The organism is Curtobacterium sp. A7_M15 (genome assembly GCF_030705415.1).
Taxonomy (GTDB): Bacteria; Actinomycetota; Actinomycetes; order Actinomycetales; family Microbacteriaceae; genus Curtobacterium.
This window is the reverse complement of sequence record NZ_JAUZED010000001.1, coordinates 1-57671: the sequence shown is the minus strand read 5'-3', so window position 1 is coordinate 57671 and position 57671 is coordinate 1. Positions and strand designations below refer to the sequence as shown.

The window sequence follows — 57671 nt, the reverse complement described above, 5'->3', positions numbered from 1 at the left end:
CACGTTCCCGATCGTCCGACGACTCCACGACCTGCTCCGTCACCTCGACGAGGCGATCGCGCTCGTGCGGTCGACCAGCGACGAGGCCCCGTGGGTCGCCGCCTTCGAGCACGTCCGTCTGCTGAGCGACGGGACACCCGAGGACCTCGCGACCCTCGACGTCGACGCGGAGTACGACCGAGTCCGCCCGCTCCTGCTCGATGCGAGTGCGATCGCGCGAGCGCAGGGTCCGATCGGCGCCCGTGCGCAACAGGTCGGTGCAGGGTCGGACCTCGTCGGTGCAGACCTCCGCGGGGCGGACCTGCGCGGAGCGACCCTGCGGGGGTCGCTCGCCATCGCGGCAGACCTCCGGGGTGCACGGTTGGACCGTTGTGACCTGCTCGGCGTCGACCTCCGCGATGCGGACCTGCGCGGCACCGATCTCTCCGGCGCGGTGTACCTCACCCAGATGCAGGTCAACGCGGCACGGGGCGACTCGGGCACGGTCCTGCCCGAGGGCTTCCAGCGCCCCGGGCACTGGCGCACGACGACGGACGCGGCCGGGGGGCTCACTCCCCCGCGTCGAGGACCGTCCGGCCGAGGCGCACGAAGTCGTCGGCGCTGAGCATCTCGCCCCGAGCCGTCGGGTCGATGCCGGCAGCGGCGAGGAGCTCCGACGCACGAGCACTGCTGCCGAGGACCCCGGAGAGGCTCTGGCGCAGCATCTTCCGTCGCTGCTGGAACGCCCCGTCGACGAGCGCGAAGATCTGCGCCCGCAGGACGTCGTCCCCGGGAGGCTCGTGCCGGTCGAAGCCGACGAGGACGCTGTCGACGTTCGGCACCGGCCAGAACACCTGCCGGCTGACCTGCCCGGCGATCGACCACGATCCGTACCAGGCGGCCTTCACGCTCGGCGCCCCGTAGACCTTGCTGCCGGGAGCCGCGGCGATGCGGTAGCCGACCTCGGCCTGCACCATGACGAGCGCCCGTTCGATCGAGGGGAAGGTCGCCAGCAGGTGGAGCAGCACCGGGACGGAGACGTTGTACGGCAGGTTGGCGACGACGTGTGTGGGTGCCTCGGGCAGGTCCGTCGCGGCGACGGTCAGGGCGTCCTGGTGGACGACCTCGAGCCGGGCGCCGGGCTGCAGGGTGGCGACCGTGGTCGGCAGCTGGGCGGCGAGTCGGCCGTCGATCTCCACCGCGGTGACGGACGCGCCGGTCTCGGTCAACCCGAGGGTCAACGAGCCGAGACCGGGCCCGATCTCGAGGACCTTCGAGTCGGCGGTCACCCGGCCGGACGCGACGATGCGGCGGACGGTGTTGGCGTCGTGCACGAAGTTCTGCCCGAGTTTCTTCGTCGGCGTGACGTCGAGCTGGGCCGCGAGGTCACGGATCTCCGCCGGACCGAGCAGGGACGCCACTACTGCTCCACCGTCACGGGTTCGGCGTCCCACGCGCCGTAGACGAGCTCGGTCGTCGAGGCGATCTGCGCCGCGAGCATCGAGGCGTCGGTCCCGAGGGTCTCGGCCATCGACCGGAGCGTGAGCGGGATGAGGTACGGCGCGTTCGGGCGGCCACGGAACGGCGTCGGCGTGAGGTACGGCGCGTCGGTCTCGACCATGATCAGGTGTCGTGGCGCGACGAGCAGGGCCTCGCGCAGCCCGGCGGCGTTCTTGAACGTCACGGTGCCGGCGAACGACATGTACCAGCCGCGCTCGGCGCAGAGGCGAGCGAGGTCGGGGCCGCCGGAGAAGCAGTGGAACACGGTCTTCTCGGGAGCGCCGACGCGGTCGAGGACCTCGACCACGGCGTCGTGCGCGTCACGGTCGTGGATCGTCAGCGCGAGGTCGTGCTCCTTCGCGATGCGGATGTGCTCCTCGAACGACCAGACCTGGGCATCGCGCCCGTCCTCGCCGGTGCGGAAGAAGTCGAGCCCGGTCTCACCGATCGCCCGGACCCGGGGCAACGCCGCGAGTCGGTCGATGCCGGCGAGGTGCTCGTCGAGCAGACCCTGCTCCTGCAGCACGGGCGCCTCGTTCGGGTGGAGCGCCACGGCGGCGAGGACCCGGGGCTCCCGAGCGGCGATCGCGGCGGACCACTCCGACGTCGCGAGGTCGGTGCCGACCTGCACGACACCGCGCACCCCGACGCTCGACGCGCGGTCGAGGTGCTCCCGGTAGTCGAGCGCTCCGTCGCCGCCGTCGGCGATCTCCATGTGGGTGTGGTTGTCGTAGACCGGGACGACGAGCGCCTCGGGCAACGGCGGGTAGGTCAGGTCCCGCGCGGGACCGTCCCCGTCGCCACGGGTACGGATGTGGGCGTCGGTCACGCTGCGCCCTGCTCCGACTGCTCGATGCGCGGGAACAGTCCGGACTCGAGCGGCACCACGGTCGACGCACCCTGCCACTCCCAGGCACGGTCCACCCGCTGCTCGGCGATCGATCCACCGGCGCCGATCGAGGCCCAGAGCTTCTCGGTCGCCTTCGGCATGACCGGCGAGAGCAGGACGGCGACGGTGCCGAGCCCGCGGAGCGCGGTCGCGAGGACGGTGCCGAGCCGCTCGCGCTGGGCGTCGTCCTTCGCCAGGGCCCACGGCTGCTGTTCGGTGATGTACCCGTTCAGGGCGTCGACGAGCTCCCAGACGGCGGCGATGGCCTCGTGCGGAGCGAACGCGGCGATGGCGGCGTCCGCACGCTCGGTGACCGACACGGCCAGGGCGTCGACGGCCGCGTCGGACGCGCTGAGGTCGCCGCGCGCGGGCACCGCGCCGTCGAAGTACTTCTGCAGCATCGCGACGAGCCGGGACGCGAGGTTGCCGAAGCCGTTCGCGAGCTCGGCCTGGTAGCGGGCGGAGATGTCTTCCCAGCTGAAGTTGCCGTCCTGCCCGAAGGTGATCGCGCGGAGGAAGTAGTAGCGGAACGCGTCGGACCCGAACGTGTCGGTGATCTCCGACGGCGCGATGCCGGTCAGCTTCGACTTGGACATCTTCTCGCCGCCGACGAGCAACCAGCCGTGGCCGAACACACGCTCCGGGACGGGCAGCCCGGCGGCCATCAGCATCGCGGGCCAGATCACCGCGTGGAAGCGGGCGATGTCCTTCCCGACGATGTGCACGCTCGGCCAGAGGCGCCGGAAGGCCTCGTCGTCGTCGCTGCCGTAGCCGAGCGCCGTGACGTAGTTCAGCAGCGCGTCGAACCACACGTACAGCACGTGGTCGTGGTCCCAGGGGATCTGGATGCCCCAGTCGAAGCTCGACCGCGAGATCGACAGGTCGCGCAGGCCCTGCTTGACGAACGAGATGATCTCGTTCCGGACGCTCTCGGGCTGGATGAACAGCGGGTTCGACTCGTACAGGTCGAGCAGGCGCTGCTCGAAGTCGGACATGCGGAAGAAGTAGTTGCGCTCGGACAGCACCTCGACCGGGATCGAGTGGATCGCGCAGACCTGCTGCCCCTCGTACGCACCGGTGCCGGGCACCAGGTCGCTCGGCTGCTTGTACTCCTCGCAGCCGACGCAGTAGAAGCCCTCGAACTCGCCGGCGTAGATGAAGCCGTCGTCGTACAGCTTCTGCAGGAAGGCCGTCACACCGCGCTCGTGCCGCTCGTCCGTCGTGCGGATGAAGTCGTCGTTCGCGACGTCGACGGTGTCGAGGAGCGGCTTCCACGCGTCGTTGACGAGACGGTCCGCCCACTCCTTCGGGGAGACGTCGTTCGCGCTGGCGGTCCGCAGGATCTTCTGCCCGTGCTCGTCCGTGCCGGTCAGCAGCCACGTGTCGTCGCCGCGCTGCCGGTGCCAGCGCGCGAGGACGTCCGCGGCGACCTCGGTGTAGGCGTGCCCGATGTGGGGCACGTCGTTCACGTAGAAGATCGGCGTGGTGATGCTGAACGAGGACCCGTCGGACATGCGGACCATCCTACGGGCGGGCGGGAGCCGCATGACGCGCCCCGCGCGCCACCTGTGGAGAACCGGACTGGAGGCGCGGTGCGGGCCGGAACCGCGCCTCCAGTCCGATGACGCTCGCGTCTACCGCGCGGCCAGCGCGCCCTCGTATAGGTCGCGTTTCGACAACCCCGTCGCGTCCGCGACGGCCGCCGCGGCCTCCTTCATGCGTGACCCGGCGGCGACCCGCTCGAGCACGAGTCGGACCCCGTCCTCGATCGTCGTCGCGTCGAGTGCACCCGTCGAGCCCTCGACGACCACGCAGATCTCGCCCCGCACCCCGTCGGCCGCCCAGGCGGCGAGCTCCGCGAGGGAGCCTCGTCGGACCTCCTCGTGCAGCTTCGTGAGCTCGCGGCAGACGACCGCGCGCCGATCGTCCCCGAAACCGGCGGCCATGTCCGCGAGGGTGTCGCCCAGACGGTGCGGCGACTCGAAGAACACCATCGTCCGCTGCTCCCCGGCGAGCGACGCGAACAGCCGACGCCGTTCCCCGCCCTTCCGGGTCGGGAACCCCTCGAAGCTGAAGCGGTCGGTCGGCAGACCCGACACGGCGAGCGCCATGAGCACCGCCGAGGGACCCGGCAACGCGGTGACCGTGACCCCCGCGGCCGCCGCGGCCTCGACGAGGGGGAATCCCGGGTCGCTGATCGCGGGCATGCCGGCGTCCGTCAGGACGACGACGTCCTCGTCGCGCGCGAGCTCGACGACCTCGGCCGCCTTCGCCCGCTCGTTGTGCTCGTGGAGCGCGATGAGGCGCGGGCGGTTCTCGATGCCGAGCGCGCGCATGAGGTGGATCGCGGTGCGGGTGTCCTCGGCGGCGACCACGCTCGCGTTCGAGAGGGTCTCGACCAACCTCCGGGAGGCGTCTCCGAGGTTGCCGATGGGCGTTGCTGCGAGCACGATCACCCCTCCATTGTGCTGGCACCTCCGTCACCGGAGCGATCCGTAGGATGCTCTCTCGATGACCAGCGAGCTGACCGACGACCGAACCGCCGTCCCCGACGGGCCGGTCGGCTCCCGTCTCGACGACTGGTGGGGGCGGACGCTCTCCACCGCCGGCCGCGTCGCACTGTGGCGCTGGGCCGGTCCGCTCGCCGTCACGCTGCTGGCCGCGGTCCTACGGCTCGTCGCCCTCGGGCACCCGCACTCACTCGTGTTCGACGAGACGTACTACGTCAAGGACGGCTGGTCGATCGTGCACCTCGGGTACGAGGGCACGTGGCCCGGCAACCCCGCGGACGGCTCCCAGCCGACGACGGACCAGCGGTTCGCGTCCGGCGAGACCTCGCTGTTCTCCAGCGCTGCGGAGTTCATCGCGCACCCGCCGCTCGGCAAGTACCTCATCGGCCTCGGCATGCTCCTGTTCGGCGCGGACAACTCGTTCGGGTGGCGGTTCGCTGTGGCGGTGCTCGGCACGGCGACCGTGTTCCTCACGGCGGTCATCGCCCGGTCGCTGTTCCGCTCGACGCTGGTCGGGACGCTCGCCGGGTTCCTGCTCGCGATCGACGGGCAGGCGATCGTGCTGTCCCGGGTCAGCCTGCTCGACGGGATCCTGACCTTCTTCGTGGTGCTCGGCTTCGGCGCGCTGCTGCTCGACCGTCGCTGGACGTCCCGGCGGCTCGACGCCTGGGTCGCCCGACGCACGGCGGCGGGCCGCGACACGCTCTGGGGACCGGTGATCTGGTGGCGTCCGTGGCTGATCGCGATGGGGCTGGCGCTCGGCCTCGCGACCGCGACGAAGTGGTCGGGCATGTACTTCCTCGCGTTCTTCGCGGTGTACTCCGTGCTGACCGACATGATGCTGCGGAAGCGGGCCGGCATCGAGTTCTGGTCCTCGAGCGCCTGGCTGCAGCAGGGACCGGCGTCGTTCCTGCTCACGGTGCCGATCGCCGCGGTCACCTACGTCGCGTCGTGGACCGGGTGGTTCGTGTCGAAGGACGGTTGGGACCGCGACTGGATCGCCACGGGCGGGCAGCGCTGGACCGGTGCACTCGCGTGGGTGCCGGACAGCCTGCAGAACTGGTGGCACTACCAGTCCGAGATCTACGGCTTCAACATCGGTCTGCACACCCCGCACTCGTACCAGGCGAACCCGCTGCTCTGGCTCGTCATGCAGCGACCCACGTCGATGTACTACGTCGGCACGAACGCCGGCCAGGACGGCTGCACGGCGACCCGCTGCGGAGAGGCCATCACCGGCATCGCGAACCCGTTCATCTGGTACGCCGCCGTCATCGCGACCGTCGCACTGCTCGTGCTCTGGATCCTGCGTCGACGGTGGGAGTACGCCTTCGTGCTGATGGGCGTGGCGGCGGGGTACCTGCCGTGGCTGCTCTACGTGAACCGGACGGTGTTCCAGTTCTACACGATCTCGTTCGAGCCGTTCATGGTGATGGCGCTCGCCGCGGCGATCGGGGTGGTCCTCGGATCACGCGACGATCCCCGTCCACGCCGGACCCGTGCGGTCGTCTGGGTCGGGGTGTACCTCGGGGTCGTGGTGCTCGCGTCGGCGTACTGGTTGCCGATGTGGACCGGGATCCAGATGCCGTGGGACTTCGTCCGGTCGCACTACTGGGTGCCCAGCTGGTTGTAGCGCGGGGTCGTTTTCGCGTCAGGACTGCGCGTGGAGTGCGCGTTCGATCGACTCGCGGTCGAGTGGCTCGCCCAGCATCGGCGCGTCGGTCGATCCCGGCAACACCCCTTCGATCAGGACCTCTGCGTAGCGCCGCCAAGCGTTCGGGTCGTGCGCGCGGGTGCTGTCCGCCACGGTGCCGACCATCGAGGTGAGCATCGGGAGGTCTCGGTAGTCGAAGCCGGCCCGGACCACCCCGGCGTCCCGCGCGCGGCGGATGATCTCCGAGACCTGGGTCTCGAGGCGATCGCGTTCCTGCACGATCGACGGCCGCGACCTGCCCGCACGCACGATGGCGTCGGCGAGTGCCCGATCCCGCGCGCGGAACTCGAACACGCCCATCAGGTAGACCCGCAGTGACTCACGCGGATCGGTCTCGTCCGCCGCTCGTGCGGCGGCGTCGTTCATCGCCTCGAACTTCGTCGCGAGCAGCGCCTCGATCAGGGAGTCCTTGTCGGCGAAGCGGCGGTAGACCGTCCCGACGCCGACGCCGGCCTCGTGCGCGATGTCGTTGAGCGTGACCGACAACCCGCGTTCCGCGAAGCACTTGCGTGCCGTCTGGAGGATCAGCTCGCGGTTGCGTGCTGCGTCGGCGCGGAGGGGGCGCTCGAGGTCGGTGGTGCTCACTGACCCGACGCTAGTTGAACTTTCTGGGAATAAGCGGATGCAGACCTTCCGTTTCGGTCTACACTGGTCACAAGCGGATGCGTCGCATCCGCTTCACCCCTCACTCTCCGGAACGCCCGACGGCGCGCGTTCCACCATCCCTCCACCTTCTCGAAGGAGGCTGCCGTGACGGCAGAACAGACCGTGCCGACCCCCACCGGGGCCGCACCCACGACTTCCGGCTCCGCGCCCGACAAGAGCAACCACCGTTGGATCGCCCTGGCGGTCATCGCCCTCGCGCAGCTGATGGTCGTGCTCGACGCGACGATCGTCAACATCGCACTCCCCTCCGCCCAGGCGGACCTCGACTTCGGCACCGACCAGCGCCAGTGGATCGTCACGGCGTACTCGCTCGCATTCGGATCCCTGCTACTGCTCGGCGGGCGGCTCGGTGACCTCTTCGGTCGCAAGAACACCTTCATCATCGGGCTCGTCGGCTTCGCCGTGGCGTCCGTGCTCGGCGGGCTGGCGGACTCCTTCGGCCTGCTCGTCGCCGCCCGTGCGCTGCAGGGCGTGTTCGGCGCGCTGCTCGCCCCCTCGGCCCTGGGCATGCTCACCACGACCTTCCGTGACCCGAAGGAACGCGGCCGTGCGTTCGGCATCTTCGGGTCGATCGCCGGCTCCGGTGCCGCGATCGGCCTGCTCCTCGGCGGCGTGCTCACCGAGTACGCGTCGTGGCGCTGGTGCCTCTACGTGAACGTCGTGTTCGCGGTCCTCGGCGTGATCGGCGCCCTGGTCTTCATGGCGAAGCCGCCGAAGGTCGAGCGTCCGCGCATCGACGTCGCCGGCGTCCTCACGATCACGGCCGGCCTCGTCGGGGTCGTCTACGGCTTCTCGAACGCCGAGACGAACGGCTGGGACGCCCCGCTCACGATCGTCATGCTCGCCGCGGGCGTGGTGCTCATCGCGGCGTTCGTCTTCATCGAGACGCGCGTCGCCCACCCGCTGCTCCCCCTGCGCGTCGTCCTCGACCGTGACCGCGGTGGCTCGTTCATCGCGATCGGCTTGGTGGCGATCGGCATGTTCGGCATCTTCCTGTTCCTGACCTACTACCTCGAGCAGACCCTCGGGTTCAGCTCGCTGCAGACCGGCCTGGCGTTCCTGCCGATGCCGCTGTCGATCATGATCTCGGCGACGCAGATCGGTGGTCGTCTGCTCCCCCGCGTCGGACCGAAGGTGCTCATCTTCGCCGGTGGTCTCGTCGCGTCGATCGGCTTGCTGCTGCTCCTCCGCACCGACCTCGACAGCTCCTACGCGGGGACGGTCCTGCCGGCGCTCATCGTGATCGGCCTCGGCATGGGCACGATCTTCTCGTCCGCGATGAACACCGCGACGACCGGGGTCGCCCGGGCCGACGCCGGCGTGGCCTCGGCGACGGTGAACACCATGCAGCAGATCGGTGGCTCGATCGGCACCGCGCTCCTGTCGACGATCTTCGCCGACGTCGTGAAGAACAGCCTCTCGGGGTTGTCGGCGGCGCCGACGAAGGTCCAGCAGGCGCAGGCCGTGCTCGACGGCTACCACGTGGCGTTCGGCATCTCGGCGGGCGTGCTCGTCCTGGTCGCGCTCGCCGGTGGGCTGCTCATCAACCGCCAGTCGGTGCGGCGCGCGACGCTCGAGCACGCCAGCGCGGCGACGACCGGAAGCATCCCGACCGCGGCGCACTGACGCACTGCGCTCGACTCGAACGGCCCGTCCCGGTTCTCCGGGGCGGGCCGTTCGTGTGCGTGGGCGGGGTGTGAGGGGGGTGCGGGGGTGCGGGGCCGGGGCCATGGTGCGGTCGAGGCCGAGGCCGAGGCCGAACGACATCGTCGATGTCGTGCGACATCGGCGTTGTCGTTCGTTGCACACGGGGGTAGTCGCGGTCGGGTAGGAGCGACGTGATCGACGTCGTACGACATCGGCCTTGTCGTTCTGGGTCGACCCATCTCTCCACGCTCGACCCCACCCCACCCGCCCGCACCCGCCCCACTCGCGCCCCGACCCGATCCGCGCCAGGATCGAGAGGTGACCGAACACGAGCAACACCAGCCCGCCGTCGTCTCCGTGAGCCGCGACACCGACCACCGGTTCAGCAAGCCCGTCGTGGACGAGATCGTGCTCGTCGCCGGGTGGGGCATCGAGGGCGACGCCCACGCCGGCACCACCGTCCAGCACCGGTCCCGGGTCGCGCGGGACCCCTCGCAGCCGAACCTGCGCCAGGTCCACCTCCTGCACACCGAACTCTTCGACGAGGTCGCCGAGGCAGGGTACGAGGTCACTCCGGGCCAGATGGGCGAGAACGTGACCACCCGTGGCGTGGACCTGCTCGGGTTGCCGACCGACACGCTCCTGTACCTGGGCGACGAGGCCTGTGTCCGCGTGACCGGTCTCCGGAACCCGTGCCAGCAGATCAACGACTTCGAGCCCGGTCTCCTGCGCGCGGTGCTCGGTCGTGCAGAGGACGGCTCGGTCGAGCGGAAGGGCGGCGTCATGGCGGTCGTCGTCTCCGGTGGGACGGTCCGCCCCGGGGACCGCATCCGCGTCGAGGTGCCCGCCGGGGTGCCGGAACCGCTCCGTCCGGTCTGACGATCGAGCGCGGAACACGGTGGGTTGCGCCGTGTGTCCGTTTCCCTCGCGTGCGTCAGGGGTGCCGATTACCCTGTGCGGCATGGCCCCCGTCCTGACCTCGCCGCTCGTGTCGACGCAGTGGCTCGCAGACCACCTCGGTGCTGACGAGCTCGTCGTCCTCGACGCGTCCGTGCACACCGCGGGGGTCGGTCTCGAGACGACCTGGCGGACGGCACGCGACTCCTACGAGCAGCGCGGGCACGTCCCGGGTGCGCGGTACGCCGACCTCGTCGAGGCGTTCTCGACGCCGGACGCCGCCCTGCCGTTCACCCGACCTGGCGCCGAGCGGTTCGAATCGGCCGCCGGCGAGCTCGGCGTGACGAACACTTCGACGGTCGTGGTCTACGACGACAGCGTCGGCGAGTGGGCAGCGCGGCTCTGGTGGATCTTCCGCTCGTTCGGCTTCGACTCTGTCGCGGTGCTCGACGGAGGCTTCACCAAGTGGCGCGACGAGGGTCGCCCGGTACGCGTCGGTGCGCTGCGGTCCACGCCCGGAGCGGCGGAGGCCAGCGACGACACGTCACCGGTCTTCCTCGCCGGCGAAGAGCGTCCGCTCTGGGCCGACCACGACCGGGTCCTCCGTGCCGTCTCGGGCGAGCAGCCCGCGTCGCTGGTGTTCGCCGCGCCGGAGTCCGCTCTGGGCGCCGAACACCCGCCGATCGTCCCCGGCAGCACCCCGATCGCCGTCGGCTCGATCGTCGACCCGACGACGAACGCGTACCTGCGCGGCGCCGCCCTCGAGCAGGCGTTCGCGTCGGTGCTCGACGCCGACGAGATCGTCACGTACTGCGGTGTCGGCAGTGCTGCGTGCGTCGATGCCCTCGCGTTGACGGTCCTCGGCCACGACAGGGTCCAGGTCTACGACGGGTCCTTGCTCGACTGGTGGCGGCGCGAGCCCGAGGCCGTGGCCTCCTGACGCGACACCGCACGGCACCGAACCGGACAGCCGCCGGAGACCGGGCGGCGGCCACCCGCCAGGCAGCCGCCGGAGACCGGGCGGCGGCCACCCGCCCGGCGGCCGCCGAGCACTGGACGTCCGCTGCACTTCCCGTGCCGACTACCGTTGACGCATGAGCACCAGGCGCGCGGTCGTCCTCGGCGGTACCGGCGGGATCGGTTCGGCAGTCGCACGCGCGCTGCTCGACGCCTCCGGACGCGGCGGCGACGACTGGCAGGTGGACGTGGTCGCCCGTCGGGGTGGTCCGACAGCCGACGAGCTCACCGCAGCCGGAGCCACGTTCCTGCCGGGCGACCGCCGCGACACCGCCGTCCTCCGCGACCTGCTCCGCCCCGGCGCCGACCTGCTGGTGGACACGGTCGGCCTCACCCGCGACGACGCCCGGCAGCTCCTGCCCTTCCTCGACGACGTCGGCTCGACCGTGTTCGTGTCGTCGAAGGCCGTGTACATCGACGAACAGGGCCGACACGCCAACTCGCTGGCCAAGCCCGTGTTCGGCGGCGCTGTGACCGAGCTGCAGCCGACGGTCACGGCGGGCGACGGCGACCCCACCGGCCGCGACGGGTACGGCGCCGCCAAGGTCGCCGCCGAACAGGTCCTGCTCGACCACGGTGCCCCGGTCACCGTGCTCCGCCCATCGAAGGTGTACGGGGTCGGTATCGGTCGACCGCGTGAGTGGTTCGTCGTCCGACGGGCGCTCGACGGCCGGGAACGCATCCTGCTGGCGGACCACGGCCGTGGCGTCGACCACACCACGGCTGCGAGCGGCATCGGGTCCCTCGTCCGCCTCGTCGCCGATGCACCGGACCGCCGGATCCTCAACGTCGCCGACGACACCGCGCCGAGCGTGCTCGAGATCGTCCGCACCGTCGCCGGGCACGTCGACCACCCGTTCGACGAGGTCCTGCTCGACGCCGACGCTCCCGCGTTCGTGGGCACGACCCCGTGGAGCACGCCGACACCGTTCGTCCTCGACACCAGCGCAGCGCGTTCGCTCGGGTGGGAGCCACCGGCCTTCGCGACCGCGGTCCGCCCAGAACTCGACTGGCTCGTCGAGACGGCACACGCTGTCCCGGCGGGCGGCGACGTGCCGTGGGCCGCCGACCCGTTCTGGGACCGGCTCTTCGACTACGGTCCCGAGGACGCCGCCCTCGCGCTCCTGTCCCTCAGCGTGGACTGACGCCGTGCCGCGCTCCGAGGTCCTCTTCATCGGGGGCAGGTCCGGTGTGGGCAAGTCGACCGTGGCCGAGGCGCTGCACGACCTGCTCGTCGCCGCAGACGTCCGGCACGCGGTAATCGAGGGCGACTTCCTCGACCTCGCACACCCTGCGCCGCACGTCGAGCACCCGGAGGCACACCTCGCCGAACGGAACCTCGCCACGATGTGGGCCCGGTACCGCGAGCTCGGTCACCACCGGCTCGTGTACACGAACACCGTGTCGGTGCTGGAACAGGACGCGTTGGTCGAGGCGATGGGGGACGATCCCGTCGTGACCGCCGTGCTGCTCCGCGCCGACGACACGACGACCGCGGAGCGGCTGCGCCGTCGTTCCGTTGGTCATCTCCCCGAGGCGCAGCTGGCACACAGCACGCGGACGGCCAGGAGGCTCGACTCGACTGTCCGAGGCGACGTCACCCGGGTGGACACGGACTCCCGGTCGCCGGCCGACCTGGCCACGCAGCTCGCGTCGCTGGCGGGCTGGCTCAGTCCGCGCGAGCCTGTGGACACCACGGATCCGTCCACAGATCGCCACTGACGGCAGCACGCCCAGGACGGTCGAGGCAGGCTGGATCCATGACCGACAACCGCCTCGGCTCCGCCGTCAGTCCGTACCTCCGCCAGCACGCCAACAACCCCGTCGACTGGCGCGAGTGGGGTCCGGAAGCCTTCGCCGAGGCCCGCGAACGCGACGTCCCCGTGCTCGTGTCGGTGGGCTACGCCACGTGCCACTGGTGCCACGTCATGGCACGCGAGAGCTTCTCGGACCCGGGCATCGGCGAGCTGCTCCGCCAGGACTTCGTCGCGGTGAAGGTCGACCGCGAAGAACGGCCGGACGTGGACGCCAGCCTGATGGCCTCGGCGAGCGCCTTCACACAGCAGCTCGGCTGGCCGTTGACGACGTTCCTGACGCCGGACGGGCACGTGTTCTTCGCGGGCACGTACTTCCCGCCGTCGCCCGTGGGGCAGGTGCCGGCGTTCCGGCAGATCCTCGAGGCGGTGCTCGACGCGTGGACCGAGCGCCGACACGAGGTGGACGCGAACGCGAGCGCGATCGCGGCGGCGATCCGGCAGGGGGCCGAGGCGGACCGCGCCGCCCGGGGTGGTGAAGGTGGTGGCGGGGACGAGCCGCGCCTCCCGTCCGTCGACGAGATCCGAGCCGTCGTCGACCAACTGGAACAGGCTGAGGACACCACCTACGGCGGTTTCGGCGGCGCACCCAAGTTCCCGAGCGCGCCGTTGCTCGAGTTCCTGTCCGACGTCGGCGCCGACGGCGACGGTCGGGCATCCGCACTGCTCGAGCGGTCCCTGCATGCGATCCGCGCGACCGAGCTGACCGACGCCGACGGTGGGGTCTTCCGGTACGCGACCAAGCGCGACTGGTCGGTGCCGCACTACGAGCGGATGCTCTACGACAACGCGGGGCTGCTCGCGATCGCCGACGCTGAGCAGGCCCGGGGGATCGCCGACTTCCTGCGCGACACGCTCCGGCGCGGAGACGGCGCGTTCGTCGCGGCACAGGACAGCGAATCGACCATCGACGGACGACGGGTCGAGGGCGAGTGGTACCGACTCCCGCTCGACGAGCGCGGGCGGCTCGATCCCCCGCCGCTCGACGACCAGGTGCTCACCGGCTGGAACGGTCTGGCGATCCGGGGACTCGCCATCGCCGGCGCCCGCCACGGGGACGCCGAGATGATCGCGCTCGCGCGGGGTGCGGCCGACGCGATCATCGCCGGGCACCTCGCGGACGGACACGTGAAGGTGCGGTCGAGCACGCCGCGCGGCGCGTCGACGGCGCCGCCGACCATCGAGGACGTGGGACTCCTGGCCGAGGGGCTCCTCGAGCTCGCCCTCGTCACCGGAGAGCTCCCCTACGCCGACGTTGCGCGCACGCTCGTCGACGACGGCCTGGCCGGGCGGTTCGACGCCGACCCGGTGCTCACGGCGGCCGGGACGGCCACGGGCGAGCAGCCGCAGACCGCCATGCGTTCCGGCACGGTCGCACTCGCCGCGGCCGCCGCCACCCTCGCCGCGCTGACCGGCGACGAGTCCTACCGGGCAGCCGCAGCGTCACTCGTGGCCGACCGGGCCGTCACCGGCACCGAGCGGCCGCTCGGGCACGCCGACGCCCTCGGGGTCGCGCTCGCGCTGCAGCGTCCCTCGCGCGAGGTCGTCGTCGTGGCGTCGGACCCGAGCGACCCGCTCCGAGCGGCGGGCCACGGCGCTCGGCGTCCGGGGACCGTCGTCGCCGCGGTGACACCGGAGCAAGCGGCCGACTGGTCCGCCGCCGGCTTCACGCTCTTCGAGTCGCGCGACGGCCTCGACCCCGCCGGGTACGTCTGCCACGACCGGGTGTGCGCCCTGCCCGCGCGGACGGTCGACGAGCTGAACGCACAGCTCAGCACCCCGGACGCCTGACGGGTATCCTGGAATGCTCATGTCGACCACGCTGCCCGTCATCACGTACCCGCCCGAACTGCCGGTGTCGCAGCGGCGGGACGACATCGCTGCCGCCATCCGCGACAACCAGGTCGTGATCGTCGCCGGGGCCACGGGGTCGGGCAAGACCACCCAACTGCCGAAGATCTGCCTCGAGCTCGGCCGTGAGCACATCGGGCACACCCAGCCCCGGCGGATCGCGGCCCGGACCATCGCCGAGCGCGTGTCCGAGGAGCTCGGGGGCGAGCTCGGCGGACTGGTCGGGTACCAGGTCCGCTTCACCGACAAGGTGTCCTCCGACACCCGGGTGAAGCTGATGACGGACGGGATCCTGCTCAACGAGATCCACTTCGACCGCGACCTGAAGCGGTACGACACGATCATCATCGACGAGGCGCACGAGCGATCCCTCACCATCGACTTCCTGCTGGGCTACCTCAAGCGGCTGCTCCCCCGCCGGCCCGACCTCAAGGTCATCATCACGAGCGCGACGATCGACCCCGAGTCGTTCTCGCAGCACTTCGGCGACGCGCCGATCATCGAGGTCTCGGGCCGCACGTACCCGGTCGAGGTGCGCTACCGCCCGCTGGTCGCCGAGGACGCCGACGACCGCGACGACGACGGCGACGAGGACGACCCGCGGACGGACGACCACGGCGGCACCCCGGACGACCGCGACGTCATGCAGGGCATCACCGACGCGCTCGACGAGCTCGCGCGAGAGGACCCGGGCGACGTCCTCGTGTTCCTCTCGGGCGAGAACGAGATCCGCGACGCCCAGGACGCCATCGAGGGCAAGCGCTACGTCGGCACCGAGGTCCTCCCGCTCTACGGCCGCCTGTCCGCGGCCGACCAGCACCGGGTGTTCGAGCGTCGCAGTACGCCGGGAGTCCGACGTCGGGTCGTCCTCGCGACCAACGTCGCGGAGACGAGTCTGACGGTCCCCGGGATCAAGTACGTGATCGACGTCGGGACCGCCCGCATCTCGCGGTACTCGCCGCGGGCCAAGGTGCAGCGGCTGCCGATCGAGGCGATCTCGCAGGCGAGCGCGAACCAACGGTCCGGTCGCGCGGGTCGCACGAGCGCCGGCATCGCCATCCGGCTCTACTCCGAGGACGACTTCGAACGCCGTCCGGAGTTCACCGACCCCGAGATCCTGCGGACGAACCTCGCGGCGGTCATCCTGCAGATGATCTCGCTCGGGTTCGGCGACATCGAGGCGTTCCCGTTCCTGCAGCCGCCGGACTCCCGGGGTGTGAAGGACGGCCTCGACCTGCTCCGCGAGCTCCGAGCCGTCGACGCCGCGGGCACGATCACGAAGACCGGCAGGCAACTCACCCGGTTGCCCATCGATCCCCGGCTGGGCCGCATGGTGCTCGAAGCCGGTCGGCAGGGCGTCGGGCGCGAGGTCATCGCCGTCGTCAGCGCCCTGAGCATCCAGGACCCGCGCGAGCGCCCCCTCGAGAAGCGCGCGCACGCCGATCAGCTCCACGCACGGTTCGCCGATCCGACGAGCGACTTCCTCACCCTGCTCAACCTCTGGAACCACATCGAGGACAAGCAGGAGGAGCTCTCCTCCAGTGCGTTCCGCCGGCTGTGCAAGGCCGAGTTCCTGAACTACCTGCGCATCCGTGAGTGGCAGGACCTCTACCGGCAGCTCTCGCGGGCGGCGAAGCAGGTCGACGTCCGCATCGGGCAGGCGCGCTCCGACGACGGCGACGCGGTGCACCGGTCGTTGCTGGCCGGGCTCCTCAGCCAGATCGGCCTGCGCGACCGCGAGAAGCGCGACTACCTCGGGTCGCGGAACACCCGGTTCGTCCTATTCCCGGGCAGTGTGCTTGCCAAGAAACAGCCCGACGCCGTGATGGCCGCCGAGCTCGTCGAGACCAGTCGGCTCTTCGCCCGGACGGTGGGTCGGATCGACCCCGCCTGGGTCGAGCCGCTCGCCGGGGACCTCCTCAAGCGGACGTACGGCGAGCCCCACTGGGAGAAGAAGCAGGGCGCGGCCGTCGCCTACGAGCGGGTCACCCTGTTCGGCGTCCCGATCGTGCAGCGCCGCCGAGTGCAGTACAAGCGCGTCGACCCCGAGCACTCGCGCGAGCTCTTCATCCGGCACGCACTCGTCGAGGGCGAGTGGGACGGGCAGCAGGCGTTCGACCGCGACAACCGCAGGCTCCGGCGCGAGCTCGAGCAGCTCGAGGAGCGCACGCGTCGACGCGACATCCTCTTCGACGACGAGCGGGTCTTCGAGTTCTACGACGCCCGCGTCCCGGCGGACATCGCGACCACGCGCGACTTCGAGGGGTGGTGGCGCCAGACGAGGCGTGAGCAGCCGGACCTGCTCACGATGCGCCGGTCGGACCTGCTGGACGAGGACGCGGCCGAGGCCGCACAGGACCAGCATGAGTACCCGACCCAGTGGCGGTCGGGCGACCAGCGCCTCGCGATCAAGTACCGGTTCGAGCCCGGCGCCCAGGACGACGGCGTGAGCGTGCAGGTGCCGCTCGCCCTGCTCCCCCGCATGCGCGAAGAGGGCTTCGACTGGCAGGTGCGCGGCCTCCGCAAGGAACTCGTCACCGCGCTCATCAAGTCGCTGCCGAAGCAGATCCGCAAGAACGTCGTGCCCGCTGCCGACTGGGCCGAGAAGATCGTCGCCGAGCTTCCCGACGACGCCCCGACCGAGCCGACCGAGTCGTTCCGGGCCACCCTCGCCAAGGCGATCCAGCGCATGACGTACGTGCCCGTGTCGGAGTCGGACTTCGATCTCTCGCGGGTCCCGGCCCACCTCCTGCCGACGTGGGCGGTCGTCGACGAACGCGGCCGCCGGGTCGAGGCCGGCAAGGACCTGTCGGCACTGCAGACGAAGCTCAAGGACCGGACGCAGCAGAGCGTCGCCTCCGCGACGTTGGGCGCCGCAGGGCGTCCAGGAGGCGCGGCTCGCGTCGCGTCGGCCGCCTCCGGTGGTGCCGTGGAACGTTCAGGGCTCACCGCCTGGCCGTCCGACGATCTGCCGCAGGTGCTCGACACGAAGCAGGCGGGCGGCGTGATCCGCGCGTACCCGTCCCTCGTCGAGGAGGGCGAGGGCCCGAAGGCGACGGTCGGCGTCCAGCTGCTCGCGACCCCGTCCGACCGGGCCGTCCGGATGCCCGCAGGAGTCCGACGGCTGGTCATGCACGCCGTGCCGTCGCCGGTGTCGTACATCCAGTCGCACCTCACCGCCCAGGAGAAGCTCGCGCTCGCCGCCAGCCCGTACCCGTCCACCGCGGCGCTCTTCGACGACGTGCTCGCTGCGGTCGTCGACGCCGGGATCCGCCGAGCGCACCCGGACGGGCTGGTGTTCACGAAGGCCGACTTCGAGGCCGTGCGCGACACCGTGTCACGAACCGTCGTCGACACGATGTTCACCGCCGTATCCGAGGTCGCTGCGGTCCTCGCCGCACACCGCGCTGCCGAACGCTCGCTCAAGCAGGCGAACTCGATGTCGCTCCTGCCGGCGCTCACGGACATGCGGCAGCAGATGGAGCGGCTCGTGTTCCCGGGGTTCGTCTCGGTCGCCGGGCTCGATCGACTCCGACGCATCCGGGTGTACCTGCAGGGCGTGGACGCCCGCGTGCAGAAGCTCCTGCAGAACCCGGGCCGCGACGCGACCTGGATGCGCGAGGTCACGGTGGCGACCGACCGCTACGTCGACGCGGGCGGGACGTTCCCCCCGGCCGTCGGGGCACACCCGGAGCTCGTGCACGCCCGTTGGATGCTCGAGGAGTTCCGGCTCAGCCTCTTCGCCCAGGAGCTCGGCACGGCCGAGACGGTCTCGCTGCAGCGCATCACGAAGGCCCTGGCCGCCGCCCGCTGATCCCGCTAGCCTCGGGGCATGGTGGGGACGGCAGCAGAGCCGGAGCGCGTACCGGTGCGGTACGGCAGGGCGATCGAGCGAGGGGACGGTCGGGACTTCCCCTACTACGACGGGGATCCACTGCCGTTGTCCGTCGTGCAGTGGGTGACGGTGATCGTCGCGTGCGCCGTCGGGTTCCTCGTCCTGAGCTTCTACCCGGCGGCGGACAACGTGCAGTCGCTGGTCCCCCGGTTCCTCTTCGCGGCCATCCCCCTCACCGTGTTCATCGTGTTCACCCGGCGGCACTGGTCGCGGATCTTCCAGCGGACCACGGGCCGGGACGTCCTGGACATGGTCGCGTTCGGGATCGCCAACCTGATCGTGTCGTCCGTGATGGGCATCCTGGTGAGCATCGTGTTCGGCGCGAACGCGAACACCGCGACGGACGGCGTCCACGGCGCGGCGGAGGTCACGACGTTCTACCTCGGCACCGCGATCCAGCTGTTCGGCGAGGAGCTCTTCTCGATCCTGCCGTTCCTCGCCGTGCTGTCGTTCTGCTCGCGCGGTGGGATGCCCCGGAAGCGGGCGATCCTGGTGGCGTGGCTCGTGACGGCGGTCTGGTTCGGTGCCGCGCACCTGCCCACGTACGGCTGGAACGTCGCCCAGGCGTTCCTGGTCATCGGGGTCGCACGACTCGTGCTGACGTTGGCGTACATCCGCACCAAGAACATCGCCGTCAGCACCGGCGCGCACATCATCAACGACTGGGCGCTCTTCACCTTCACCATCGTCACGACGGGAGCACTCCTGTGATCGGCACACTCGACGTCATCGTCCTCGACTGCGCGGACACCCGGGCACTCGCACGCTTCTACGCCGAGCTCCTCGGCGGCGAGATCGTCGGCTTCGACGAGGACTGGGCCGAGGTCGCGCTGCCGTTCACGGACCACCGGCCGATCCTCGCGTTCCAGCGGGTGGCGGAGTACCGCGCACCCGAGTGGCCCGGGCAGGACGTGCCGCAGCAGAGCCACCTCGACGTCAAGGTCGACGACCTCGACGCCGGCGAGACCGCGGTCCTGGCCATCGGCGCGACGGCGACGGGCTCCGGGACGGACACGTTCCGCGTGTACCTGGACCCCGCCGGGCACCCGTTCTGCCTCATCCGTCCGAACGACTGACGTCCGGTGCCGAGCATCCGAGCGGTCCTCTTCGACCTGGACGGCGTCATCCGGCGCTTCCACCCCGAGCACGTCGAGGCCATCGAGCGCGAACACGGCCTCGTCCCGGGGACGATCGAGGCGGTGGCGTTCGCTGCACCCCTGATCGACGACGTGACGACGGGCCGGGTCACCCGGGACGCCTGGATCCGGACCATCGGCGAGCGCATCGGTGACCCGGCCGCAGCCGAGGCCTGGGGCTGCCAGCCGTCCACGCCGGACGCCGACGTGCTGGCGCTCGTGGACGAGCTCCGCGCCGCCGGGCACACGACCGCGGTGCTGACGAACGGCACGGACGGCATCCCCGCCGAGGTCGCCTCGTTCGGGCTGCACGACCGGGTCGACGCCGTGTTCAGCTCGCACGAGATCGGGTTCACGAAGCCCGACGTCCGGGCGTTCCGGCACGTACTGGACGCACTCGGCCTCACGGGACCCGAGGTGTTCTTCACCGACGACTCGGAGCCGAAGCTCGCCGGGGCCGTCGAGCTCGGCATGCGAGTGCACCACTTCACCGGGATCGACGGGCTCCGGGCCGCCCTGCGTTCGAGCGGCGTCAGCGACGGGTCCGTGCACGGGGCCCGCATCGACCTGCTCGAGGAAGCGGTCGACGGGTTCGAGGCGGTGCTCCGCTCGGGCGACCACGACGCTGTGGTGCCATCCTGCCCGGGGTGGACGCTGGCAGACCTCGCCGGGCACCTGACGGACATCCACCGCTGGGCACTCGGCCAGCTCACCGGCCCCGAGCCGGACGAGCAGGACGCGCAGGACGAGCAGGAGCACGCCGACCTCGCCGACCGGTTCCGCGCCGGAGCGGACCGCCTCGTCGCAGCGCTCCGCGCGCGTCCGGCGGACGCTCCATGCACCGCGATCTACCCACCCGACACGGCCGGCACGTGGGCACGACGACAGCTGCACGAGACGACGATGCACCTGTGGGACGCACGGCAGGCCGTCGGGGGCGAGCCGCGCCTCCAGGCAGACACGGCGTCCGACGGCGTGCGTGAGGTGGTCGGCGACCTGTACCCCCGCCAGGTGCGGCTCGGCCGGGTCGAGCCGTTGTCGGACGGTGTCGTGTTCGCGTTCTCGGACACCGACGGCGAGGCGGAGCTCGTCGGTACCGCCGCGGCCGGACCTGCGGTCCGGGTGACGGGTCGGGCGGAGGACCTGCTGCTCGTCCTCTGGGGGCGTCGCCCGCTGGACGCCGTGAGCGTCACGATCGACGGGGACCGTTCGGCGCTCGACCAGGCACTCGCGACCAAGCTGGTCCCATGACCGAGCTCCGCCCCGTCGACCTCGACCGATGGCCCCGACGCGAACACTTCGAGCACTACCGCGACCGCGTGCCGTGCACGTGGGAGATGACCGTCGAACTCGACGTCACGGACTTCGCCGAGACCGTGCGGGCCACCGATCGCCGCGCCTACGCGTCGCAGATCTGGGCGATCGCCTCGGTGGTGAACCGGCACGACGAGTTCCGGATGCAGCTGCTCGACGACGGCTCGCCGGCGGTCTGGGACGTCGTGCACCCGATGTTCACCGTGTTCCACCCCGACACCGAGACGTTCTCCGTGCTGACCGTGCCGTACGACGACGATCCGGCGCGCTTCCACGAGGCCGCGGTCGCGACGATGGAGCGCTACCGGGACGACCACCGCATGTTCCCGCAGGCGGACCGCCCGCAGAACGTGTTCGACATCTCGACCCTGCCCGGGGCGTCCTTCACCGGGTTCGCCCTGCACGTGCGGGACGGCTGGGACCACCTGCTGCCGATCTTCACCATCGGCCGGTACCGGTTCGTCGAGGGGCGCACGCTGATGCCGCTCGCGATGCAGGTGAACCACGCGGTCACGGACGGGTTCCACGGGTCGCGGTTCGTGACCGAGCTGCAGACGGTGTTCGCCGAGGCCGGCTGGCTCCGCCGCTGACCGACGGCTCCGGCCCGCGCGCCGGGTCCGGCGCCCTCGGATCAGGCGCGCTCGTCGATCGACCGCGCGCCCGGCACGGGCGGCGCCGGGTCGTCCGATGCCTCCGGGTCGTCCGCGCGGGCCCACTTCACGGTCCACCGCACGAGGGGCTGCACACGCTCCCACGCATCGACGACATCGGACAGCGGGCTCGTGAGCGGCAGGTGCACCAGCGCGGCGTAGTGCTGCATGCGCAGGAGCCCGATCCGCGGGTGGTCCGCCGGGAACCCGCGCGGAGCGGTCTTCAGGGGCGGGCCGGCGAGCTCGAACCCGGCACCGGTGAGTTCGTCGAGTTCCCGCTGCAGTGCCGCGGCCGCCTGCGGATGTTCGTCGATCGCGGTGCGAGCCGCGGTCAACTGTGCGCGAGACGGCGTGTAGAGCCCGCCGCCGGCTTGGATCCCGTCGACTCCGGCGCTCAGGTACACGCCACCCGCGGTGAGTCCGGTGTCCTCGCGGTACGGCCGCTTGTCGGGCGTGAAGCGCAGGTCACGGTGCTGGCGGAGGATCCGGCCGGGTCCGTACCGTCGCTCGGCCTCGGCGAGCAGCGCCTCCATCGGCTCCTGCGCGTAGCGCAGCCAGTCGTCTCGGTGGTCCTCGAACCACGTCGGGTCGTTGTGCGCAGCGAGGCCCCGGAAGAAGGTCGCCAGCGCTGGCCGGAAGGGCGTGTCCGTCAAGGTTCCTCCAGTCGTGGCGGGTCAGGTCCGCAGTTCGGTCCGCCGCGGTTTGAGTCGCTCGGGTGCGTCGGTCGCCGGCGTCCACTCGCACGTGAACGTCCCGCGGTAGCCGAACAGGAACCCGAAGACCCGATTGTGCACCTCGAGGTCGACGTGGAACGCCTGGTCCTCCTCCGACCACCACTCGCGCAGGGACGCCCGGCCGCTGAACAGCATCGGGAACCGGAACGCGATCGGGCCCTCGTAGAACCGCTGCGCGTCCGAGGTCAGCACGAGTCCGCCGCGGTCGTCGACGGCGAGGTCGAGGTCCACCGCCAGGTGCTGGTGCGAACCGAGGTAGTCGAGCACCTTGCCGTCGACGAGCACCATCGTGGCGTCGAACCGCGCCGTCCGCCCGGGCTCGGTCGTGTAGGTCCGGACGAACGTCACCGTCTCGCGACCGTACCGATCACGGTAGGGGTAGTTCTCGATCGTGAACGGCACGTCCGTCCCGACGTCCGGCACGAGGATGTTCCGCAGTCGTCCGATCTGCAGGAACGGCACCGTCCACCAGGGTCCCCGACGGATGGACGTCATCACCCCACGGCCGGTGCACGCCTCCGCCGCGTCGAGTCCGACACCGAACCGACGGCGCATCATCGGGTGCAGTCGCTGGAAGTCGGCGCCGAGCGCCTCCTCGAACACCGAGCTCATCGGTTGCCTCCCGGGTCGTGCAGCGCTGCCAGGGTGGCGGGCGCGTCGTGCAGCTGGTCGCCTCGCCGGGTGCCACCGACGGGTGCGCGACGGGTCCTGGAGGCGCGGGGCCGGCCCCGCCGCCACGGCTGCAGCACGGAGGTGAGCGGCCAGGCCTCCGGCTCGGCCCCGCCCTCCAGCCAGATCCGGAGTCGGTCGAAACTCCACGCGGTCGCCCAGCCGAGGAGCGGCCGGACCACGAGGTCGAGCGGGCCCCAGCCGGAGTCGTAGTCGTAGCCGGTGACGAACCGGGTGCGCCCGTCGATGGTCGGGACGTACCGCCAGTAGCCGCGGCCAGCCCGGATCGGCGACAGGCGGTCGTCGGTCGCGAACCGGAGCGCCGACGTGCGCGTGCCGTCCGCACGACGTCGCTCGCCGATGCTCACGCCGGTTCCGTGCACGTCGTGCACCGGAGAGCGCCGGACGTACGTGAAGCGGGCGGCACCATCGGCGTCCGCCGGCTCGGAGAGGATCTCGGAGAAGCGGAGGTCCCACCGGACGTGCTGCTCGGGGTCCTGCGTCGCAGCCCACACCCGGTCGACGCCGGCGTCGATGACCGTCTCGACGTAGATGCCGCGCTTCCCCACGAGCTGAGCGTAGGGCACGGAACTCGCCGGGAGCGGGCACTCCGCCCGGCCGTTGACCGTTCCGGTTCGCGATCCCCGGGTTCCGCGGACCGGAACGGTCACGACCGGAGGCCGATACGGACGTCCGTGAGCCAGGCGAGGAGTCTGGTCGGGGTGGGGTGGACGCGCCGGGCTGCGGAACGGGCGGCGCGGGGCGGGGCCGACCCGCGCCTCGCGTCCGACGGTCCGTCACCAGCCGCGTCAGGCGGCGCGCGCCTCCAGCGCCTGCTCGTACTCGCGCCGGATCGCGTCGCCGCCGCGGCGACGCCAGTCGCGCACCGTCGTCCTCCAGGACGAGACCTTCGCCCGACCGAGCAGCACGTCGTTGATCGCGTTCGTCGCGAACGTGCCGATCGCCGGGCCCTTCGTCGAGTTCGTCGGCGAGTACAGGCCGTAGACGGGGTTCGGCAGTCCGCGGTCGAGCCAGGACGACAGCGACTCGTACACGGTGTCGGTCATCGTCGGGTTGCCCGCGTAGTACAGCGGCAGCGGGCACTCGGTGAAGTACTGCAGCGGGAACTCGCCGAGCGCGGTCTCGCTGTTGCCGGTCTTCGTCAGGACCGGGGCGCCGTCGCGGTACTCGAAGTCACGCCCCTCGATGCCGAACTTGCGGTAGGTCCAGGCCTCGGTGCCGAACGGTGACGCGCACCAGTTCAGGACCTCGAGGAGCATCCGGACACGAGACTCCGAACCTGCGGCCACGGAGGTGATCGTGTTGTTCGGGTCGCCCAGCCAGGGCTTCGCGGCGCCTCCGGACGGTCCGACGAAGGGGGCGATCGTCAGCTCGAAGCCGGAACCGGGCGTCGCCTGCTGCAGGAGCCCGGGGATCGCGCTGTACGTGTCGGAGAGCATCAGCGCCGAGCCCTGCACGAACCAGACCTTGCCGTTGTAGGCAGTGATGCTGTCCGGGTGGACGAGGTCCTCGGCGATGAGCCGACGTGAGACGTCGAGGAGTTCCACGTACTCCTCGAGCTCGTACATGTGGGTGAGCCGTCCGCCCCGCTGCCGCCACTGATTCGGCAGGCCGAGCATCGGCGCGATGATGTTCGTCGGTACCGAGGCGACGGCCCAGCGGTTCGCGTGGGGGTCGGAGACCTCGCGGCAGAGGCGCACGAACTCGTCGACGCTCGAGAACGACGGGTCGACGCCGAGCCGCTCGAAGACGTCCTGGCGACGGTGCAGCGCCTGCGAGGTCAGCGGCCCCCGGGGCACGGGGACGCCGTAGATGCCGCCCGAGAACACCGTCCCGCGCCACGACGCCGTCGGCAGGTTCGCCAGGTACGGGTAGTCGCGGATGCCGCTGCCGGACAGGTAGGGGCTGAGGTCGGCGGCCTTCGCCTCGAGGAACTGCGGCAGGTACGAGAACGCTTGGTTGATCGTGAACACGTCGCCGAGGGTGTCGCCGGCGACCTGGGTGGCGAACTTGTTGCCGAAGTCCGCGCCCGGGGTGATCGTCAGGTCGAGGTCGATCCCCATCCGCTCGTCGAGGCCCTGCCAGTACGGGTTGCTCCCCTTCGACGGCGGGACGGGCGAGTTGGTGGGGACGCTGCCCTGCACGGCCGAACCGTCGCCCGGCTTGCCCCTGGTCGGCACGAGCGTCGCCGGGATCTTCCGGAAGGCGCTCGGCATGAGCGGGCTCGTCTTCGGGAGGACGGGCTCGGGGCCGCCGGTCCAGGGCACGTAGTCCGGCAGTTCGACGGCCTTGTTGATCGCCGTGACGTCGGTCGACCGGGTGACGGTGGAGCAGCTGGCCAGGAGGGTCGTGGCGGCGATGCCGAGTCCGCCGGCGACGAACCCGCGGCGGCTGATGGACGTGGTCATGGTTCAGCCCTTCACGGCGCCGGTCAGGACACCCTTGGCGAAGTGCCGCTGCAGGAACGGGTAGACGATGAGGATCGGCACGATCGAGACGACGAGGATCGCCATCTGGATCGAGGCCTGCGGGGGCAGTGCGTCGGAGGACGTGCCGAGGTCGGCGCCGCCCAGCTGCGCGTTGTTGATGACGTAGGTGCGCAGCACGAGCTGGAGTGGCCACTTCGCGGTGTCGTTGATGTAGAGCAACGCGTTGAAGAAGGCGTTCCAGTAGCCGACCGCGTAGAAGAGCCCGATCACGGCGAGGACGGCCTTCGACAGCGGGAGCACGATCCGCCAGAACACCTGGAAGTCGCCGGCGCCGTCGATGCGGGCGGACTCGATGAGTTCCTTCGGGATCGCCATGAAGAACGACCGCATCACGATGACGTTGAACGCGCTGAGGGCCGTCGGCAGGATGAGCGCCCAGTACGAGTCGAGCAGCCCGAACTCCTTCACGACGAGGTAGTTCGGGATGAGCCCCGGTGCGAACAGCAGGCTGACCAGCACGAGGCTCAGGACGAACCCGGATCCGTACGATCCCGGACGGCTCAGGGCGTAGGCGAGCATCGCGCTGACGAAGAGGCTGATGAGGGTCCCGACCACGGTGATCCCGATGCTGACGAGCATCGCGCGGGTGACGACGCCGCCGGCGAAGATGCTCTGGTACGCGCCGAGGTCGATGCCCTCGGGCCACATCACGAACCCGCCGGCGTCGTTCACCTGGGCGACGGGCGCGAGACTCGTCGACACGATCCCGACGAACGGCAGGATGACGACGAGGCAGATCACGAGCAGGACGGAGCCGGTGAGCAGCCGTCCGGGCAGCGGGGGCGCGTCCGGGCCGCCGCGGCGGCGCTTCTTCGTCCCGGGGACGGTCACGGTGTGCGTGGCGGTCACTTCGCCTCCTTCTGGTAGACGCCCGCTTCGCCGAAGACGTGCGCGAGCTTGTTGGCGCCGAGGACGAGCAGGACGCCGACGACGCCCTTCACGAGCCCGACCGCTGCGGCGACGCCCCACTGCCCGCCGAGGACGCCGTTGTTGTAGACGTAGGTGTCGAGGACCTCGCTCGCGGCCCGCCCGACGGCCTGCTGCTGCAGGAGGATCTGCTCGAACCCGACGGTCAGGGAGTCGCCGAGCCGGAGGATGAGCAGCAGGATGATGATCCCGCGCATGCCGGGCAGGGTCACGTGCCAGAGCTGCCGCCAGCGACTCGCGCCGTCCATCTTCGCCGCCTCGTACAGACTCGCGTCGATCTGGCTGAGGACGGCGAGGAAGAGGATCGTCGCCCACCCGGTGTCCTTCCAGATCACCTGGCTGGTCAGCAGGGCGATGAAGCCGTTCGGGTTGCCGAGGAAGTCGATCGCGTCACCGCCGGCTGCTCGGATGGCGTTGTTCACGAGCCCCGAGCCACCGAGGATTTGCTGGAACACCGCGACGACGATCACCCACGACAGGAAGTGCGGCAGGTACAGCACGGACTGCACGACCTGCTTGATGCGCTCGGAGAGCAGCGAGTTGAGCATGAGCGCGAGGACGATCGGCGCGGGGAACACGAAGACGACCTGCACGAGCGTGATGAGCAGCGTGTTGCCGAGGGCGCGGAGGAACTCGGGGTCACCGTCGAAGATCACCGAGAAGTTGTCGAACCCGACCCACGGGCTGCGGCCGAGCGGCACGAAGGGCAGGTACTCCTGGAACGCGATGAGGTTCCCGAGCAGCGGCAGGTAGTGGAAGCCGAGCAGGAGCGCGACACCGGGCAGGCCCATGAGCAGCAGCACCTTGTCACGGCGGATCCGCTGCCACGTGCTGCGCCGGCGGAGCCGGGGGTCGGGCGGCGCTGCCGCTCGTGGGTCGCGCTGTTCAGCGGTCCTCGTGCGGCTCGTCGCACGGTCGTCGAGCTTCGTCACTCGGTGGCCCCCTCCGTTGGATTCCTGGAGCGACCCTGGCGGTGACGGCAACGGTGCGGCAACCCGTTGCCAAACGTTTCCATCGTTGTAACGGTCCATCGCCGCGATGCCGGGTCGGACCGGCGCCGACCACGCCGTCACCCCTACGCTGGCTCCATGACGACGCAGTCCATGCCCCGACCACGCCGGCGGATCGGACTCGTGGGTGCCGGCGGCATCGCGGTCGCCCACGTCCCCGGTCTGCTCCGCCTCGGCGACCTCGTGGTGCACTCGCTGGACGGCGCACCCGAGCTCGCCGCCGCGTTCTCGGACGAGGCCGCACGCGCCGGCAGCACGATCACCGTCGCCGACTCACTCGACGACCTGCTCGCCGCGGTCGACGTCGTCGACGTCGTCGTCCCGACACCTGCCCACGCCGCCGTCGTCCGCGCAGCACTCGCGGCGGGCAAGCACGTCGTCTCGGAGAAGCCCCTCGCCCGCACCGACGCCGACGCCGACGACCTCGTCACAGGGGCGGCCGACGCGGGCCTGCAGCTCTACCCGGCCCACGTCGTCCGCTGGTTCCCCGCGTACCGACGGCTGCACGACGCCGTCACGACGGGCCTCCTGGGCGACCTCGCCGTCCTGCGCTTCTCCCGCTCCGGGGCGTTCCCCACCCGCGTCGCGTGGTTCGGCGACCCGGCGCAGTCCGGCGGCATCGTGATGGACCAGATGATCCACGACCTCGACATCGCCCGCTGGGTCGCCGGTCCGGTCACCCGTGTGTCCGCCGTCACGGTCCGGGCGGGCGACGACGAGCACCCGGTCGAGGCCGCGCACGTGCTCCTCACGCACGCGTCCGGCGCGATCAGCCACGTCGCCGGACTCTGGGGACCGCAGCACCTCGCCTTCAGCACCGAGTACTCCGTGACCGGCACGCTCGGCAGCCTGTCGCACTCGTCCCTCGCCGAGGAGGACACCCGCGCCGACCTCGCGACCCCGACCGCCGTCGACGGGTTCCTGCCGCCCGTCGACCCCGCCGAGGACCCGTACGCCCTCGAGCTCGCGGACTTCGTCGCCGCGTTCGACGGCGGCCCCCTCCCCCGCGTCAGCGCGGCGGACGGTGCCGTCGCGGTGCACATCGCCAACGCGGCCCTGGCGTCGATCGAGTCCGGACAGCCCGTGGAGGTGACGCTGTGACCCTCCGCGTCGGCGTCCTGTCCTTCGCCCACACGCACGCGATCGGGTACCTCTCGGCGCTCGCCGCGATGACCGACGTCGAGGTGCGCGGCTCGGACCCCGGCGGGGTCTCGACCGGCACGACCCTCGGCGAGCTCCGCGGCGCCGACCTCGCCGACGCATTCGGGCTCCACCACGCCGACACGGTCGACGACCTGCTCGCGTGGAGCCCCGACGCCGTCGTCATCACGAGCGAGAACGCGCGGCACCGCGAGTTCGTGGAACAGGCAGCCGCCACCGGTGCGCACGTGCTGTGCGAGAAGCCGCTCGCCACCTCGTGGGAGGACGGCCTCGCGATCCGCGACGCCGTGCAGCGCGCCGGGGTCACGCTCATGATGGCGTACCCGGTGCGGTTCGCCTCGGCGTTCGAGCGGCTGCGCGCCACGCAGGCGTCGGGTGCGCTCGGCACGGTGTTCTCGGTGCGCGGCGCGAACAACGGCATGCTGCCGCTCACCCGCGACTGGTTCACGGATCCGGCACGAAGCGGCGGCGGGGCGATCGTCGACCACGTCGTGCACGTCGCCGACCTCGTCGACGGGCTGACCGGCGCGCGACCGGTGTCCGTCACCGCCGTCGCGAACCGGGTCCTGCACGCCGAGCGCGCACGTGCCGAGACTGCCGGGCTCGTCACGGTCACCTACGACACGGGCATGGTCGTCGCGATCGACTGCTCGTGGAGCCGGCCCGACACCTCGCCGGCGTGGGGCGGCCTGACGTTGGACGTGGCCGGGACGGGCGGCACGGTGTCGGTGGACTTCTTCGGAGCCGCCGCCCGAGGACTCGACGCGGTCAGCGGCCGCCCGATCGAACTGCGGTACGGCGCGGACCACGACGTGCCGATGCTGCGGACGTTCCTGGACGGGGTGCGGGCAGGCGTGCAGCCGCAACCGGACGTGCAGGTCGGGTTGCGGACGCTGTCGATCGTCCTCGCGGCGCAGGAGTCGGTGCGGACCGGCCGGACGGTGGCCGTCCCGACAGCGTGACCGTCGCGTGGCCGCGGCGACGACAGCGGACGGGAGGCACGTGGCGGCGTCGACCCGCGCCTCCCGTCCGCCACACGGCCGGACAGGAGGCGCGCGACCAGCCCGACCCGCGCCTCCCGTCCGCCACGCGCGCGGTCGGGGCATGCTGGACGCATGAGCCCGGAGCAGTACGCCAACTCGTTCGGAGCCGCGGCAGATGCGTACGAGCGCGGTCGGCCGGAGTACCCGGACGCGACGGTCGACTGGCTCCTGCCGGCGGACGCCCGACTCGTCGCCGACGTCGGCGCGGGGACCGGCAAGTTCACGCGGAGCCTCGTCGGACGCGCCGCCGAGGTCGTCGCCGTCGAACCGGACCCGGCGATGCGCGAGCGGCTCACCGCGGTGCTGCCGGACGTGCGGGCACTCGCGGGCACCGGCGAGTCGATCCCCCTGGCCGACGCGAGCGCGGACGCCGTGACCTTCGCGCAGGCGTGGCACTGGGTGGACCCGGTGCAGGGCGCGCGCGAGGTGGCCCGGGTCCTCCGCCCGGGCGGCGTCCTCGGCCTGGTGTGGAACGTCCGCGACGAGACCCGGCCGTGGTCCGCCCGGATCAGTGCGATCCTGTCCCAGCCCGAGTCGCGGGCGAGCGTGCAGAGCGCACCGGTCGTCGGGCCGCCGTTCGACGGCGACGCCGTCGAGCACGAGCGGTTCCCGTGGGTGCACGAGCAGGAACGGTCGGCGTTCCTCGACATGATCGCCTCGCGCAGCTACGTGATCGTGCTCCCGCCGGCGGAGCGCTCCGCCCTGCTCGACCGGGTGCGGAGCGTGCTCGACGAGGACCCGGAGACCGCCGACAGCGCGACCGTCCCCGTCGGCTACACGACGTACGTGCACCGGTACGTGCGCCCCTGAGTCGGCAGCCGCGCTACGCTCGTGGCGATGCGCGCGACCGTGCGGGACGTGGCTGCCCTCGCCGGGGTGTCGCCGAAGACCGTCTCCAACGTCATCAACGGCGGTGTCGTGGTGCGCCCGGAGACCCGTGCGCGGGTCGAACAGGCCCTCGCCGAACTCGACTACGTGCCGAACCTGTCGGCCCGCGGCCTGCGCAACGGTCGGTCCGGCGCGATCGCCCTGACGCTCCCCGAGATGGGCAGCGCCTACTCCGCCGAACTCGCGCAGTGGTTCGTCGAGCTCTCCCGGGAGCGCGGCTGGACCGTGCAGCTCGACCAGACGGGCAACGACCCCGAGCGGGAACGCGAACTCGTGTCGCGGGCCCGCGCGCACCTCGTCGACGGGCTGATCCTCAACCCGGTGTCGCTCAGCGCGAGCGTGCTCGCCGGGGCCGAGGGGCTGCCCCCGACGGTCGTCATCGGCGAGGTGGAGCCCGAGCACGTCGACCAGGTGCACGTCGACAGCCGTGCTGCGGCCGAGCAGGTCACCTCGTACCTCGTCGGACGGGGACACCGGCGCATCGCGATCGTCGGTGCCGCCCGCGCGGTCGAGGCCACCGCGACGAGCGAGCTGCGGGAGCGCGGGTACCTCGCCGCGCTCGAGACGGCCGGCATCGCTCCCGACCCGGGGCTCCGGGTCCCGCTGCCGGCGTGGTCGACCAGCGCGGCTGCGTCGGCCTTCGCGGCGTGGCTCGACGAGCACCCGCTGCCCGACGCCGTGTTCGCCTTCACGGACTCGATCGCGTTCGGGGTGCTGCACGTCCTCGCGGCCCGGGGTGTCCGGGTCCCCGAGCAGGTGAGCGTGATCGGGTTCGACGACGTCGACGGTGCCGCCTACGCGATCCCGGCGCTCAGCACGGTGTCGTTCGACCGGCGGGCGTTCGCGACGGCAGCCCTCGACCTGCTCAGCCGGCGGATCGAGGACCGCCAGGCTCCGCCCGAGACCGTCGTCGTGCCGCACCGGATCGTCGAGCGCGCGAGCGTGGCGTCGCGCTGACGTCCGCGCGCGAGCGCGGCGCGGCGCGCCGCCCGCGCAGTGTGCGACCGGCGTACGCTCCGCCGCATGACCGCTGCTGACCCGTCGATGCCGACGCTCGCCGCCACCGTCCTGCAGTCGCCGGAGCCCCTCGCGCTCGCCCGGTTCTACGGGGCACTGACCGGGTGGACCGTCCACGAGGACGACCCGACCTGGGCCCGCATCCGACCCGAGGACGGTCCGGGCCTCTCGGTGCAGTACGAGCCCGCCTACGTGGCCCCGACCTGGCCCGGGACGGAGGACGCGCCCGGCATGCAGTTGCACCTCGACTTCCAGGTGGAGGACCTGCCCGCGGCGGTGGCCCGGGCGGAGGGGCTCGGTGCCCGTCAGGCGGCGTTCCAGCCGCAGGAGGACGTCCGCGTCCTGCTCGACCCCGACGGCCACCCGTTCTGCCTGTTCCTGCCCGGAGCCTGACGCCGGAGCCGGGCGACCCGCCCCGGGCGACCCGGCCCGGGTGCCTACTGCCCCGACCCGGGCGCCGAGCGACCAGCCCCGGGGTCCGGGTCGGCCGCCGCGAGCACCGCCGCACGCGTCCGGGGGTCGCCGAGGATCCGGAAGTGCCCGCCGACCGGGACCCGCACGTTCGTCGCCCCGGCGAGCGCGCTGCCCTCGGGGATGAGCGTGTCGAAGACGCCGTAGACGCTGGTGATCCGGGCGTTCGCGTCGAGCTCCCGCGCGAGGCCGGCGAGCACCGGGTCGCTCGACCGGAACGCCCGCAGGTGCCGCACGGGTGCGAGCCGTGCGTACCCGGACCCGCCGAACGGCGTCGACACGGCGACCATCCGATCGATCCGACCGTGGTCGTCGAGGCGGGTCATGGCGTACTTCCCGATCAGCCCGCCCTTGCTGTGCGCGACGAGCAGGACGTCGCGGAGGTCCTGCTCCTCGAGGGACGCCAGGACCTCCGCCGCGGACTCCGGCACCGGACGCAGGTTGTGCCGGAGCACCGGCAGCACGTGCACCGGGTGTCCGCGGTCGTGCAGCGCGTCCATGAGCGGACGCATGAAGTGCCAGGTCTCGTAGACGCCGGGCACGACGACGACCGGTTGGCCGTCGCCGCTCCGGTAGTCGTCGGCGGTGGTCGGGCCGAGGCTGCGCACCTGCCAGCGGATGGCGTACCACCAGTCGAGGACGGCCCACCGGGCGCGGCGGAGCAGGGAGGTGCGGACGGGAGGCGCGGTGCGGTCCGTGCGCGTCCCGCCCGTCCCCCACGTGGTCGCGTCGGTCATCGCAGCCCCTCGGGTCGCGACCCCTCGAGGGTCTGCACCCGGCGGAACTCCCCCACGAGCTGCGCGAACGCCACCGGCTGGCGCTCCTGCACGTGGTGGGGACCCGGCAGCTCGACGAGCGCGCCGCGCCGGGCGGTCGCGGCGACCCGGGCGGACCAGTCGTGGCGCGCGATCGGGTCCTCGGTGCCCCGGACGACGAGCACCGGCTGGGTGACGTCGGCGATCGTGTCCTCGAGCCGGTAGCGGAGCATCGGTCGGAGTTCGGGCACGTACTGCCGGATGCTCCGGAGGTAGTCGGTCACCAGCACGGCGTTCATGCGGACCCCCTCGACGAGGCCGTCCCGCCCGAGGTCGAGCGCCTGCACGGGCAACCGGCGGCGACCGGCGGCGATGACCGGACCGACGAGCACGACCGACGCGACCACGTCCGGGTGCCGACGAGCCGCCTCGACGACGACCTGCGTCCCCATCGACTGCCCGACGAACACGAGCTCCCCCGCGCCGCGGGACAGCACGGCGCGGACGACGAGGTCCCCGAGCTCGGCCATGGAGAGACGCCGACCGGCCGCCGGGAGCCCCCCGAAGCCCGGCAGGTCCACGCTCACGGTCCGGTGCGTCGTGGCGAGCGCCTTCTGCGACTTCGTGAACGACCGGTGGGACATCCCGATGCCGTGCACGAGCACGACCGTCGGGCCGAGGGCATCGTGCACCCTGCCGGCCGGTGCGAGGGTGTGCAGGCGCACGGGGAGTCCGTCGATCCGGACGGTCTCGACTCTGGCGCGCACGGTGCGAGGCTACGCGGACGGTGCTGTGCACAGTGACGCACCAGCGTCGTCATCGCCCGTACATAGGCGACCGGTCTGTACTCGTCCTCATGACCGAGCGCACCCCCGTGACCCCCGAGCCCCGCGACGCTGCGGACCCCGCAGCCAACCAGCCCACCACGCCGTACCCCGCCAGCCCGGCCGGCTGGGGCGCCGCACCGACGCCCACCTCGACCGCGACGCTCGACGCCCCGGCGCCCACATCGACTCCTCCGGCCGGGCCCTGGGACCCGGGTGCTCCGAACGGCGCGACGCCCTGGTACGGCTCCGCGGCGACGCCCCGCCGGAAGCGCGGCCTGCGCACGGACGGCCCGCGACCGCCGTGGTTCTGGCAGGTGCTGGCCGTCGCGGTCGGCCTCGCGGCGCTGCTGATCGGCGGTGGCATCGGCTTCGCCATCGGCCACTCGATCGGCGGCGGCACGAGCCAGTCGACCACGCAGGTGCCGGGGACGAACCAGTTCCCCGGCGGCGGCACCGGGCAGTTCCCGGGCAACGGCACCCGGGGTGGGACCGATGGCGGATCCGACACCGGATCCGGTTCGGACGGTTCCTCCTCGAACGGCTGAGCGTTACGCTCCGAGCATGCGCAAGGTCACCGCTGGGCTCTTCGCCTCCGTCGACGGCGTCGTCGACGAGCCCTACAAGTTCCAGTACGACAGCTTCGACGACGAGCTCGGTGCGGGCATGGGCGCGTTCATGGCCCGGACCGACACCGTGCTCCTCGGGAAGAACAGCTACCTCGAGTGGGCCGAGTGGTGGCCCGCGCACCCCGACGACCCGTTCGGCCAGTGGATCAACCCGATCGAGAAGCACGTGGCGTCCACCACGCTCGGCGACGACCTGGCGTGGCAGCACAGCACGCGGATCACGGGCGACGTGCCCGAGTTCGTGCGTGGACTGCAGCAGCAGGACGGTGCCGACATCGCGGTGTGCGGCAGCATCACGCTCGTCCGGAGCCTGCTGTTCGCCGGGGTCCTCGACGAACTGCAGCTGATGGTGCACCCGGCGATCGCCGGCCCGGGCCGCAGACTCTTCGAGCCGACCGACCCGCCCACGCGCCTGCGGCTGGTCGAGAGCACCGTGACGAGCAAGGGGAACGTGCTGAGCACGTACGCGAGGCGCGACGCCTGACGGAGGCGAGCCGCGCCTCCAGGCCGTCAGACGGCGGACCCGAGCGCGCGTACCCTCGGTGGTGACCAACTCACCATCCGAGGAAAGCCGGAGTCAGCATGCCCCAGGACACCCGCCCGCACGTCGTCATCGTCGGCGGTGGATTCGCCGGCGTCGCGGCCATGCGCGAACTCGCCGACGCACCGGTGCGGGTCACCCTGGTCGACCGCCACGTCTACAACATGTTCCAGCCGCTCATGTACCAGGTGGCGACGGGTGGGTTGAACGCCGGCGACGTGACGTACTTCCTGCGGAGCCTCCGGGCGAAGCAGAGCAACGCCGAGTTCCGGCACGGACTGCTGACCGGCATCGACCCGGTCGAGCGGATCGCCGAGATGTCCGACGGCGAGCACCTGCACTACGACTGGCTGATCCTCGCGAACGGCGTGAACACGAGCTACTTCGGCACGCCCGGTGCGTACGAGTACGCCTACTCGATGTACTCGCGGTCCCAGGCGCTCCGCATCCGCGACGAGCTGTTCACCCGGCTCGAGGAAGCCGCCGCCAACCAGGGTCCCGACGAGATCAAGATCGTCATCGTCGGCGGTGGCGCGACCGGCGTGGAGATGGCCGGCGCGCTCGCCGAGCTCCGTGACCAGGCCCTCGTCGGCGCGTACCCGGAGATCGAACGGGGCAACATCTCGATCACCCTCGTGCACCGCAGCGGCGAGCTCCTCAAGCCGTTCGCCCCGCGACTGCGTCGGTACGCGGCCAAGGTCCTCCGCAAGCGCGGGGTGGTCCTGCGCCTGAACACCGGCGTCTCCGAGGTGAAGCCGGACGGCGTGATGACGGCCGAGGGCGAGTTCATCCCGGCCTCGCAGGTGATCTGGGCGACCGGTGTGGCCGCGCACAAGGAGGTCTCGGGCTGGGGCATGCCGCAGACCCACGGCGGACGCATCCAGGTGAACGACGACCTCAGCGTGAAGGGCGTCGAGCGGATCTTCTCCGCGGGTGACATCGCCGCGCAGGACGACGCCCTCGCGCAGCTCGCGCAGCCGGCGCTGCAGGGCGGGCGGCACTCCGCGCGGCAGATCAAGCGGCTGCTCGAGGGCAAGCCGACCGAGCACTTCAAGTACTTCGACAAGGGCACGATGGCGACGATCGGCACGAACGCCGCGGTCGCCCAGCTGCGCGGCGGCATCACGATGGTCGGGCCGGTCGCGTGGGCGGCCTGGGTCGCGGTGCACATCGCGTCGCTGCTCGGCAACGGCAACCGGCTGTCGACGCTGTCGCACTTCTTCGTGCGGTACCTGTGGTTCATGCGGAAGCGGGCGATCCCGATCGTCGGCGACGTCCGGCCCGTGCGGCCGAACGGCGACCGAGAGCCCGAGCCGTGGCAGATGCAGAAGGCGGAGTAGGCGCGCGCGGCATATTCGTGCGCACGCGATTACAGCCATCTTTCGAAGACGACTCGTCGGAGACTACAATCGCTCCATGCCCGACGCCCGAGTTAAGCCATCAGAGACAACGGATGGGCGTCTTTGGCTCGAGAACTTCGCCGCGGACGATCGGGAGCTCGCCGCCCGTCTGGCAGATTCCCTTGACATCTCAGATCACACCGAAGGTTTACACCGACTGCAATCTTTTTTACGCAGCAGGCTGACCGAGAGAGATATCGACTTCCCCGCGGTGGTTGTACCCATACGGTCGCAGGAGGACCTTGGACCACTACCCCCGGGGAACACCTCCCACGTCGCTTACGAGACCTTCAACCCTGGTAAGGACACCCCAATCCTCGCCGGTAGCGAAGCCGACGTTGGCGCAGCGCTGCGAGACGTGATCTTACTAAGCAACGGAGACCTACTTCCACCGACCACTCCCCTCAGTGAACTGAAGGCCCAGCGGGTGCGAACGATTCTCCTTGTGACAGACTATAGCGGCAGCGGCAATCAGGTTCTACGATTTGCAGAGAACTTCCGACTTAACAGAACAATCGGTAGTTGGATGTCATACCATCGAATCGCTATACACGTCGTAACATTCGCCACGAGCACAGCCCCCGCTACACTTCTCTCGAAAACTCCGTGGCTGAAAATGTCCGCTCTTACGACCGTGCGCTCCGCGGTTAGCGCGCCATGGACACCGGAGACGCGAAGGGCAATCATCGAGCTCTGCGAGAACTACGCAACCACAACTTCATCATGGCCACCACTCGGCTATAAACAGAGTTTTGGCTTATTCGCCACAAACATGCGAATCCCAAACAATCTACCGCAGATCATCCTTCGGGACGACGCGGATTGGTACGGGCTCTTCCCTAATCGAACTATGCGTGACAGTTTCTATAGTGAGCTTCGAGACTACCATTCGCACCAAACCCTCGAGAAAGCTTTAGCGGATGTAGGGGCACTCGATCTTGCGAGAGAACTCTCACGATCGACTCGCCCACTTCGCGCCACCCGCGCAATAGCGACTTTGCAGCTGGTCAGTTACGGACTTGACCCTGATGAGGTAGATCGACTATTAGATCTTCCGTCAGAGACGCGGCAATTAATTCGGGCCAGTTTGATCAGCATGGGTTTTGTCGACAATGAAGGGAACGTCACGCGGGAGGGCCGACGAGAACTTCGCGACTTCCGTAGGCGTAGTACCGCCGGTGTGTCGCCAATCAGAAGACCCCAGCCTCCGGTAGCCTACGTACCAACACAGCTGAGGTGAGGGATGGCATCTAGTGTTATGGCCCGGCCCAAAGGCCGGGTTCGCACATGAGAGTGTGCAAGTTTGCGGCAATCCGTGATCATCGGCTAAGCAGGCGATTTGGAGGACCAGGTGGAGGGTTGACCCCCCGAAGCCTCACGGTCCCAACCCTCCACCTGCCCCTCCGGGGTCACTCAAAGTAGATGAACCTAACACCTCACCTCAGCCGTGCCACACTACGCGATGCTGGCGTTTCCGACAGTCTTGCTCTGTCAATACTGCATCGCGGAGAAATTTTAAGGCGACGCGGATTCCCGACGCTTTATACTTTGAAACATCTCTCGCTCTCCGCGAGCGCAGACTGGGGCTTTCTGCGGAGTGTGATCCGTCGTGAGTCGCAACGCGCATACTCGGAGTTTAAGATTCCGAAGAATACGGGCGGCTATCGAAGAATAAGCGCCCCCGTCGCGCCGCTTATGCAAGTGCAGCGTTGGATTTTAGATGAGATTCTGAGCCAAGCTCCGCGACACCCAGACAGCTTTGCCTATCATCCCACAATTCGCATGATAGAAGCCGCCGAACGGCACGTAGGGGCTCGATGGATGATCAAGGCAGATATACACAACTTCTTCCCTAGTATCAGCGAGAGGCGAGTTTACCGGGTATTTAAGTCCTTTGGCTACGCCCCACTTTTGGCGTTCGAGATGGCACGCATCTGTACATGGCCGGTCGCAGGTTCGAGTTCGTCGACACCGATGCAAGATTCATCCGTGCCATATCCTGTTAAGTCTGCTGGAGTTTTGCCGCAAGGCGCGCCGACTAGCGGAGCTTTAGCGAATCTAGCCAGCAAGGACCTTGACGAACAGTTGTCAGATTTTGCCATAGCAAACCACTTGGTTTATTCGAGGTATTCCGACGACCTAGCTTTCTCTGGAGCGGGAACATTTGACCGCTCAAAAGTGGTGAAGTATGTTCGTGAGATCCGCCGTCTGGTAGCAGGGAACAACTTCTCGATGCATGAGCGAAAACTCCGCATAGTTTCACCAGGCGCTCGTAAAGTCATACTTGGAATGCTCATCGGACATGACTCGGTTCGAATTCTTCCGGAGCAGCGCCGAATGCTCGATCTATACATTCATTCCGTGCGTAAGTACTCTCTAGTATCATACGCAAAGCGCCGAAAGTTCGATTCTCCAATCTCATTTCTAAATCACGTAAATGGACATATTGCGCACATGAAACAAATCGAGCCGGAATGGACCGCGTCCCGCGAGTCCGCATGGATCGAAGCGCTCGAGCAGGCAGGAATTTTTCCGGCGGCAATGAGTTAGGACGTCGAACGGTTAATGGCCTCAGAGCAAATCCAGCGCGTGAAGCCACTTGTGGAGAACCCGTCGCAATCACGTGGTTTGCATTAAATGGATGTACCCGGCATGCTCACCCGACGGGATAGAGCGTAGAGGCGTGCGGAGCTACCACAAGCCCTCGGTCCGGTGCCAGGTCGCGCGCGGCTGGCGCGCTGACACGGAACGACATGATCACGTCATGCGACCTCAATCATGTCTTTCGGAGTCGCGCGAAAGCCTGCCGCGCTACGCCACCCGCACGTCGGAGTAGGCGCCGGCGGCGATGTCCTCGAGCAGCCCCGGCCCGGTGGGCTCCCAGCCGAGCAGGTCGCGCGTGGCCTCGGACGTCGCCGACATCTCCATGCCGAAGAACCGCCCGATGAACCCGAAGTGCGACACCGCGTCCTGCGGGTCGATCGAGGTGACCGGGAGCCCGAGCCCGTCGCCGATGGCCTCAGCGATCGTCCGGGTCGGGATCGCGGTCTCGGCGACGGCGTGGAGCCTGGTGCCGGCGGGAGCACCCTCGAGGCCGAGCCGGACGAGCCGTGCGGCATCGGTGACGTGCACCGCCGCCCAGCTGTTCGTCCCCTCGCCGACGTAGCCGGACTCGCCCCGCTCCCGGGCAGCGGCGACGATCGCGGCGATGAACCCGTGGTCGCCGGTGCCGTGCGTGGTCGGGCTGAACCGGGCCGCGATGGTCCGCACGCCCTGCTCGACGAAGTCGAACCCGCGGTTCTCGCTGCCGCCGCGCATGCTGTCCGGGCCGACGAACGGGTTGGGGTCCGCCTCGGTCGAGGGACGGCCCTGCGCGAGGCCCGCGACCCCCGAGGCCACGACGAACGGCCGGTCCGTGCCGACGAGTGCCTCGCCGATGGTCTCGACCGCGGCGCGCTCGCTGGCGTTGGTGGCCTCGGGGTTCGCCCAGTCGTGCTTGTTCGCGAGGTGCAGGACGCCCTCGGAGTAGGACGCCCCACGGCGGATGGTGTCGAGGTCGTCGAGGTCGCCGCGCAGGACGTCGGCGCCCTTGGCCTCGAGCGCGGCAGCCGACGAGTCGGAGCGGGCAAGACCGGTGACGGTGTGTCCGGCGGCGAGGAGCTCGTCGACGGTGTGCGAGCCGATCCATCCGGAGGCCCCGGTGACGAACACGTGCATGTGTTTTCCCTTCGCAGGTGTCCACGGCGGTGATGTCATGAACTGACATCACCGTAGCACTCGATGTCAGCCACTGTCATCAGTAGACTTCGAGCATGGTGCGATGGCAACCCGGGACCCGCGAGCGGCTGCAGGCGACCGCCCTGCAGCTCTTCGCGGAGCAGGGCTACGACGAGACGACCGTCGCGGAGATCGCCGCCGCGGCCGAGGTCACCGAGCGCACCTTCTTCCGGCACTTCGCCGACAAGCGCGAGGTGCTGTTCGCCGGGCAGGACGACTTCCTCGGCATGTTCACCACGCCGATCGAGGCCGCGCCGGCGGGCACCCCGCCCTTCGCCCTCGTCCGGCTCGCGCTCGAGGCCAGCGGAGCGTTCTTCCCGGACGAACGTCGCCCGTGGTCGCGCGCACGTCAGGGCATCATCGACGGCAACCCGGCACTCGGCGAGCGCGAACTCGGCAAGCTCGCGACCCTGAAGGTCCGTCTGGGTGAGGTCCTGCGCGACCGCGGCGTCCAGGAGCCCGCCGCGACCATCGCCGCCGAGACCGCGGTCACCGTGTTCCATCTGTCGTTCGCGCAGTGGATCGCCGACGACGAGGAGCGCCCGTTCGCCACGATCGCCCACGAGCGACTCGACGCCCTGACGGCGCTGGTGCACCCCGGTCGTTGAGGCGCTTCTTGGCTTCCGCGAGCATCATGTAACGATCCGGTCACGGCCAGATGGTCCGTGACCCCATCGACACGATCGCGCAGGAGGCGTCCGTGGCCATCACCACGACCTCGCCGGAGCGGACCCGCACGACATCCGCATCGGCCGACACCGACGGCAGGCACCCACAGCCCACACCCCCGCCGCCGCTGACGAACCGTGCGCCGGCGCTCGACGGACTCCGGACCATCGCGATCCTGATCGTGATCCTGTACCACCTGCACGTGCCGCAGTTCGAGGGCGGGTTCATCGGGGTGACGGTGTTCTTCGTCCTCTCCGGATTCCTCATCTCGACACTGCTGCTGGGCGAGCACCGGCGCACCGGGCGCATCCGGCTCGGCTCGTTCTGGACGAAGCGGCTCCTCCGGCTGTACCCCGCACTCCTCGCCCTCGTGGTCGTCGGACTGCTGCTCTGGAACTGGGTCGGCGACTACAAGGGTGCCTCGTTCTCCCCGGGCGAGGCGGCGTTCATCGCGCTGAGCTACACCGGCAACCTCTTCCGCTCCTACTGGGACACCACGCAGGGCGTCTTCGCGCACACGTGGAGTCTGTCCATGGAGGAGCAGTTCTACCTCGTCTGGCCCCCGGTCCTCGTGCTCCTGTTCGCACTGCGGTCGCGTCGCCGCTGGCTGATGGCCGGGCTCGGCGTCGTGATCGTCGGAGCCGCTGCGGCGTCGTGGCTGAGCTACCGGACGCCGCACAGCGGCGCGACCCCGGACGTGTACTTCTCCCCCGTGCTCGGCGTCGTGCCGCTGGCGACCGGGTGCCTGCTCGCGCTGCTCCTGGACGACGAGCGCATCCGCACCTGGGCCTCCGGGCTGGCCGGACACGCCGGGACCTGGCTCGGCATCGGGCTGCTCGCGGCCGTGCAGTTCTGGATCGACGACGACTGGACGCAGCACGCGTGGTCGTTCGGCGTCGTGCTCCCCGTGACCGGGCTCATCTCGGCGCTGCTCATCGGCGGCCTGGTGTCGGTGCGGTCCCCGCTGTCGGCGGTACTCGCGTGGACGCCCGTGTCGTGGTTCGGGCGTCGCGTGTCCTACTCGGCGTACCTCTGGCACCCGGTGGTGATCGCGCTGCTCGGCACGTTCGCGATCGGGGCATGGGGCAAGGTGTGGCTGGTGGGGGTGGCGCTGCTGGTGGCGGTCGGTGCGGCCTACGCGGTCGAGGTGCCGGTCGAGCGGCTGCGGAAGCGGGTCCGTGACGCCCGGCGTCTGGTCGCCGCCGACCGGTCGGCACGCGAGACGGCGGACACGACCGCCTGACGGACGGGAGGCGCGGGTCGGCCCCGCACCGTGCCTCCCGACCCGCGGTCTGCCGCACGTGCCACGGGCGACGACCCGTGCACCGCGCCTCCGCAGGCCGTGTCAGGGGCTGCGCGTGCGGTGTCCAGCCAGCAGCCCGACGGCGCCGACCACGAGCACCAGCGCCACGACCACCGGCAACCGGAAGGCCAACGCGGTGACGATCCCGGCGACGCCCCCACCGTCGAGGAGCACGCGACCAGCGATCCCGAGCGCTGCCAGGACGACGACCACACCCGCGGCCGCCACGACCGCCTGGTCCCACCGGGCGGTCGGCGGCACCCGACGGGGCGTGCTCCGACGCCACCACACGGCGGCCGCGACGACGAGCCCGAGCAGCCCGAGGACGCTCGATCCGTCCTGGACACCGGCCCACACCGGGTAGGCCGACGGACCCTCGCGGAGGAACGGGATCGCCTGCACCGCCCACCCGGCCTCGTGCGAGAACGCGTCCCACAGGACGTGCGTCGCGCTCCCGACGAGACAGGCGACGACGACCGCGACCGCCCGGCGCACCGGCCGGCCTCCTCCGCGGGGAGGGGCCGACCAGCTCGCCGGCAGCCGCTCGCGAACGACCGGCACCGCCCCCGACCACGCGGACCGCACCAGGTAACACCAGGCCACGAGGACGACCAACGCGACCACCAGGTCGATCGTCACGACGCCCACCCACGAGTGCGCCACGACGTAGGGCGGCAGGAACGGCGCGAACAGGACAGCGTCCGGCGCCATGGCTCCGACGGCGACCGCCGCGACGGGCAGCGGGGTGCGGCGGGCGGCCAGGGCGACGACCGCGTGGCTGACGGTGAAGGGCACGACCCCAGCATCGTCGAGGGACCCAGTGGAGGGCTTCGGTCGAGCGGATGACCCCGGGGCGCCGATCGGCTGGGTGGGGGCCGCGCCGAGCGTCCGTAGGCTCGTGCCGTGACCACGGAGCGCGTCGACGTCCTCGTCGTCGGCGGTGGGCCCGTCGGCCTCTTCGCCGCGGCGCTCCTCGCGGACCGGGGGCTCGACGTCGTGGTGTGGGAGCAGCGCGAGGGTGCGCCCACGGGGTCGCGCGCGATCGGGATCCACCCGCCGTCCCTCGACGCGTTCGCGGCGGTCGGGTTGGACGGGCCGGTCCTCGCGGAGGCCGTCCGGGTCCGCCGAGGCGTCGCGCGCAGCCGTGGCCGGGAACTCGGTGCCCTGACCTTCGACCACGCATCGACCACCCACCCCTACGTCGCGATCCTCGACCAGCACCGGACCGAAGCCCTGCTGCGGGAGCGTCTCGCCGCGTCGGCGCCCGACGCGCTCCGGGCCGGCACGGTCCTCACGGCGCTCGGACGACACCCGGACCACGTCGACGCGACCGGCATCGACGCGAGCGGATCGGTGACGGTCAGGGCCCGGTTCGTCGTCGGTGCCGACGGCTCGCGGAGCACCGTCCGCGACCTGCTCGGCATCGCCACCACCGGGCGGGACTACCCGGACCGCTACGCGATGGGGGACTTCGCGGACGTCGAGGAGCCCAGCGCCCGGACGACGGCGCTCGTGGACGTCGGGCCGGCCGGCGTGGTCGAGTCCTTCCCGCTGCCCGGCGACCGTCGCCGGTACGTCGTGCTCCTGGCACCGTCGGACGGTCCGTCGCCGAGTGCGGCCGACCTCGCGGCGATCGTGGCCGCCCGCACCGGCGTCCGACCGGACCCGGCGTCCTGCAGCATGCGGAGCGAGTTCTCGGTCCGGCGCCGCGAGGCAGAGCGGGTCGGCGTCGGTCGTGTCGTCCTCGCCGGCGACGCGGCGCACGAGATCAGCCCGATCGGCGGGCAGGGCATGAACCTCGGATGGCTCGACGCGGCCGAGCTCGCGCCGATCCTCGCGGAGGCGGTCGCGTCGGGCAGTGCCGGCCCGTGGCCGGAGTACGCGCGGCGGCGACAGGCGGTCGCACGGCGTGCGGCGCGGCAGGCGGAGGTGAACATGGCGCTCGGCCGTCCGCTCGGCCGGGTGGGGGCGGCCGGACGGGAGGCGCTGCTCCGGTCGGTGCTGTCCCTCCCGACCGCGGATGCGCTGGCTGGTGTGTACGCGATGCGGTGGGCGTGACGGGTCGCGGGTGCGCGGGTGAGCGCGACGCGCGGGCGCGGGACCCGCTGCGGTCGGGTCAGGCCACGAGCCGAGCGCCGGCGAGACCGAGCTCCACGACGAGCACGAGCGACGACACGATCACGAGTCGGAACAGCACCCGCGACGCCCGACCGGCCAGCACGAGCCGCACCCCGACCCCGGCGAGCGCGACGACCATTACGGTCCCGAGCACCGCGAGCACCACCCCGACGCCCCGGACCGGTTCGTCCCCGACCACCTGACCACCGAGCACCAGCAGCGCCGCGACGACGAGCGCCCCGAACGCCGTGACGCCCGCGCCCCGGAGCCCGAGTCGGTGCGGGAACCCCCGGACGCCGGTCGCCGCGTCGTCGACGAGGTCCGGCAAGACGTTCGTGCAGTGGATCGCGACGCCGAACACGGCCCCCGTCGCGATCGCCCACCACGCCGGCCAGGCGCCGTCCGGCCCGGCCGAGACCGCCACGACCGGGAGCAGCCCGAACGCCACCACGAACGGCGCGACGGACCACACCGTGCGCTTGAGCCCGGCGTCGTAGGCCCATCCCGCGGCCACGAGCACGAGGTGCGCGAGTGCGGCGACCGGCCCGAGGAACAGCGACAGGACGACGGACGCCAGGGCGGTGCCGAACGCCGCGCGGCGGACCGTCCCGACCGCGATCAACCCCTGTGCCACGGGTTTGTCCGACCTCCCGACCGCCCGGTCGCGGTCGGCGTCGATCCAGTCGTTCGCGAGCCCGATCGAGAGCTGTCCGGCGACCACGGTCAGCGCCACGAGGACGACGGTCCACCACGGGTGCCCGACCGCCACCGCGATCACCGTCGCGAGCACGGTCACCGTGACGGTGGGCCCGGGGTGCGACGAGGCGAACAGCTGGCGCGCGGTCGAGGCCCGGCCGGTGTCGCTCACGTCGTCAGCGTACGCACGGTCGCCGTCACGACCGTACCGGCACCTCCGCGCCGAACCGGTCGACGAGCTCGCGCTTGAGCACCTTCCCGCTCGGGCCCAGGGGCAGCGCGTCGAGGACGTGCACCACCCGGGGGTACTTGTAGGCCGCGATCTCGGCCGCGACGAAGTCGATCAGCTCCTGCGGGGTCGCCGTCGCGTCGGCACGGAGCACCACGGCGGCCTCGACCTCCTGCCCGTGCAGCTCGTGCGGGACGCCGAACACCGCCGCCATCGCGACGTCGGGGTGCGTCGCGAGGACCTCCTCCACCTGCCGCGGGTACACGTTGTAGCCGTTCCGGATGATCATGTCCTTCGTCCGGTCGACGATCGTCAGGTAGCCGTCGTCGTCCTTCGTGCCGAGGTCACCCGTGCGGAACCAGCCGTCGACGATCGCGGCGGCGGTGTCCTCCGGGCGGTCGAGGTACCCGTTCATCAGGTTGTGGCCGCGGATCACGAGCTCGCCGATCTCGCCGTGGGGCAGCATCACGATCGCGTCGTGCTGCTCCGGGTCGGCGATCTCGACGTCGACGCCCCACACCGGGGTGCCGATCGTGCCGGGGCGCGGCGGCCGCCCGACGTGGTTGAAGGTCGCGACGGGTGAGGTCTCGGTGAGGCCGTAGCCCTCGTGGATCGGTGCGTCGTAGACGTCCTGGAACCGCTCGAGGACCGCCAGGGGCAACGAGGCGCCGCCGGAGATCGCGTACCGCAGCGTCGGACGCGCATCGGAGCGGGTGGCTGCGTCGAGCAGCGCCATGTACATCGTCGGGACGCCCATGAAGATGCCGCACCCGTGCTCGACCATCGCGGCGAGCGCCGTGTCGCCGTCGAACTTCGGCAGCATGACGATCGTCGCGCCGGCCCGGAAGCCGGTGTTCATCGTGCACGTCTGCCCGAAGGTGTGGAACAGCGGCAGGGCGCCGAGCAGGACGTCCCCGCGGTGCATGTCGAACGTCGTCATCAGGTTCGTGTTGACCTGTTCGATCAGGGAGAAGTGCGAGCCCTCCGCACCCTTGGGCTTGCCGGTGGTGCCGCTCGTGTAGAGGATCGTCGCGGTGTCGAACGGGTGCCGTGGGACGTACGTGTCGAGCGGCTCGGCCTGCTCGGCGAGCGCCTCGAGCCGGTCCGGGGCGTCGGCCGGGGCGAGCACCGTCACCACGTCGACCTCGGCGAGCTCGGCCCCGGCCGCGCCCTCACCGAGCAGCGGTGCGGCGCAGACGAGCAGCGAGGCGCCGCTGTCGCGCAGGACGTACTCGATCTCGCGTCGCTTGAGCAGGGCGTGCACGGGGACCGCCACGGCGCCGAGGGCGAGGGTGGCGTAGTAGACCCGCGGGAAGTCCTCGACGTTCGGGACGAGCATGGCCACCCGGTCGCCCGGTCCCACCCCGCGGGCCCGCAGCGCGCCCGCGTAGGCGAGCGTCTGGCGCCAGAGCTCGGTGTACGTGGTGCGCCGGTCGCCGACGATCACGGCGACGTCGTCCGGGTAGCGCGCCGCGGACTCGGCGAGGATCGCTGCGACCGAGGCGGTGGCACTGGTCTGGTGGGTGGTGGTCATGGCCGGTCTCCGTCTCCGTCGACGACTCCGTGGACAACTTCGTGGCCCGATCCTACGGCCGGGGTCCGCCGCGGTTCCGGCCCCCGTTCAGGCGGGAGCCCGCACGCCCACCCGCCGACGGCCCACCACGCCCGAGGCCAGGGCGATGCCCAGCAGCACCACGAGTCCTCCGACCGGCTCGTTCCACCGGACCTGCTCGCCGAGGACGAGCACGCCGAGCACCACGCCCACCACCGGTGTCAGGTAGGTGACCGTCGAGGCGCGACCCGCTCCCCACGCCTGCACCAGCCGCGTGTTCCAGGCGTAGGCCAGCCCCGTGCCCACGCAACCGAGCGCGACCATCGCCCCCACGATCCTCCAGTCCAGCCGTACCGGACCGGTGGCGATGACGGGCGCGACCAGCAGGAGCAGTCCGGAGGCGAGCGTCAGCTGCACCGTCGCGAGCGTGACCGGGTCGTACGCGCTGCCGACCGCCACCCGCCGCAGGTACGCGAGGCCGATGCCGTAGCACGCGGTCATCCCGAGCAGCGCGACCTGTCCCGGCACGCTCTCAAGGACCTGCGGGTCGCCGAGGACGTTCCACGGGCCGACGAGCACGAGCACGCCGACGATCCCGAGCACGATCCCGGCGACCTGGCGGCCGCGCAAGCGCTCGGACGGCACGAGCACAGCGAGGGCCGCGAGCGTCATGATCGGCGTCGTCGCGTTGTAGATGCTCGCCAGACCGGACGGCACGGTCTGTTCGGCCCACGCCATGAGCGACGACGGCACCGCGTTGAGGAACACCGACACGACGAGCAGGTGGCCCCACACCCGCGGATCGCGAGGCCAGCGGCGTCGGGTGGCGAGGAGGACCACGACGAGCGTGATCGCGCCGAGGACCGTGCGCACCGTCGCGACCTGCTGCGGGGCGAGGCCGTCGAGCCCGATCTTCGCGAACAGGAAGCTCGAGCCCCAGGTCAGTGCCACGAGGAGGTAGAGGACGGCGTTCATGTGGCCTAGTGTCGACAACCACGGCGCATGCGGCAAACGCATGGTGCTCATGACCGGATGAGGAAGACGCATGACCGTCTCGGTGCCGCAGCTGCGCGCGTTCGTCGCCACCGTCGACGCGGGTTCCTTCACCGGCGCCGCCTCCGCGCTCGGCGTCGGACAGTCGGCCGTCTCGCACGCGCTGGCGGGTCTCGAGCGCGAGGTCGGCGGCCCGGTGGTCCGGCGCGGCACGGCCGCGGTCACGACACCCCTCGGCGACCGCCTGCTGGCCCACGCCCGCAGCGTGCTCGCCTCCGTCGAGGCCCTGGAGGCAGTGGTCCGGCCCGCCACGGCGCGCGGCACCGTGCGCCTCGCCGCGGTCCCCACCGTCTGCCAGGGCCTGCTGCCGCGGCTCCGCGAACTGTGGGCGGTGACGTTGCCGGACGTCGACGTGCAGGTCTACGAGGGAGACGACGACGAGATGCCCGAGTGGCTCGAGGGTGGGACGGTCGACGCCGCCGTCCTCGTCGACCCGACGCCGATGCCCCCGGGCGGCGTGGTCGTCGCACGTGACGAGATGGCCGCCGTGGTCCGCCGCGACCACCCGCTCGCGGACCTGCCCGCGCTGACGCTCGACGACCTGCACGAGGACGGCCTGGTCGCGGGCGGCGGCGGGTGCGAGCACCAGATCCAGAAGCTGCACGAGCTCGACGGGCAGCCGTTCCGGTACGCCCACCGGGTCCGCGAGATGAGCACGATGTTCGGGATGATCGAGCGGGGCGAGGGCGTGTCCATCGTGCCGACCCTCGGCCGGGTGATGCTGCCGCCGGACCTCGTCATGGTGCCGATGGCCCGGCGACTGCCCAGGACGCTCGTGCTCAGCGGGCCGACCTCACGCGAGTGGCATCCCCTGGCGAGGGCGCTCGTCGAGGCGGTCTGACCCGGTACCGAGGCGACGTCGGCAGGATGGGGTGATGGCCGAGACGCACGTGAAGACCTTCGCCTCCCCGGACGAGGCCGCCGCCGAGGCAGCCGGACTGGACTGGCTCGCCGAGGCCGAACCCGACGGCGGCACCCGGATCGCCCGCGTGCTCGGTCGACCGCGGCCGACGGTCCTCGACCTCGAACTGATCCCGGACGGGTCGCCGTCGACGCGGCAGGCCGAGCGGTTCGGACGGTCGCTGGCACACACCCACGCGGCGGGTGCCGACCACTGGGGAGCCCCGCCCTCCGGCTGGCCGACGGGCACACCGCTGCGCATGGGGCGCTCCCGCACGCCGTTCGTCGCCGCTGCGGACGCACCGGCGACGTGGGGCGAGTTCTTCGCGGAGTACCGGATCCGCGACTTCGTCCGACGCATCGTCGACGCCGGCGGGTTCGACCGCGCCCAGGCCGCGGTGTTCGACCGGGTCGCCGACCGGGTGCAGGACGGGACGCTCGGGTCCCCGCAGCCGAAGCTCGTCGGCGACCGACCGGCGCGGTTGCACGGCGACCTGTGGGCGGGCAACGTGCTGTGGCCGACGGGTGCGGACCCGGTCGACGGGACGACGCCCACCGGTGCCGTGCTCATCGACCCCATCGCGCACGGCGGGCACGCCGAGACGGACTTGGCGCTCCTCGGGCTGTTCGGACTCCCCCGCCTCGAGGCCGTGCTCGCCGCCTACGACGCCGAGTCCCCGCTCGCTGCCGGGTGGCAGGAGCGGATCGAGCTGCACCAGCTCGCGCCGCTGCTCCTGCACGTGTTCCTGTTCGGCGGCTCGTACACGGGGGCGGCGCTGCGCGCGGCGCAGCGGTACGCGTGAACTGCGCGCCGCGCGTCTTAGGGCGCGCATAGCCGACGCAGGGTGACAGTCGGGGAACGCCCGGAATCCTCACTGCCATGACCACGTACCCGATACCCGTGACCGATCGACGCGAGACCGCGCGCACCGACGCGCGGGATCGGCGCCGCAAGCCCGTCGCCCGCCTGTTCCTCGGCGAGCGCGAGGACGCCCGCTGGCTCCGGCCCGCGTTCTGGGCGCTCCTCGCCGTGACCGCCGTGGTGTACCTCTGGGACCTCAGCGTCTCCGGGTACGCGAACAGCTTCTACGCGGCCGCCGTGCAGGCCGGCACGAAGTCGTGGGAGGCGTTCTTCTTCGGCTCCCTCGACTCGTCGAACTTCATCACGGTGGACAAGCCCCCGGCCTCGCTGTGGGTGATGGTGCTGTCCGCCCGGCTGTTCGGCTTCTCGAGCTTCAGCCTCCTGCTCCCCCAGGCCCTCATGGCCGTCGGGTCCGTCGCGCTCGTGTGGGGAACGGTCCGCCGCACGCTCGCCCGGCTCGGGGCCACCACGGCGAACGTCGGCGCGCTGCTCGCGGGCTTCGTCGTCGCGGCGACCCCGGCCGCCGCGCTGATGTTCCGGTTCGACAACCCGGACGCGCTGCTCGTCGTCCTCATGACCGCTGGCGCGTACTGCACCGTGCGGGCGCTCCCGAGGGGCAGCTGGAAGTGGATCGCCCTCGCCGGGGTCGCCCTCGGGTTCGCCTTCCTGACGAAGATGCTGCAGGGGCTGCTCGTCCTGCCGGCGTTCGGCCTCGTGTACCTGTTCGCCGCTCGCACCACCTGGGGCCGGCGCGTCGCCGGCCTGCTCATCGCCGCCGGGTCCCTCGTCGTCGCCGCCGGCTGGTGGGTGGTCGCCGTGTGGCTGTGGCCCGCCGAGTCCCGCCCCTACATCGGCGGCTCGACGAACAACACCGTGCTCGACCTCGTGTTCGGCTACAACGGCCTCGGTCGGATCTTCGGCGGCTCGGGCAACGGCGGCGGAGGCGGCGGCATGACCGGCGGCACCGCGGGCGGTTCGTTCGGCGGGTCAACGGGTCTGAACCGGCTGTTCTCGTCCGAGATGGGCCTCGAGATCTCGTGGCTCCTGCCCGCCGCACTCATCGCGCTGACCGTCGGCCTGGTCGTCGTCGGCCGCCGTCACCTGGCCGACCCCGCCCGCGCCGGACTCGTGCTCTGGGGTGGCTGGCTGCTCGTCACCGGACTCGTCTTCTCGTACATGTCCGGCACGATCCACCCGTACTACACGGTCGCGCTGGCCCCGGCGATCGCCGGACTCGTCGGCACCGGCGGCGCGCTGCTCTGGCACGCCCGCGAGCGCTTCACCGGCCGCATCGGCCTCGCCGCCATGATCGGCGTCACGGCCTTCTGGGGCTGGTGCCTGCTCAACGAGAACCCGACGTGGCTGCCCTGGCTCCGCTGGGTGATGCTGGCCGGCGGCCTGCTGTCGGCAGCGCTCGTCGTGATGGGCAGTGTGCCGTCGCTCCGCAGGCTCGTCACGATCGGCGTCCTCGCCGGCACCCTGTTCGGGCTCAGCGGCACCACGGCCTACGCCCTCGCCACGACGACCGTCGCGCACTCCGGTTCGATCCCGAGCGTCGGTCCGGCGGGCAGCAGCTCCGGCGGCATGGGCGGCGGTGGCACGGGTGGCATGCCAGGAGGCGCGGGTGGACCCGGCGGGTCGACCTCCGGTTCCGAGAGCGGCGGCTCCACCTCCGACGACGGCTCCCAGCAGGGTCCCGGCGGGACCCCGCCGGAGGGCATGAGCGGCGAGGCGCCCGGCGACTCCGCCGGTGGCACCGCCGAGGGATCGACCGACGGCGCCCCGAGCGGCATGGGCGGTGGCGGGTCGACGACCTCGTCGGCGTTGCAGAAGCTCCTCGAGGCGTCCGACGCGAAGTGGGCCGCGGCCGTCAACGGCTCGCAGTCGGCCGCACAGCTCGAACTCGACACCGACACCGCCGTCATGGCGATCGGCGGCTGGTCGAGCGACCCGGCACCGACGCTCGCCGAGTTCCAGGCGTACGTCGCCGACGGGGACATCGGGTACTACGTGTCCTCCGGCTCGGGCGGCGGCGGCATGGGCGGCGGATCGTCCACGGCGTCGGCCATCCAGGAGTGGGTCGCGGCGAACTACGAGTCGACCACGGTCGGCGGCCAGACCGTCTACGACCTGAGCAGCACGAAGTGATCGACGACGAGGGCGCGGTGGATAGGCTCGCGGGCGTGACCGGGCAACCGCTGCAGCGCACCGACGGCTCGCCCGTCCGCGCCCTCGTCGTCGACGACGAGCACGCCCTCGCGGACGCCGTCGCCCTCGCGTTCGCGGGCGACGGCTGGGAGGTGCGGGCCGTGCACCGCGGACGCGACGTGCTGTTCGCCGCCCGGGACTTCCGACCCGACGTGGTCGTCCTCGACGTGATGCTCCCGGACATCGACGGGTTCGAGGTGCTCGGGCGCCTCCGGGACGCCCGGGACGACGTGCGGGTACTGTTCCTCACGGCGCGGGACGCCCCCGAGGACCGGCTCGCCGGACTCACGGGCGGCGGCGACGACTACCTGACCAAGCCCTTCGGCATCGACGAGCTGCTCGTCCGGGCGCGGATCTTGGCCCGGACGTCGCCCCGGGTCGCGGCCGTCGGGAGTCCGGCCGCGACGAGCGTCGGCGACCTCCGGCTCGACGAGGACGCCAGGACGGTCACGCGCGCCGGTGAACCGATCGACCTCACCCCGACCGAGTACGAGCTGCTGCGGCACCTCGCGCGGAACGCCAACCGCGTGCTCTCCCGCGAGCAACTCCTGGCGAACGTGTGGGGGATGGACTTCGGCACGTCGTCCAACCTCGTGGACATGTACGTGTCCTACCTGCGCAAGAAGCTCGACGCCGGACGCGAGCCGATGCTGCAGACCGTCCGGGGAGCTGGGTACGTGCTCCGGCCGACGACGTGAGCCGACGACGGCGGGTGATCCGCGCCTCCCGGACCCGCACCGGAACCGAGCGTCGGCGGCGCGTGCCGTCGCTGCGGTGGCGGATCGTGGCGGCGGTGGCGCTCCTGCTCGTCGCGACCAACGTCGTCGTCGGAGCGGTGACGGTCGTCGCCTTCCGCGGGTACCTCGTGGACCGGCTCGACGCGGAGCTCTCGACCGCCGCGAACCGGGTCGTCGGCGGACCGGACGGCTCCAAGCCCGCGCCGCCCGACGGCGACGGCTCCGGCACCGACCCGGACAACGACTTTATCGGCGTGCCCGGACAGTCCGCGGGCACGGTGGTCGCGATCTTCCGCGACGGCGCGACCGTCCTCGGCGGGTACACGGACGACCGCGGCCAGCAGCGGCGCCTGACCGCGGCGCAGGAGCGGACCCTCGCCGCCGTCGACAGCGACGGCGACCCCGTCACCGTCGACCTCGGGGAGCTCGGGACGTACCGCGCGCAGGCCATCGGCGACGACGGCGACGTCTTCGTGACCGCGCTGCCGCTCGGCGACCTCGACGCCGCCATCGCGCGCCTCCTGCTCGTCATCGGTGTCGTGACGGTCGTCGGGCTGCTCGTCGCGGCCTGGGCGCTGGCACTGCTCGTCCGGCGATCGCTCCGTCCGCTCGAACGGGTGGCCGCCGTGGCGTCCGACGTCACCGAGCTCGACCTCGAGCGCGGGGACACCGACATCCCGCTGCGGGTGCCGCCCGGGGACCTCGCGGCGAACCGCGAGGTCGAGCAGGTCGGCACAGCGCTCAACCGCCTCCTCGGGCACGTCGCCCGGGCGCTCACGGTCCGCCGCGAGGCCGAGGCGGGCATGCGGACGTTCGTCGCCGACGCATCGCACGAGCTGCGGACCCCGATCGCGACCGTGCGCGCGTACGCCGAGCTCTCGGCGTCGACGGACGATCCCGACGCGGTCCACCGCAACGTCGACCGGATCGGACGCGAGGCCGTGCGGATGGGCGACCTCGTCGAGGAACTGCTCCTGCTCGCACGACTCGACGCCGTCGCCCTGGCGTCGGGTCCGGCACCGGCACGCGAGCCGGTCGACCTGACGTCGATCGTCGTCGAGGCGACGATGGACGCACGCGCGACCGCACCCGGGCACCGGTGGACGCTGCAGGTGCTGGACGAGCACCCGCTCGTGGTGTCCGGGGACCCGACGCAGCTGCGACGGGTCGTGACGAACCTGCTGGCGAACGCGCGCACGCACACGCCGGACGGGACGACCGTGGTGGTCTCACTGCAACGGAGCAGCGACGTCGTGCGCCTCGTGGTCGCGAACGACGGGCCGGTCATCCCCGCCGAGGCGCTGTCGACGCTGTTCGACCGGTTCACCCGCGGCGAGGCGTCCCGGTCCCGCGAGCACGGTACGAGCGGCCTCGGGCTCGCGATCGTCCGGGGTGTCGTCGTCGCGCACGACGGGCTCGTGCGGGTGGTGTCCGAGCCGGGGCGGACGGCGTTCACGGTCGAGCTGCCGGCAGGGACGCCGCGCGCGGACTGAGCGGGCGGACCGACCAGCTGGTTCGCTCCGGCGCGGTGGAGCAACTAGGTTCGGACGGTGCTCTCACGTCTGTCCGCGCTCGCCGGCGATCTGCGCATCCGGGCAGGAGTGGCGGCCGCGGTCCTGCTCTGGGCCGTCTACCAGTGCTTCTGGAACATCGGTGGGCCGAACATCACCGGCGACGAGGACATCTACCTCCGCGCCGGCTGGCAGTACGTGCACGGCGACTTCTCGTTCAACCGCGAGCACCCGCCGACCGCGAAGTACCTGTTCGGTCTCGCGCAGCTCGTCGCCGGGCAGGGGCCGATCGGTCCGCGTGTGCTCGTCGCCCTGCTGACCTTCGGCGTCGGCGTCGCGCTGTACTGGTGGCTGCGGCGCGAGATCGGCTACTGGGGTGCACTGCTGGCCGCGGCCCTCTGGTGGTTGACGCCGCGCGGTGGTGCCGGTCCGCGCGTCGACCGTCTGGCACTGCTCGACCCGGTGATGACCGCGTTCGCCGTCCTCGCGGTGGCGACGGCGTGGGTGTGGATGCGCGGCGACCGGTGGTGGCTCGCGCCGGTGTCCGGTGCGTTGATGGCCCTGTCGGTGACCTCGAAGGTCTCCACCGTGGTGCTGCTGCCGGTGTTCCTGCTGCTGCCCGTGCTGTTCCGGGCGTGGCGTCGACTGCTCGTCGGCGGCGCGATGTGGGCGGTCGCGTTCGGGCTGGTGTTCGTCGTGTCGTACCTGCCGATGGGGATCCGGTCCGCGATCCGGTACATGATCGCGTTCCAGGAGGGGCAGAACACCACCGGGCACCCGATCACCATCGGCGGCACCGTCTACCGGTTCGCGCCGTGGTGGGCGAACCTCCACTTCATGGAGGCCGGCACGGGGGTGCTGCTGCTCGTCGTCCTCGCGGTCGGGGTCGTCGCGGCGCTGGCGATCCGGTTCGACCGACTCGTCGCGTACGTCGGGATCGCCCTGGCGCTGCTCGTGGGCTTCTACGTCGTCGTCGCGAAGATCGCGCTGCCCACGTACTACTCGGCGTGGATGCCGTTCCTGCTCGTCGTCGCCGCGATCGGGGTGGCGCGACTGCCGCATGTGCCGGTGCGACGGGCGGTCCCGGTCACGACGGCGCTGTCCCTGGTGCTCGTGGTCTCGCTCGTCGTGCCGTCGGTCCGGCTCAGCCAGGACATCGCACGCCAGCACCCGACGGGCATCGCGCTGCTCGGTGACTACCTCGAGGAACAGCACGTGCCGGACGGCAAGATCCTGTTCGTGTCGGCGACTCCGGGGCTCTTCGTGCCGTACGTCGCCGAGCGCGGCACCACCCGGGCCGACCAGGGTCCGTACGTCGCGATCGTCGTCGGGAACGACCGTCGCTTCCCACCGTCCGGGGCCGTGACGCAGCTGTTCGACTCCGAGCGGTCGCGGTTCTCAGTCGCCGAGGTGGGCGGGCTCCAGGTCTGGCTCCCGAAGGACGGCCGGGTCGTCCTGCGGTCGGGAGCGCTCACCGTCGAGGGCTGACCCGAAGGTCGACTGCCGGTGGGCGTCGGTCGGCGCGGAGGCGGTCCCGGCCGTCTGACACACTGAACGGCAACGGACGACGGGGCCCGCATGCCGAACGACTTCGCGCGACTACCGGAGCGGCCGCGCGCCGATGATCTCGTGGTCGAGGTGCCCGCATTCGAGGACGACCGGCCACAGCCCGAGCCAGCGCCGCCGGCCGCGGCCCCGGAACTCGTCGCGGCGACCGAGTTCGCACGGACGTCACACGCGCCGGCCACGATCCGGCGGACGCAAGTGCGCGCCGGGATCTGGATCGCCGGGGTGCCCATCGCGGGCCTCTTGCTCATCGCCGTCGTGCAGGTGTGGTCCGCGAACTGACCCGCACGTCGAGTGCCGACGCACCGGTACGCCGGCACGAACCCTGCGTCCGACAGGGTCCTCACCACGTGCATCCGATATGTAGAGTGGTACACGAGGTATGGTGGCGATCGTGGGACCGGACGGACATCGACACGTGTTCGTCGACGAGTCGCAGCTCCGCGACTACCTGCTCGTCGCCGTGTCCGTCGACGCGGGTCATCTCCCGACCGCACGCAGCGCCGTCGCCGGCGTCATCCTGCGAGGGCAGACCCGACTCCACATGAGGAAGGAGAGCGACGCGCGACGGCGGCTCATCCTCTCGACCACGGCGGACCTCGACGTCGATGTCACGGTGTTCAGGGCGCCGAAGGACGGCCGAAGCGATGTCGAACGTCGGGCCGCCTGTGTGCGAGCACTCGTCGTCGCCGCCGATCACCCACGCGGTACCTCTGTCTGTCTGGAGCGAGACGAGACGCTCGTCCAGAAGGACCGCCAGTGGATCGTCGAAGCGAGACATCGGCACCAGGGGAACAGGCAGTTCACCCATCGACACGAGAGCGCTCGTCAGGAGCCGCTGCTCGCGCTGCCTGACGCCCTCGGCTGGGCGTGGGCGAAGGGTGGCGACTGGCGACGTCGATGCAACCGGAGCTTCGCGGTCATCAGTGTCTGACGGCTCGACCCACCTGGGAAGCGCAAGACCCGAGCGCCCAACCGTCCGGATGGGTCTCGGGTCCACTTCTCGAAGCTCACCGCCACGAGCATCTCAACCCTACCAGCGCCGCATTTCACACGCCAGCGCCCTCGCCCAGCGTTCTTAGACGCGGCACAGCAGGCTGCTGCGGTCCCCGTATGCCCGGTCCCGAGCATGTGCCGTATGACGGAGACGAACCACACCCTCGACATCGACATCGTCGTCCCCTGCTACAACGAGCAGGACACGCTCGCCGCCCACGTCCGCCGCTTGCACACCTTCTGCCGGACGTCGCTCCGGAACACCTGGCGCATCACGATCGCGGACAACGCGTCGACCGACGACACCGCACGCATCGCCGACGACCTCGCCGCCATGCTGCCCGACGTGCAGGCGGTGCACCTGCCCGAGAAGGGACGGGGCCGCGCGCTGAAGGCCGTCTGGTCAGCGTCGCCGGCCACGGTGCTGGTCTACGTCGACGAGGACCTGTCCACCGACCTCGCCGCGCTCGAACCCCTCGTCGCACCGCTGCTGTCCGGGCACTCCGACGTGGCGATCGGCACGCGTCTGGCGGATTCCTCGCGCGTGGTGCGTGGCGGGAAGCGCGAGTTCATCTCCCGCTCGTACAACCTGCTGCTCCGCACCACGATGGGGGTGTCCTTCTCGGACGCGCAGTGCGGCTTCAAGGCGATCACCCGGCAGGCCGCGGAGCACGTCCTACCGCTCGTCGAGGACGACGCCTGGTTCTTCGACACCGAACTGCTCGTGCTCGCCGAGCACGCCGGACTGCGGATCCACGAGGTCCCCGTCGACTGGGTGGACGACGTGAACTCGTCGGTGCACATCGCCTCGACCGCGACCGAGGACCTCAAGGGGATGTGGCGCGTCTCCCGGGGACTCGCGACCGGACGGGTTCCCATCGGCGCGGTCTACGACGCGATCGGCCGCCGTCCGTTCACGCCGCCGCACGTGGGGATCGTCGGGCAGGTGCTGCGGTTCGGGGCGATCGGGGTCCTGTCGACGATCGCCTTCGCCGTGCTGTACGCCCTGTTCCGCCCGGCGATCGGCGCCCAGACGGCGGACTTCCTGGCGCTGCTGGTCACCGCGATCGGCAACACGGCGCTCAACCGGCGCTTCACGTTCGGCGTGCGAGGACGTGCCGGCGCGGGGCGGCACCACGTGCAGGGGCTCGTGGTGTTCGGGATCGCGTGGGCGATCACCTCCGGGTCGCTGGTGGTCCTGCACGCGACGGCACCGGGGGCGTCGCACGGTGCCGAGATCGTCGTGCTCACGGCCGCGAACCTCGTGGCGACGCTCGTCCGCTTCGTGCTGTTCAAGGCGTGGGTGTTCCGGTCTCGTCGCCGTCCGGAGCTCGTCCGCCCGGGCACGACCCCGGCGGCGGACGCGAGCACGGCGGCGACCGAGCCGATCGCGGTGGACGAGCGCCGCGCCGCCTGACGCGGGCGGCCCGCGGCTC

At 71.2% G+C, this 57671-nt stretch carries 52 protein-coding genes (1 of these 52 running past the window's edge); 34 read left to right on the top strand and 18 right to left on the bottom strand.

From position 1 onward, the window contains the following. On the top strand, positions 1-604 hold the 3' portion of the coding sequence (locus tag Q7F20_RS00260) for a pentapeptide repeat-containing protein (protein ID WP_305738119.1). 314 nt of this gene lie to the left of the window's left edge; only the last 604 of its 918 coding nucleotides appear in the window; its start codon lies off the left edge, out of view; the stop codon is at positions 602-604. Here Q7F20_RS00260 and rsmA read toward each other — a convergent pair. The 4 genes from rsmA to rsmI all read right to left on the bottom strand — a co-directional run bounded on the left by rsmA (position 549) and on the right by rsmI (position 4824). Then, positions 549-1400 (bottom strand): 16S rRNA (adenine(1518)-N(6)/adenine(1519)-N(6))-dimethyltransferase RsmA, encoded by an 852-nt coding sequence (rsmA, locus tag Q7F20_RS00255; protein WP_305738118.1) that lies wholly within the window; start codon positions 1398-1400, stop codon positions 549-551. The genes Q7F20_RS00260 and rsmA overlap by 56 nt on opposite strands. Then, positions 1400-2308 carry a TatD family hydrolase gene (locus tag Q7F20_RS00250; protein ID WP_305738117.1) on the bottom strand — a complete coding sequence of 303 codons (909 nt, stop codon included), beginning with the start codon at positions 2306-2308 and terminating at the stop codon, positions 1400-1402. The genes rsmA and Q7F20_RS00250 overlap by 1 nt, the downstream gene beginning before the upstream one ends. Further along, positions 2305-3882, bottom strand: coding sequence for a methionine--tRNA ligase (gene metG, locus Q7F20_RS00245; protein ID WP_305738116.1), 1578 nt, complete (start codon positions 3880-3882; stop codon positions 2305-2307). The genes Q7F20_RS00250 and metG overlap by 4 nt, the downstream gene beginning before the upstream one ends. Positions 3883-4002: 120 nt before the next feature. Further along, entirely contained in the window at positions 4003-4824 is an 822-nt protein-coding gene (gene rsmI / locus Q7F20_RS00240; RefSeq protein WP_305738115.1) for a 16S rRNA (cytidine(1402)-2'-O)-methyltransferase, read from the bottom strand. A 55-nt stretch (positions 4825-4879) separates the two neighbouring features. Here rsmI and Q7F20_RS00235 point away from each other — a divergent pair, with 55 nt between their 5' ends. Continuing rightward, complete coding sequence (locus Q7F20_RS00235) at positions 4880-6511, top strand: dolichyl-phosphate-mannose--protein mannosyltransferase (protein WP_305738114.1); 1632 nt, start codon at positions 4880-4882, stop codon at positions 6509-6511. Positions 6512-6529: 18 nt separating this feature from the next. Here the strand turns inward: Q7F20_RS00235 and Q7F20_RS00230 are convergent, their stop codons facing one another. Next, positions 6530-7177 carry a TetR/AcrR family transcriptional regulator gene (locus tag Q7F20_RS00230; RefSeq protein WP_305738113.1) on the bottom strand — a complete coding sequence of 216 codons (648 nt, stop codon included), beginning with the start codon at positions 7175-7177 and terminating at the stop codon, positions 6530-6532. Between the two features lie 165 nt (positions 7178-7342). Here Q7F20_RS00230 and Q7F20_RS00225 point away from each other — a divergent pair, with 165 nt between their 5' ends. The 11 genes from Q7F20_RS00225 to Q7F20_RS00175 all read left to right on the top strand — a co-directional run bounded on the left by Q7F20_RS00225 (position 7343) and on the right by Q7F20_RS00175 (position 21419). After that, entirely contained in the window at positions 7343-8884 is a 1542-nt protein-coding gene (locus tag Q7F20_RS00225) for an MFS transporter (protein ID WP_305738112.1), read from the top strand. A gap of 339 nt (positions 8885-9223) precedes the next feature. Continuing rightward, on the top strand, positions 9224-9784 hold the full coding sequence (locus Q7F20_RS00220; protein ID WP_305738111.1) for an MOSC domain-containing protein: 561 nt from the start codon (positions 9224-9226) through the stop codon (positions 9782-9784). An 82-nt stretch (positions 9785-9866) separates the two neighbouring features. Further along, complete coding sequence (locus Q7F20_RS00215; RefSeq protein ID WP_305738110.1) at positions 9867-10742, top strand: sulfurtransferase; 876 nt, start codon at positions 9867-9869, stop codon at positions 10740-10742. A gap of 154 nt (positions 10743-10896) precedes the next feature. After that, the gene (locus Q7F20_RS00210) at positions 10897-11964 is read left to right on the top strand and encodes an NAD(P)-dependent oxidoreductase (RefSeq protein WP_305738109.1); all 1068 of its coding nucleotides are present in this window, start codon (positions 10897-10899) and stop codon (positions 11962-11964) included. Positions 11965-11968: 4 nt separating this feature from the next. After that, positions 11969-12541: an AAA family ATPase gene (locus tag Q7F20_RS00205; protein ID WP_305738108.1), complete on the top strand. Its 573-nt coding sequence runs from the start codon at positions 11969-11971 to the stop codon at positions 12539-12541. A gap of 38 nt (positions 12542-12579) precedes the next feature. Beyond that, positions 12580-14424 carry a thioredoxin domain-containing protein gene (locus tag Q7F20_RS00200; RefSeq protein ID WP_305738107.1) on the top strand — a complete coding sequence of 615 codons (1845 nt, stop codon included), beginning with the start codon at positions 12580-12582 and terminating at the stop codon, positions 14422-14424. 19 nt (positions 14425-14443) lie between these two features. Further along, the gene (hrpA, locus tag Q7F20_RS00195) at positions 14444-18298 is read left to right on the top strand and encodes an ATP-dependent RNA helicase HrpA (protein ID WP_305738106.1); all 3855 of its coding nucleotides are present in this window, start codon (positions 14444-14446) and stop codon (positions 18296-18298) included. An 18-nt stretch (positions 18299-18316) separates the two neighbouring features. Further along, positions 18317-19090, top strand: a complete 774-nt coding sequence (locus Q7F20_RS00190; RefSeq protein WP_305738105.1) for a CPBP family intramembrane glutamic endopeptidase — start codon at positions 18317-18319, stop codon at positions 19088-19090. Beyond that, the gene (locus Q7F20_RS00185) at positions 19087-19455 is read left to right on the top strand and encodes a VOC family protein (RefSeq protein WP_305738104.1); all 369 of its coding nucleotides are present in this window, start codon (positions 19087-19089) and stop codon (positions 19453-19455) included. Before Q7F20_RS00190 ends, Q7F20_RS00185 begins: the two co-directional genes overlap by 4 nt. A 6-nt stretch (positions 19456-19461) precedes the next feature. Continuing rightward, complete coding sequence (locus Q7F20_RS00180; protein WP_305738103.1) at positions 19462-20766, top strand: HAD-IA family hydrolase; 1305 nt, start codon at positions 19462-19464, stop codon at positions 20764-20766. Further along, positions 20763-21419 (top strand): CatA-like O-acetyltransferase, encoded by a 657-nt coding sequence (locus tag Q7F20_RS00175; RefSeq protein WP_305738102.1) that lies wholly within the window; start codon positions 20763-20765, stop codon positions 21417-21419. The genes Q7F20_RS00180 and Q7F20_RS00175 overlap by 4 nt, the downstream gene beginning before the upstream one ends. 41 nt (positions 21420-21460) lie before the next feature. Here the strand turns inward: Q7F20_RS00175 and Q7F20_RS00170 are convergent, their stop codons facing one another. The 6 genes from Q7F20_RS00170 to Q7F20_RS00145 all read right to left on the bottom strand — a co-directional run bounded on the left by Q7F20_RS00170 (position 21461) and on the right by Q7F20_RS00145 (position 27251). Then, the gene (locus Q7F20_RS00170; protein WP_305738101.1) at positions 21461-22132 is read right to left on the bottom strand and encodes a DUF2461 domain-containing protein; all 672 of its coding nucleotides are present in this window, start codon (positions 22130-22132) and stop codon (positions 21461-21463) included. A gap of 21 nt (positions 22133-22153) precedes the next feature. Continuing rightward, a complete protein-coding gene (locus Q7F20_RS00165) occupies positions 22154-22825 on the bottom strand; it encodes a DUF4166 domain-containing protein (RefSeq protein ID WP_305738100.1) in 672 nt (223 codons plus the stop codon). Further along, positions 22822-23451 carry an SRPBCC family protein gene (locus Q7F20_RS00160; RefSeq protein WP_305738099.1) on the bottom strand — a complete coding sequence of 210 codons (630 nt, stop codon included), beginning with the start codon at positions 23449-23451 and terminating at the stop codon, positions 22822-22824. Before Q7F20_RS00160 ends, Q7F20_RS00165 begins: the two co-directional genes overlap by 4 nt. A gap of 240 nt (positions 23452-23691) precedes the next feature. Further along, positions 23692-25311 carry a hypothetical protein gene (locus tag Q7F20_RS00155; RefSeq protein WP_305738098.1) on the bottom strand — a complete coding sequence of 540 codons (1620 nt, stop codon included), beginning with the start codon at positions 25309-25311 and terminating at the stop codon, positions 23692-23694. A gap of 3 nt (positions 25312-25314) precedes the next feature. Beyond that, a complete protein-coding gene (locus Q7F20_RS00150; protein ID WP_305738097.1) occupies positions 25315-26241 on the bottom strand; it encodes a carbohydrate ABC transporter permease in 927 nt (308 codons plus the stop codon). Beyond that, complete coding sequence (locus Q7F20_RS00145; RefSeq protein WP_305738096.1) at positions 26238-27251, bottom strand: sugar ABC transporter permease; 1014 nt, start codon at positions 27249-27251, stop codon at positions 26238-26240. Before Q7F20_RS00145 ends, Q7F20_RS00150 begins: the two co-directional genes overlap by 4 nt. A 156-nt stretch (positions 27252-27407) precedes the next feature. On the opposite strand from Q7F20_RS00145, the gene Q7F20_RS00140 reads away from it, so the two are divergent. The 5 genes from Q7F20_RS00140 (at position 27408) to Q7F20_RS00120 (ending at position 31831) form a co-directional block, all read left to right on the top strand. Further along, the gene (locus Q7F20_RS00140; RefSeq protein ID WP_305738095.1) at positions 27408-28430 is read left to right on the top strand and encodes a Gfo/Idh/MocA family protein; all 1023 of its coding nucleotides are present in this window, start codon (positions 27408-27410) and stop codon (positions 28428-28430) included. Continuing rightward, positions 28427-29452, top strand: coding sequence for a Gfo/Idh/MocA family protein (locus tag Q7F20_RS00135; protein WP_305738094.1), 1026 nt, complete (start codon positions 28427-28429; stop codon positions 29450-29452). Before Q7F20_RS00140 ends, Q7F20_RS00135 begins: the two co-directional genes overlap by 4 nt. Positions 29453-29605: 153 nt before the next feature. Further along, positions 29606-30343, top strand: a complete 738-nt coding sequence (locus Q7F20_RS00130; protein ID WP_305738093.1) for a class I SAM-dependent methyltransferase — start codon at positions 29606-29608, stop codon at positions 30341-30343. 27 nt (positions 30344-30370) lie between these two features. Continuing rightward, positions 30371-31378, top strand: a complete 1008-nt coding sequence (locus Q7F20_RS00125; RefSeq protein WP_305738092.1) for a LacI family DNA-binding transcriptional regulator — start codon at positions 30371-30373, stop codon at positions 31376-31378. Between the two features lie 66 nt (positions 31379-31444). Continuing rightward, positions 31445-31831, top strand: a complete 387-nt coding sequence (locus Q7F20_RS00120) for a VOC family protein (protein WP_305738091.1) — start codon at positions 31445-31447, stop codon at positions 31829-31831. A 44-nt stretch (positions 31832-31875) separates the two neighbouring features. Here Q7F20_RS00120 and Q7F20_RS00115 read toward each other — a convergent pair whose 3' ends face one another. Beyond that, the gene (locus Q7F20_RS00115) at positions 31876-32646 is read right to left on the bottom strand and encodes a triacylglycerol lipase (RefSeq protein ID WP_305738090.1); all 771 of its coding nucleotides are present in this window, start codon (positions 32644-32646) and stop codon (positions 31876-31878) included. Further along, positions 32643-33431, bottom strand: coding sequence for an alpha/beta fold hydrolase (locus tag Q7F20_RS00110; protein WP_305738089.1), 789 nt, complete (start codon positions 33429-33431; stop codon positions 32643-32645). Before Q7F20_RS00110 ends, Q7F20_RS00115 begins: the two co-directional genes overlap by 4 nt. An 89-nt stretch (positions 33432-33520) precedes the next feature. On the opposite strand from Q7F20_RS00110, the gene Q7F20_RS00105 reads away from it, so the two are divergent. From Q7F20_RS00105 to Q7F20_RS00090, 4 genes are all read left to right on the top strand, one after another. Further along, positions 33521-34036, top strand: a complete 516-nt coding sequence (locus Q7F20_RS00105) for a hypothetical protein (RefSeq protein WP_305738088.1) — start codon at positions 33521-33523, stop codon at positions 34034-34036. 16 nt (positions 34037-34052) lie between these two features. Continuing rightward, the gene (locus Q7F20_RS00100; RefSeq protein ID WP_305738087.1) at positions 34053-34601 is read left to right on the top strand and encodes a dihydrofolate reductase family protein; all 549 of its coding nucleotides are present in this window, start codon (positions 34053-34055) and stop codon (positions 34599-34601) included. Positions 34602-34699: 98 nt separating this feature from the next. Further along, complete coding sequence (locus Q7F20_RS00095) at positions 34700-35998, top strand: NAD(P)/FAD-dependent oxidoreductase (protein ID WP_305738086.1); 1299 nt, start codon at positions 34700-34702, stop codon at positions 35996-35998. Positions 35999-37480: 1482 nt separating this feature from the next. Beyond that, a complete protein-coding gene (locus tag Q7F20_RS00090; protein ID WP_305738085.1) occupies positions 37481-38608 on the top strand; it encodes a reverse transcriptase family protein in 1128 nt (375 codons plus the stop codon). Positions 38609-38869: 261 nt separating this feature from the next. Here Q7F20_RS00090 and Q7F20_RS00085 read toward each other — a convergent pair whose 3' ends face one another. Beyond that, on the bottom strand, positions 38870-39775 hold the full coding sequence (locus Q7F20_RS00085) for an SDR family oxidoreductase (protein WP_305738084.1): 906 nt from the start codon (positions 39773-39775) through the stop codon (positions 38870-38872). Positions 39776-39870: 95 nt separating this feature from the next. On the opposite strand from Q7F20_RS00085, the gene Q7F20_RS00080 reads away from it, so the two are divergent. Both Q7F20_RS00080 and Q7F20_RS00075 read left to right on the top strand, forming a co-directional pair. Beyond that, positions 39871-40443 carry a TetR/AcrR family transcriptional regulator gene (locus tag Q7F20_RS00080; protein ID WP_305738083.1) on the top strand — a complete coding sequence of 191 codons (573 nt, stop codon included), beginning with the start codon at positions 39871-39873 and terminating at the stop codon, positions 40441-40443. A gap of 92 nt (positions 40444-40535) precedes the next feature. Further along, a complete protein-coding gene (locus Q7F20_RS00075) occupies positions 40536-41747 on the top strand; it encodes an acyltransferase (RefSeq protein ID WP_305738082.1) in 1212 nt (403 codons plus the stop codon). A gap of 102 nt (positions 41748-41849) precedes the next feature. Here the strand turns inward: Q7F20_RS00075 and Q7F20_RS00070 are convergent, their stop codons facing one another. Then, positions 41850-42602: a DUF4184 family protein gene (locus Q7F20_RS00070; protein WP_305738081.1), complete on the bottom strand. Its 753-nt coding sequence runs from the start codon at positions 42600-42602 to the stop codon at positions 41850-41852. A 108-nt stretch (positions 42603-42710) separates the two neighbouring features. On the opposite strand from Q7F20_RS00070, the gene Q7F20_RS00065 reads away from it, so the two are divergent. Continuing rightward, positions 42711-43865, top strand: coding sequence for an NAD(P)/FAD-dependent oxidoreductase (locus Q7F20_RS00065; protein WP_305738080.1), 1155 nt, complete (start codon positions 42711-42713; stop codon positions 43863-43865). A gap of 58 nt (positions 43866-43923) precedes the next feature. Here Q7F20_RS00065 and Q7F20_RS00060 read toward each other — a convergent pair whose 3' ends face one another. The 3 genes from Q7F20_RS00060 to Q7F20_RS00050 form a co-directional block, all read right to left on the bottom strand. Further along, the gene (locus Q7F20_RS00060) at positions 43924-44793 is read right to left on the bottom strand and encodes a UbiA family prenyltransferase (protein WP_305738079.1); all 870 of its coding nucleotides are present in this window, start codon (positions 44791-44793) and stop codon (positions 43924-43926) included. Between the two features lie 25 nt (positions 44794-44818). Further along, the gene (locus Q7F20_RS00055; RefSeq protein ID WP_305738078.1) at positions 44819-46384 is read right to left on the bottom strand and encodes a long-chain fatty acid--CoA ligase; all 1566 of its coding nucleotides are present in this window, start codon (positions 46382-46384) and stop codon (positions 44819-44821) included. 87 nt (positions 46385-46471) lie between these two features. Beyond that, positions 46472-47377: a DMT family transporter gene (locus Q7F20_RS00050; protein WP_305738077.1), complete on the bottom strand. Its 906-nt coding sequence runs from the start codon at positions 47375-47377 to the stop codon at positions 46472-46474. Positions 47378-47447: 70 nt separating this feature from the next. Here Q7F20_RS00050 and Q7F20_RS00045 point away from each other — a divergent pair, with 70 nt between their 5' ends. From Q7F20_RS00045 to Q7F20_RS00005, 9 genes are all read left to right on the top strand, one after another. Then, positions 47448-48296 carry a LysR family transcriptional regulator gene (locus tag Q7F20_RS00045; protein WP_305738076.1) on the top strand — a complete coding sequence of 283 codons (849 nt, stop codon included), beginning with the start codon at positions 47448-47450 and terminating at the stop codon, positions 48294-48296. Between the two features lie 34 nt (positions 48297-48330). Continuing rightward, the gene (locus Q7F20_RS00040) at positions 48331-49158 is read left to right on the top strand and encodes a fructosamine kinase family protein (protein WP_305738075.1); all 828 of its coding nucleotides are present in this window, start codon (positions 48331-48333) and stop codon (positions 49156-49158) included. Positions 49159-49235: 77 nt separating this feature from the next. Continuing rightward, on the top strand, positions 49236-51365 hold the full coding sequence (locus Q7F20_RS00035) for a glycosyltransferase family 39 protein (RefSeq protein ID WP_305738074.1): 2130 nt from the start codon (positions 49236-49238) through the stop codon (positions 51363-51365). 35 nt (positions 51366-51400) lie between these two features. After that, positions 51401-52123 (top strand): response regulator transcription factor, encoded by a 723-nt coding sequence (locus Q7F20_RS00030; RefSeq protein WP_305738073.1) that lies wholly within the window; start codon positions 51401-51403, stop codon positions 52121-52123. Next, positions 52120-53655, top strand: coding sequence for a cell wall metabolism sensor histidine kinase WalK (locus Q7F20_RS00025; protein ID WP_305738072.1), 1536 nt, complete (start codon positions 52120-52122; stop codon positions 53653-53655). Before Q7F20_RS00030 ends, Q7F20_RS00025 begins: the two co-directional genes overlap by 4 nt. A gap of 57 nt (positions 53656-53712) precedes the next feature. Further along, complete coding sequence (locus Q7F20_RS00020) at positions 53713-55161, top strand: glycosyltransferase family 39 protein (RefSeq protein ID WP_305738071.1); 1449 nt, start codon at positions 53713-53715, stop codon at positions 55159-55161. Positions 55162-55251: 90 nt separating this feature from the next. Continuing rightward, on the top strand, positions 55252-55521 hold the full coding sequence (locus Q7F20_RS00015) for a hypothetical protein (protein WP_305738070.1): 270 nt from the start codon (positions 55252-55254) through the stop codon (positions 55519-55521). A 181-nt stretch (positions 55522-55702) separates the two neighbouring features. Then, positions 55703-56173: a hypothetical protein gene (locus Q7F20_RS00010; protein ID WP_305738069.1), complete on the top strand. Its 471-nt coding sequence runs from the start codon at positions 55703-55705 to the stop codon at positions 56171-56173. A 195-nt stretch (positions 56174-56368) separates the two neighbouring features. Beyond that, entirely contained in the window at positions 56369-57652 is a 1284-nt protein-coding gene (locus Q7F20_RS00005; RefSeq protein ID WP_305738068.1) for a bifunctional glycosyltransferase family 2/GtrA family protein, read from the top strand. Positions 57653-57671 lie beyond the last annotated feature (19 nt).

Bases quoted from the DNA above. Each gene is read 5' to 3' on its own strand.
- metG (WP_305738116.1), bottom strand. From the start codon at position 3,882: ATGTCCGACGGGTCCTCGTTCAGCATCACCACGCCGATCTTCTACGTG.
- Q7F20_RS00235 (WP_305738114.1), top strand. From the start codon at position 4,880: ATGACCAGCGAGCTGACCGACGACCGAACCGCCGTCCCCGACGGGCCG.
- Q7F20_RS00215 (WP_305738110.1), top strand. From the start codon at position 9,867: ATGGCCCCCGTCCTGACCTCGCCGCTCGTGTCGACGCAGTGGCTCGCA.
- Q7F20_RS00210 (WP_305738109.1), top strand. From the start codon at position 10,897: ATGAGCACCAGGCGCGCGGTCGTCCTCGGCGGTACCGGCGGGATCGGT.
- Q7F20_RS00200 (WP_305738107.1), top strand. From the start codon at position 12,580: ATGACCGACAACCGCCTCGGCTCCGCCGTCAGTCCGTACCTCCGCCAG.
- hrpA (WP_305738106.1), top strand. From the start codon at position 14,444: ATGTCGACCACGCTGCCCGTCATCACGTACCCGCCCGAACTGCCGGTG.
- Q7F20_RS00190 (WP_305738105.1), top strand. From the start codon at position 18,317: ATGGTGGGGACGGCAGCAGAGCCGGAGCGCGTACCGGTGCGGTACGGC.
- Q7F20_RS00175 (WP_305738102.1), top strand. From the start codon at position 20,763: ATGACCGAGCTCCGCCCCGTCGACCTCGACCGATGGCCCCGACGCGAA.
- Q7F20_RS00165 (WP_305738100.1), bottom strand. From the start codon at position 22,825: ATGAGCTCGGTGTTCGAGGAGGCGCTCGGCGCCGACTTCCAGCGACTG.
- Q7F20_RS00155 (WP_305738098.1), bottom strand. From the start codon at position 25,311: ATGACCACGTCCATCAGCCGCCGCGGGTTCGTCGCCGGCGGACTCGGC.
- Q7F20_RS00140 (WP_305738095.1), top strand. From the start codon at position 27,408: ATGACGACGCAGTCCATGCCCCGACCACGCCGGCGGATCGGACTCGTG.
- Q7F20_RS00130 (WP_305738093.1), top strand. From the start codon at position 29,606: ATGAGCCCGGAGCAGTACGCCAACTCGTTCGGAGCCGCGGCAGATGCG.
- Q7F20_RS00125 (WP_305738092.1), top strand. From the start codon at position 30,371: ATGCGCGCGACCGTGCGGGACGTGGCTGCCCTCGCCGGGGTGTCGCCG.
- Q7F20_RS00120 (WP_305738091.1), top strand. From the start codon at position 31,445: ATGACCGCTGCTGACCCGTCGATGCCGACGCTCGCCGCCACCGTCCTG.
- Q7F20_RS00115 (WP_305738090.1), bottom strand. From the start codon at position 32,646: ATGACCGACGCGACCACGTGGGGGACGGGCGGGACGCGCACGGACCGC.
- Q7F20_RS00105 (WP_305738088.1), top strand. From the start codon at position 33,521: ATGACCGAGCGCACCCCCGTGACCCCCGAGCCCCGCGACGCTGCGGAC.
- Q7F20_RS00100 (WP_305738087.1), top strand. From the start codon at position 34,053: ATGCGCAAGGTCACCGCTGGGCTCTTCGCCTCCGTCGACGGCGTCGTC.
- Q7F20_RS00095 (WP_305738086.1), top strand. From the start codon at position 34,700: ATGCCCCAGGACACCCGCCCGCACGTCGTCATCGTCGGCGGTGGATTC.
- Q7F20_RS00090 (WP_305738085.1), top strand. From the start codon at position 37,481: ATGAACCTAACACCTCACCTCAGCCGTGCCACACTACGCGATGCTGGC.
- Q7F20_RS00085 (WP_305738084.1), bottom strand. From the start codon at position 39,775: ATGCACGTGTTCGTCACCGGGGCCTCCGGATGGATCGGCTCGCACACC.
- Q7F20_RS00080 (WP_305738083.1), top strand. From the start codon at position 39,871: ATGGTGCGATGGCAACCCGGGACCCGCGAGCGGCTGCAGGCGACCGCC.
- Q7F20_RS00055 (WP_305738078.1), bottom strand. From the start codon at position 46,384: ATGACCACCACCCACCAGACCAGTGCCACCGCCTCGGTCGCAGCGATC.
- Q7F20_RS00050 (WP_305738077.1), bottom strand. From the start codon at position 47,377: ATGAACGCCGTCCTCTACCTCCTCGTGGCACTGACCTGGGGCTCGAGC.
- Q7F20_RS00045 (WP_305738076.1), top strand. From the start codon at position 47,448: ATGACCGTCTCGGTGCCGCAGCTGCGCGCGTTCGTCGCCACCGTCGAC.
- Q7F20_RS00040 (WP_305738075.1), top strand. From the start codon at position 48,331: ATGGCCGAGACGCACGTGAAGACCTTCGCCTCCCCGGACGAGGCCGCC.
- Q7F20_RS00035 (WP_305738074.1), top strand. From the start codon at position 49,236: ATGACCACGTACCCGATACCCGTGACCGATCGACGCGAGACCGCGCGC.
- Q7F20_RS00015 (WP_305738070.1), top strand. From the start codon at position 55,252: ATGCCGAACGACTTCGCGCGACTACCGGAGCGGCCGCGCGCCGATGAT.
- Q7F20_RS00005 (WP_305738068.1), top strand. From the start codon at position 56,369: ATGTGCCGTATGACGGAGACGAACCACACCCTCGACATCGACATCGTC.